Raw genomic sequence first — 56,413 nt, 5'->3', positions numbered from 1 at the left:
TCGCCCGCCTGACGGGGGAGCGGCTGCGCCAGCAGCTCGCCAAGGGGCACCCCGGGCCCGAAGGCAGCGGCATGAAGCTGGCGTTCGCCCGGCTGGCCCAGCAGATCAGCGGCTGGGAGGTGGAGTTCCTGGGCGAGGACGGGCTGGCGTACGACGACTGGACGCTGCGCCGCCCCGAGGGCGTGGACTTCACCGGACGCCAGGCCGGCTACCGCTATCTGCGCGCCAAGGGCAACTCCATCGAGGGCGGCACCTCCGAGGTGCTGCTGAACATCGTCGCCGAACGCGTCCTGGGCCTGCCGCCCGAGCCGCGCACCGACAAGGACGCCGCCTGGAAGGACCTCCCCCGATGACCGCTCCGAGCGGGGCCGCGGCCCCCACCGAACCGGCCCCCGCACAGCCCGGCGCCGACCCCGACCTCCTCTACTCGGAGCCCGAGGAGGACCTGCGGTCCGCGGTCCGCTCGCTGCTCGCCGACCGGGGCGGCCCGGCCGCCGTCCTCGCGGAGCTGGAGAGCGGCCGGGCGTACGACACCGGGCTGTGGCGCCCGCTGGCCGCCGGCATGGGAACCGCCGGACTGCTGGTCCCGGAGAAGCTCGGCGGGCAGGGCGCGAGCGCCCGCGAGGCCGCCGTCGTCCTGGAGGAGCTGGGCCGCGCGGTGGCCCCCGTGCCGTACCTGACCAGCGCGGTACTGGCCGTGACGGCGCTGCTCGGGTGCGAGACCGACCGCCCGGAGGTGACCGCGCCGCTCGCCGCGCTCGCCGAAGGGCGCAGCGTCGGCGTGCTCGCCGTGCCGCTGCCGACGGCTCCCGGCACCCTGCCGGAACCGGCCGTACGGGCCGACGCGGACGGCGCGCTGAGCGGCGAGCTGACCGGCGTCGCGGATGGCGCCGCCGCGGACGTGCTGCTCGTACCGGCCGACGGCCCCTACGGATACGCGCTGTACGCCGTGGACACGACGGCCGACGGCGTGCGCGTCACACCGGGCGTCCCGCTCGACCTGACCCGCGTACCGGCCCGGATCACCCTCGACCGCGCCGCCGGGCGGCTGCTGGCCGGGCAGGACACGGCCCGCGCGGCGGTGACCGGGGCGCTGCTGGCCGGTGCGGGACTGCTCGCCTCCGAGCAGCTCGGCATCGCCGAATGGTGTCTGGCCGAAACCGTCCGGCACACCGCGCAGCGCACCCAGTTCGGCCGCCCGGTCGGCTCGTTCCAGGCGCTCAAGCACCGGATGGCCGCCCTCTGGCTGGACGTGGCCTCGGCCCGCGCCGCGGCCCGCAACGCCGCCGACGCGCTGGCCACCGGCAGCCCGGACGCGCCGGTGGCCGTGGCGGTCGCCCAGGCGTACTGCGCACCGGTCGCGGTGCGCGCGGCCGAGGAGTGCGTCCAGTTGCACGGCGGCATCGGCATGACCTGGGAACACCCCGCGCATCTGTTCCTCAAGCGCGCCAAGGCCGACGAGATCGCCCTGGGCACCCCGGGGCGGCACCGCGCGGCGCTGGCGGAACTGGTGGACATTCCGGCTCCGTAACCGCTCATCACTAACCGGTCGGTCAGTCAACTGACCGATCGGTTAGTGTGTCGTCGTCGACGCGTAGCGACACGCGGCGAACGACGACAAGGGGGTACGGCATGGAACGCACGACGTGCTGCGTGGTGGGCGGCGGACCGGCAGGGATGATGCTCGGGCTGCTGCTGGCCCGCGCCGGGGTACGGGTGACGGTCCTGGAGAAGCACGCCGACTTCCTGCGCGACTTCCGCGGGGACACGGTGCACCCCTCGACCCTGCGCCTGCTCGACGAACTCGGCCTCGGCGAACGCTTCGCGCGTCTGCCCGCGGGGCAGCTCGAAGAGGTGCGGATGCGCATCGGCGACCGGACCCTCGTGGCCGCCGACCTGCGCCGGCTGCCCGGCCGCCACAAGTACATCGCCATGGTCCCGCAGTGGGACTTCCTCGACCTCCTCGCCAACGCCGCCGCCACGGAACCCGCCTTCACCCTGCGCATGCGCGCCGCCTGTACGGGGCTGCGCACCGAAGGCGGACGGGTGACCGGGGTGCGCTACCGGGACGAGCACGGCACCGAACACGAACTGGCCGCCGATCTGACCGTGGCCTGCGACGGCCGCGACTCCCTGGTACGCGGACTGGCCGGACTGCGGCAGCGCACCTTCGACGTACCGATGGACGTGTGGAACGTCCGGGTTCCCGCGCCGGGGGACGGCCGGGTCTTCATGCGGGCGGGCGACGGGCAGTTCGCGGTCACCATGGACCGGGGCGACTACTGCCAGACCTCCTACCTGATCAAGAAGGGCACGGACGCCGCGCTGCGCGCCCACGGCATCGAATGGTTCCGCGCCCGGCTCGGGACGCTCTTCGGCTGGGGGCCCGAGGTGACGGACGCGATCGGCTCCTGGGACGACGTGAAGCTGCTCGACGTGACGATGGGCATGCTGCGCCGTTGGTACCGGCCCGGCCTGCTCTGCCTCGGCGACGCCGCCCACACCATGTCGCCGACCGGCGGTGTCGGCGTCAACCTCGCGGTGCAGGACGCCGTCGCAGCGGCACGCCTCCTCGCCGGGCCGCTGCGCCGCGGCACGGTCGGCGTACGCGACCTGGCCCGGGTGCAGCGGCGACGGCAGCTGCCCGCCGCCGTGGTGCAGAAGAGCCAGATCGCCGAACACGAGTCGCTGCTGCGCCCGGCCCTGGACGGCACCCTCGACCCGGACCGCCTGCCGGTTCCGCTCCGCCTCCTCCAACGGCTGCCGCTGCTGCGGACCGTGACGGGATATCTCGGCGGCATCGGCATCCGGCCCGAGCGCGCGCCGGCCTTCGCGCGGGGGTGACGCGGATCTAGGGGCCGCGGTGCGTGATCGCGTCCAGGGTGAACGTCTCCAGCTCGTCGGCTGCCGCGTCGAGGTCGTACTCGGGGTGGGCGAGCCAGTGGGAGACGACGCCGTCGATCGCGCCGCCGATCGCGAGCGCCACCGTACGGGTGTCGAACTCCCGCAACTCGCCCGCCTGCTGCCCGGCCGCCAGCAGTGCGGCCAGCTCCTGCCAGCGGTTGCCGGTGTCGTGCCGGCCCGGCGTCTTGAGCCGGGTGCCGCCCGCGTCGTCGAGCAGCATCTCGGTGATGACGCGCACATGGCGGCGGTTGGCCCGCTGGTAGCCGATCATCGCGCGGACGTAGGCGACGACGGCGGCCCGCGGCCCGGCCGCGCGGTCCACCCGCTCCCGTACGTACGCGGTGAACTCCGCCAGCACATGCGCCAGGGCGGCCCGGGTGAGGTTGTCCTTGGAGGAGAAGTGGTACAGCACGGCGGCCTTGGAGATGCCGGCCCGCTCGGCGATCGCGGCGAGCGAGGTCGCCGGGTAGCCCCGGGTGGAGATCAGGTCGATGGTGCAGTCCACGAGCTGCCGGCGGCGCGCCTGCTCCGTGAAGGTCGGTGTGCCGTCCGCCCGCGGGGCCATCGCGTCGCCACCCTTGCCTTTCCTCGTACACCGGTCGGCCCTCGACCGTACACGGGCGGTGGTCAGCCGATGAGGCCGAGGGGCCCGCTGACGTCGCTCTCCGCGCCGTCCTGGGTGGTCACCTCGACCGTGTAGGAGGTGCCCGGCGACACCACGGGGAGGGTGGCCAGGGCCTCGCCCGCCCGCTTGCTGCCCGCCTTCGGTGCGACCAGCGACAGCCGGTCGTGCCCGCCGGATGGCGTGCGGGCGCTCAGCCAGACGTCCACCTCCTTCCCGGTGGTGTTCGTCCACTGCACGAGCAGGCTGCCCGCCACCTTCGCGCTGGAGCCCGCGGCGGGCGTCCGCACCTTCAGGGACGGATCAGCGGCGGCGGGTCCGGCCGGGAGGGCGGCCGCCACGATGGCGGCGGCCGGGACGGCTATCGCCCTGGCTCTGGCCGTACGCATGATGACCTCCGTTCGTCGGGGGCGGTCGCAGCGGAGCCTGCCCGCGCGGCGAGATCATCACCGGGCCCGGCGCGACGGCCACCGCACCGGCGGCCTTTGAGGGGACAGGGCGCCGTATCCGCGGGACACTGTGTCCGCGCGACGGTGCCGTGCCCGGCGGGTTCGTCGCGTTGTGCCCGTTACGTATCCGTTATGTGTCGAAAGTGTGGTTCGGGTAGCGTCGTACTCATGAAGATCGCAACCCGGCGCTCCCCGGTCTCCCGAGCGGCGCTCCTCCAGCGCTCGCAGGCCGGCCCGGCGCTCTTCCTGGCGGCCGCCCTCCTGGCGGTACTCACGGCCGTGGCTCCCGGCGCGCGGGCCGCCGGCGGGCTGGACGAGGCGGCGGCGGCCCTGAAGAAGGGGCCGGTGTACGTGGACCCGCGGGCCTCCGGCGAACTGTCGGCCACCGACGCGGGAGCCCTGGCCCAGAAGATCAAGGACTCCGGGAAGCCGGTCTTCGTCGCGGTGCTGCCCAAGGCCGCCGAATACCAGCCCGCCACGCTCCTGAAGGACCTGCGCACCAAGACCGGCATCAGCGGCGTCTACGCCGTCGAACTGGGCGACCGGTTCAACGCCGCCGCCGACAGGCGGGTGATGTCGCGCGATTCCGTACGCAACCTCGTCGGCGCGACCCAGCGCTCCGACTACGGCAGCACCAAGGAGCGCCTGAACAGCTTCGTGGACACCGCCACGCAGCAGGCGTCCGGCCACGAGCCCGCTTCCTGGGGCGGCGACGGCGACGGCGTGAGCACCGGCGCGCTCGTCGGCCTGGGCGCGCTGGTGGTCATCGGCGGCGGTGGCGCGTTCGCGCTGGCCCGCCGCAGCAAGAAGAAGCGCGCCGAGGAGGAGCGGGCCGCGCTGGAGCAGCTGCGCGTCGTGGTGGACGAGGACATCACCGCCTTCGGCGAGGAGCTGGACCGCCTCGACTTCCACCCCGGCGAGCCCGGCGCCGACGACGCGATGCGCGCCGACTACACCCACGCGCTGGACGCGTACGAGAACGCCAAGTCGGCGATGGGCCGCGCCGAGCGCCCCGGCGACGTCGAGCAGGTGACCAAGGCCCTGGAGGACGGCCGGTTCGCGCTGGCCACCCTGGCCGCGCGGCGCAAGGGCGAGCCCCTGCCCGAACGCCGGGTGCCGTGCTTCTTCGACCCGCGGCACGGCCCGTCCGTAGCCGATGTGGAGTGGGCGCCGGACGGCGCGGCGCCGCGCACGGTCCCGGTCTGCGCCGCCGACCGGACGCGCCTGGAGGAGGGCCAGGAGCCGATGGCCCGCACGGTGCAGACCGAGCACGGGCAGCGCCCGTACTGGGACGCCGGACCGGCCTACGGCCCCTGGGCGGGCGGCTACTTCGGCGGCGGCATGCTGCCGGGCCTGCTCGTGGGCACCATGCTGGGCAGCGTCCTGATGGGCCCGTCCGCCTACGCCTCCGACTTCGGCGGCGGCCCGTCCGGGGCGGAGGGCGGTGACGTCTCCGGCTCGGACTTCAACCCGGACGACTTCTCCGGCGGCTTCGGCGGCGGCGACTTCGGCGGTGGTGGCGGCTTCGGCGACAGCGGCGGAGGGTTCGGCGGCGGGGACTGGTGACCGTGCCGGCGCGGCCTCAGGTCACCGGCTGACGGGGTCCTGCCGTACCCGCTTCGCGCCCAGGAACCGCGCGTACCGGGCCCGCTCCGCGAAGTCCGCGTACGACCACACGGCGGGCCGCCCGGCCTCCTTGCACAGGTGCAGCACCTGGCCGGGCCCCAAGTGCACGCCGACGTGCGCCCCGTACCCGGCGGGCCGCCCCGGCACCTCCCCGGCGTCGAAGAGCACCAGGTCCAGCGGGCCCGGCGGCGCGGCCCGCTCGGTCGCCGCGGTGTCCGCCCACAGCTCGGCGGACCGCAGCGGCGGCACCGTGCGCCCGAAGTGGCGCAGCACGGCGTAGGCGTAGAGCTGGCAGTTCGCCCCGGCCGTCACGTCGTACGGGTGGCGGCCCGGCAGCGGGGCCGCGCCGGGGTACCGGGCGCCGGCGTACGGCACGTCCCGGAGGGCGGCGGGCAGGCGGGACAAGGGGTCGGGGGACGGGCCCGACGTAGGGGCGCAGGGCATCCGCCCATGATGGCGCGAGCCCGCCGGGCAGGGGTGGCGGGGCTTCCGTTTCTTACATGCTGTTTAATTGCCTGCGCTTTGCAACAACGGACGATCTTCAGCAGGGAGTGGGCATGACGGCCCGGTCGATACGGTCAGCGGCCGCCGCCGCACTGGCGGGAGCCATGGTGTTCGGGGCGGCGGCCTGTTCCACGCCGTCCGACGGCAAGAGCGGTGCGGCCGGCGCCCAGGACTCCGCCGTGGTCGGCATCGCCTACGAGCCGGAGTCGCTGAGCCCGCTGCTGGGCTACGGCAAGGACGGCAACTCCAAGATCTTCGACGGGCTGCTCACCCACGACGCGTACATGAAGCTCAAGCCCGCGCTGGCCGCGAAGCTGCCCGAGGTCTCCGACGACGGCAGGACGTACACCTACACCCTGCGCGACGGTGTGACCTTCAGCGACGGCAAGCCCTTCACCGCCGACGACGTGGTCTTCACCTACGAGACCATCCTCGACGAGAAGACCAACAACGCCTCCAAGGCCGAGCTGGACGCCCTGGAGAAGGTCGAGAAGAAGGACGCCCGCACCGTCGTCTTCCACCTGAAGTACGCCTACGCGCCGTTCGCCGAGCGCACCGTCCTGCCCATCGCCCCGCGGCACATCGCCGGCAAGCAGGACGTGAACACCGGGTCCTTCACCACGCACCCGGTCGGCACCGGCCCGTACATCCTCACCAACTGGTCCAAGGGCGAGAAGCTCACCTTCAAGGCCAACCCGCACTACTGGGGCGGCGCGCCCAAGGTGAAGAACTTCACCATGGCGATCATCAAGGACGACGACGTGCGCGCCACCCGGCTGCGCTCCGGCGACCTCGACGGCGCCATCCTGCCGCCCAACCTCGCCGCGACCTTCAAGACCGCCAAGGGCATGGAGAGCCTGTCGGCCAAGACGTTCGACTACCGCAACGTCACCCTGCCGACCGCCAACGAGGTCACCGGGGACAAGGCGGTCCGCCAGGCCCTGGACATCGCCGTGGACCGCAAGGCCATGGTGGACGGCATCCTCGACGGCGCCGGCAAGCCCGCCTACGGGCCGGTGCCGACCGACAGCCCCTGGTTCGCCAAGGGCACCGAACGCACCCACGACCTGAAGAAGGCCGGGCAGATCCTCGACGACGCCGGCTGGAAGAAGGGCGAGGGCGGCATCCGGGAGAAGGACGGCAAGCCCGCCTCCTTCAAGCTCTGGTACCTCGCCGGCGACAAGCTCCGCCAGGAGCACGCGCTCGCCTTCGCCTCCGACGCCAAGAAGGCCGGCATCGAGGTCAAGGTCGAGTCCGGCCCGTGGGAGGCGATCCAGCCGAACATGAAGACCGACGCGGTCCTCGCGGGCGGCGGCAGCCCCGCCGACCCGGACTTCGACCAGTACCTGCTGCTGCACTCCTCGCTGGCCGGCGACGGCTTCAACAACATGTCGCGCTACGACAACCTCAAGGTCGACAAGGCGCTGGTGGACGCCCGCCGCACCGACGACAAGGCCGCGCGCAAGGCCGGGTACGACACCATCCAGCGCGAACTCGTCGAGGACCCCGCCTACATCTTCCTCACCCACATCGACCACCTGTACGTGGTCAAGGACCGCTGGAAGGACCTCACCACCCAGGTCGAGCCGCACGACCACGGCCTGGCCTCCGGCCCGTGGTGGAACGTAGAGGACTGGCAGCCCGCCAAGTGAGCCGCCTCGCACAGCTGCCCTGGGGGCCGATGGCGCGGATGACGGGCCGGCGGGCGCTGCTCGCCGTGCCGGTCCTCCTCGCCGTCACCCTCGGCGTGTTCGCCGTCGCCGCCGCCGCGCCCTTCGACCCCGTCAAGGCGTACGCGGGCACCGCGGGCCTGACCGCCTCCCAGGAGAACCTGGACCAGATCCGGCACAACCTCGGCGTCGACCAGCCGCTGCTCGGCCGCTGGTGGCACTGGCTGACCGGCGCGCTCACCGGCGACCTGGGCGACTCGGCGACGCTGCGCGCCCCCGTCTCGCAAGTGATCGGCGAGCGCATCGGCTGGTCGGTGCTGCTGTGCGCCCTGGCGTTCGTCGTCGCGATCACCGTGGGCACGCTGCTCGGCGTGCTCGCGGCCCGGCGGCGCGGCTCGCTGCTCGACCGCGCCGTCACCTCCGCCGCGTACACCCTGGAGGCCGCTCCGCCGTTCTGGCTCGGGCTGCTGGCCGTCTGGCTGTTCGCGCTCAAGCTGGGCGTCCTGCCGGCCGGCGGGCTCACCGACACCGGCAGCGAGGTCGCCACGGCCGGCCAGATCGCGCGCCATGTGATCCTCCCGGCCCTGGTCCTCGCCGTCTCGCAGCTCCCGTGGTTCGTGCTCTACGTACGCCAGGGAGTCGGCGACGCGCTGGAGGAGGACCCGGTACGGGGCGCGCGGGCCCGCGGCCTGAGCGAACGCACCGTCCTGCTCCAGCACGCCCTGCGCTCCGGCCTGCTGCCGGTCCTCACCCTGATCGGCTCCCGGGTACCGGAACTGATCACCGGCGCGCTGCTGGTGGAGACCGTCTTCAGCTGGCCGGGCATCGCCGCCGCCACCGTCGGGGCGGCGACGAGCGTGGACTTCCCGCTGCTGGCGGCGCTCACGGTGCTCGCCACCGCCGCCGTGCTGGTCGGCAACCTGCTCTCCGACCTGTTGTACGGACTCGCCGATCCGAGGGTGGGTTTCGATGGCTGACACCGTGAAGACGACCCGGGAGACGGCCGGAACGCCCGCCGCCACCCACTGGCACCGGCGGACCGCCCGGCGCGGCGGGCGCGGCACCCGCACCCTGCGCGTACGCACCTCCGCCGCCCTGGTGGCGGCCATCGTCCTGGCCGTCGTCGCCGTGCCCCTGCTGTTCCCCCTGGACGGACAGGCCGTCGACCTCGCCGCCAAGCTCCGGGCGCCCTCCCCCGCCCACCCCTTCGGCACCGACGAGGTGGGCCGCGACCTGCTGCTCCGCTGCGTCTACGGCCTGCGCGTCTCCCTGCTCGTCGGCGTGGTCGCGGCGCTCGCCGCCACCGTCATCGGCACCGCGGTCGGCGCGCTGGCCGGGGCGCTCGGCGGCTGGGCGGACCGCGGCGTGATGCGCGTCGTGGACCTCTTCTCCTCCGTGCCCCACCTGCTGCTCGGCATCTTCATCGTGGCGATGTTCCGGCCCGGTGTCTGGCCCGTGATCATCTCGGTGGCGCTGACCCACTGGCTCTCGACCGCCCGGATCGTACGGGCCGAGGTGCTCTCCCTGCGGTCGCGCCCGTACGTCGACGCGGCTGTCTCCGGGGGCGCCTCACGGTGGCGGGTGACCGTACGCCACCTGCTGCCCGGCGTCCTGCCGCAGGCCGGGCTCGCCGCCGTCCTGATGGTGCCGCACGCCATCTGGCACGAGTCCGCGCTCTCCTTCCTGGGGCTCGGACTGCCCGCCCACGAGGCGAGCCTCGGCAACATGGTCAACAGCGCGCGCAGTTCGCTGCTCGCGGGCGACTGGTGGCCGACCCTCTTCCCGGGCCTGTTCATCATCGTCCCCACGCTCGCCATCGCGGGCCTGGCCGGTGCCTGGCGCGAACGCATCAACCCGCGCCGCCGATCGGAGCTGATGCTGTGACCCCGCCGCCCACCGCCCCCTCGTCGCCCGTCCTGTCCGTCCGCGACCTGTCCGTACGGTTCCGGATGCGCGGCGGGCGGCACGTCGCCGCCGTCACCGATGCCTCCTTCGACCTCACGCCCGGCCACTGCCTGGCCCTCGTCGGCGAGAGCGGCTGCGGCAAGTCCGTCCTGGCCTCCGCCCTGCTCGGGCTCTTCCCGGGCAACGCGGAGACCGCCGGCACCGCGCACCTGGACGGCGTGGAACTGCTCACCGCCTCCGAACGCGAGCTGTCCCGCTCGGTACGCGGCCGCCGCATCGGCCTGGTGCCGCAGAGCCCGGCCGCCCACCTCACCCCCGTACGCACGGTGCGGGCACAGCTCGAAGAGACCGTCCGGGAGCTGACCGACACCCCGAAGCACGCCCTGCGGGACGCCGCGGAGCAGGCCGCGGCGCGCGCCGCCTTCCCCACCGGGCACCTCGACCGCTACCCGCATGAACTCTCCGGCGGTCTGGCCCAGCGCGCCGCGACCGCGCTGGCGTTGGTCGGCGACGCCCCGCTGCTGCTCGCCGACGAGCCGACGACCGGCCTCGACCGCGACCTCGTGGACCGTACGGTCGACGAACTGCGCCGCCACATCGACGCGCCCGGGGACGCGGAGAACGGCACCGGACGGGCGCTCCTCATGATCACCCACGATCTGGCCGCGGCCGAGCGGATCGCCGACCGGGTGGCCGTCATGTACGCCGGCCGGATCGTCGAACTCGCCGACGCGGCCGACTTCTTCGGCACCCCCGGACCTCGCCACCCGTACGCACGCGGCCTGCTCGACGCCCTCCCGGACCGCGCCTTCACCCCGATCCCCGGCATGCCGCCGGAGCTGGGCGCCCTCCCGCCCGGCTGCGCCTTCGCCGCCCGCTGCGACCGGCGTACGGACGTGTGCACGGCCACCGTGCCCGCGCTCACCGACGGCACCGCCTGCCACCACCCGCTGAAGACACCGGCGGCCGCCGCGCCCGGGGGAGCAGCCCGTGCTTGAACTCCGCTCGATCACCGCGGGCTACGACCGCGACCGCCCCGTGGTCCGCGACGTGTCCCTGAGCATCGCGCCCGGTGAGGCCGTCGGCCTGCTCGGCCCCAGCGGCTGCGGCAAATCGACGCTGGCCCGGGTGGCGGCGCTGCTGCACCGCCCGGACGCCGGCACCGTCGTCCTCGACGGCGAGCCCGCCACCGGCTACCGGCACCGCGCCTCGCGCGCCCAGCGCACCGCGTACGGCGTCGTCTTCCAGCAGCCCCGGCTGTCCGCCGACCCCCGCCTCCGCCTCGCCGACCTGATCACCGAACCCCTGCGCGCCACCGGCCGCCGCACCGAAGCCCCCGCCCGCCTCGCCGAACTGGCCCCCGCCGTCGGCCTCTCCACCGACCTGCTGACCCGCCGCCCCCACGAGGTCAGCGACGGCCAGCTGCAACGCGCCTGCCTGGCCCGCGCCCTGATCCTCCGCCCCCGCTGGCTCATCTGCGACGAGATGACCGCCATGCTCGACGCGTCGACCACGGCGGCCCTCGTGGCGGTGGTCGAGGACTACCGCCGCGCGTCGGGCGCCGGACTGCTGGCGGTGGGGCACGACCGGGTGCTGCTGGAGCGGTGGTGCGGGCGGACGGTGGGGTGGGACGAGCTGGACCGCGGGTGATCGCGGTGCGGGCGGACCTCAGCCCTTGACAGCCTCCGCGATCCGCGCGGCGGCCTGCTCGGGCGTGAGGTGCGTGGTGTCGACGACCTCGGCCTCGGCGTGCAGCCACGTGCGGGCCGCCTCGGCGTAGGGCTCAAGGTACTGGAGGCGGAACGGGGAGGGGCCCAGGACCGTGTCCCCCTCGATGCGCCCGCGGAGGGTGTCCTGGTCGGCGTGGAGGACGAAGTGCCGCACCGGAACGGCATGTTCGGCGAGGCCCGTGCTGATCTCCCGCCAGTACTCCTCGACCAGCACCGTCATGGGCATCACCAGAGTGCCGCCGGTGTAGTCGAGCACGCGGCGGGCGGTCTCGACCACCAGCGGCCGCCACGGTGGCCAGTGCTGGAAATTGCCCGTCCAGGGCAGCCCCGGCGTGATGTCCATCAGTGTCTCGCCGACCTTCTCGGCGTCGAACACCCGTGAATCCGGGATCAGCTGCTGCACGAGTGCGCTGGTCGTCGTCTTGCCCGCGCCATGGGTGCCGTTGAGCCATACGATCATGGGCCCGACGCTAGCGGCGGGCCGGCTGCGGGGCTGTGCCGAACGTGTCACAGAACGGGCACGGCGGAAAGCCGGTACGGCTTCGGCCCGTTGTCAGTGCCCCCTGCGATAGTCGGGTCAGTGGTGCCGTACGTGCTGTCCGTCCCGCCCGTCCCGCCTGAGAAGGAGCAGCTGATGTCCGTCCGCAGAGTCGTGCCCGACATTCATTCGCAGGACATGGAGGGGAGCCGGGAGTTCTACGGGCTGCTCGGGTTCGAGGAGGTGATGAATCTGGGGTGGGTGATGACGATGGCGTCGCCGGAGAATCCCACCGCGCAGGTCATCCTCATGACCGAGGACCGCGGGGCGCCCGACACCCCGCCGGACATGAGCGTCGAGGTGGAGGACGTGGACGCGGTGTACGCGGCGGTGCTGGCCAGTGGGGCGCCCATCGTGCGGGAGTTGCGGGACGAGGACTGGGGGGTGCGGCGGTTCTTCGTGCGGGATCCGAACGGGAAGGTGGTGAATGTGGTGAGTCATCGCTGAGGGGGCCGGGCGACAGGTCTACGCCGAGCCGTAGCGTGCCTGGATCTGCCGGCGTACGGGCTTGCCCGTGCCGGTGCGGGGGAGTTCCGGCGCGATCACGGCGGAGCGGGGGATCTTGTACGCGGCCAGGCGGCTCGTGAGGGAGGCGAGGACCGCTTCCGGGTCGAGGGTCACGCCCGGGGCCGCGACCAGGACCGCGCGGCCGACCTCGCCCCACTCCGCGTCGGGCACGGGGATCACGGCGCAGTCGGCGACGTCCGGGTGGGCCAGCAGGGCGTGCTCGACCTCGGCCGGGTAGACGTTCTCGCCGCCCGAGATGATCACCTCTTTGAGGCGGTCCACGACGGTCAGCCCGCCGTGTGCGTCCACGCGCGCGACATCACCCGTGCGGAGCCAGCCGTCCGCGAGCGCGGCCTCGGTCTGCTGGGGCCGGTTCCAGTAGCCGGTCATGACGTTCGGGCCGCGTACGAGGAGTTCGCCGGTCCGGCCGGTGGCGGCGGTGTCCGGCCCGGCGGGACCGGCCGGGCCGGGGTCCGCGACGCGCACATCGGTGAAGAAGTGCGGCACCCCGGCGCGTGCCGCTCCCGCGTGCGCCGGTCCGGCGTCGGCGTGCCCGTGGTGCGTCAGCAGGACGCCGGGCGCCGCCTCCGTCAGGCCGTACCCCTGACGGAGCGTGAGCCCCCGCTGCTCGTAGGCGGCCGTCAGGGCTTCGGGTACGGGCGCGCCGCCGCAGACCAGGGTGCGCAGGGACGACAGGTCGGCGTGCGGCCAGCGCGGGTGGGCGGCGATCCGCCGGAACATGGTGGGGACGCCGAACAGGGACGTGACGCGGTGCCGCTCGACCGCATCGAGCGCCGCGCCCGCGTCGAAGGACTCCATCAGGACGCACGTACCGCCCTTCAGCAGCACCGGCAGGGCCTGCATGCCCAGCGCCGCTGCGTGGTAGAGCGGCGCCGCGACCAGGGCGACCTCGTCGGCCGTCAGGTCCTCGTCGATCAGGACGTTGACGGCGTTCCACGTGAGGTTGGCGTGGCTGAGCACGGCGCCCTTGGGCCGTCCGGTGGTGCCGGAGGTGTAGAGGATGAGGCAGGGGTCGTCGGCCGCCACCGTCGCGGCCGGTTCGTCCCGTGCCTCCGCACCCCGTGTCGTGCCGATCCGTTCGCCCGGTGCCTCGCCGTCCCGTACGGCCGCGTCGTCCACGTCCATCACCGCCACCCCCGCAACGCCCGCCTCCTCGGCACGATCCCCGGACCGCAGCAGGACCCGGGCCCCGCAGTCCGCCAGCTGCCAGGCCAGTTCCGGTGGGGCGAGCCGTACGTTCAACGGGACGAACACCGCGCCCATCAGGCCGGCGGCGAACAGGGACGCCAGGAAGGCGGGCCGGTTGGGGCCGAAGAAGCCCACCCGGTCGCCCTGGCGTACGCCGTGCTCCCGCAGGGCGCGGGCGATGCGGGCCGCGTGGTCGTACAAGCCGGCGTAGCTGACCGGGGCGCCGTCGTGGACGAGCGCCGTGCGGTGCGGGGTGCGCCGGGCCCGCCGTGCGGCCCAGGCGCCGATGCCTTCGTCGTCCATGTGCGGTTCGCTCCGTCCGCCTCGGCTGCTGGTGGGGGCCTCACCCGTGCGGCTGAGGTGCGTAGTGATGACTTATCACCGATGGTAATTTAATAGTGACGCTAAGTGTTCGACGAGTGGGGAGGCCGCGGTGACCGCAGGGCCCGGTACGGCACTTCTGATGGACGCGCGGGTCCGCCACAGCCCCGAGGCCGAGCGCATCGACACCCGGGGCGAACCCCCGGTGTGGCGCGCGGAGCTGCCCGACGGCTCCACCGCCTGGGTCGCGTCCGGGTACGACGCCGCGCGCCAGGTGCTGACGGACTCCGGCTTTGCGAAACCGGCCGTACGGGGCGGCGAGCGCTGGACGGACTATCTGGCCTTCACCGGCAAGGAGGTCACCGACAGCATCGTCCGCAGCATGCTCAACACCGACGGCGACCTCCACCGGCAGCTGCGCGAACTGGGCGCGTCGGCGTTCACGCCCGAGCGGGTGCGGGACACCGCCGACCGCGCGGAAACGCTCGCCGAGACCCTGCTCGACGAGATCGCAGGCCGAGGCCGCGCCGACCTCGTCCATGACTTCGCCCACCCCTTCGCCGTCCGGGCCATCACCGAACACCTCGGCTATCCGCCCGATTTCGTCCGGCGCGCCCTGGAGCTGCGGCGCTGGGGCCCGTCCCCGCTGTTCGATCCCCCCGGCTCCCCGGACCGCGTGCGCTACGCCGCCGACCGTACGGCCATGAGCGAGCTGCTGCACGACCTGGTGGCCTTCCGGCGCGACAGCCCCGGGCCCGACGCCGTCAGCGGGATGATCGCGCACGCCGACGCCGCGGGCCTGGACGAAGGGCAGCTGACCTCCACCCTCTTCCTGCTGCTCGTCTCCGCCTACGAACCGGTCGCCGACTTCCTCACGTCGAGCCTGTACTCCCTCTGGCACCGCCCCGACCTGCTCGCCGACCCCGCCCGGGTGGCCGGTGGACTCGGCGAACTGCTGCGCTACACCTCCCCGCTGGCCGCCACCATGCCGCGCTTCGCCACCCGCCCGATGGAGCTGTACGGCGCCGGGCTGGCGCCGGGGGACGCGGTGATCGTGCATCTCGCCCTCGCCAACCGCGACCCGCGCCGCTTCACCGCACCCAACCGCCTCGACCTCGACCGGGACCTCGGCCAGGACCTGGTCTTCGCGCACGGCCCGCACTTCTGCCTCGGCAGCCAGTTCGCGGTCCGGCTGTGCCGTACGGCCCTCGGCGCCGTGCTGCGCCGCCTGCCCGGTCTCGCCGCCGCCCGGCCGCTCGACACGCTGCCCTGGCAGCGCGGTTCCACGGGCGGCATCACCCATCTGCACGTCACCGCGGGCCTGACGGAGCTGCCCGTCACCTTCCAGCCCCGGCACGCGGTGGTCTCCTGATGGCCCGCGTCACCGGCCTGTCGGTCCTCACCGCGTACGGCCGCGGCCCGGACGCGCTCTGGAAGGGCCTGACCTCCGCGACCCCCGCCACCACACAGGTCACCCGTTTCGACACCGCACGGCACAACGCCCATCATGCCGCCACCGTCCCCGGCACCCCCGATCTGTTCACGGAGCTGGCCCATCTCATCGGCGAGTCCTGCGACCAGGCGGAGCTGTCCCCGGCCGACCGGGCCGCCACCCCCCTCGTCCTCGCCCTGCACGCCGGCCCCGACACGGCGGCGCTGGCCGTCGAGCTGGCGGGTGCCTGCGGTCTGCGCGAGGCGCTCACCGTCCACACCGCCGCCTGCGCGGCCTCCAACACGGCCGTCGCGGAGGCGTCCCACCTCATCGCGGCGACCGCCGAGCGGCGGGCCGTCGTGGCCGGCGCCAGCTTCGTCGACGCGAGCATGTTCGCCGCCTTCGACAGCGCCGGCATCATCGCCCCGAGCGGCGTCTGCCGCCCCTTCAGCGCGGGCCGCGACGGCCCGGTGCTCGGCGACGGCGCCGCCGCCGTGGTCCTCGAACACTCCGGCACCGCACCGCCGTGGGCCGACGTCCGCGGCTGGGGCAACGCCGCCGAGGCCCACCACGTCTGCCGTCCGCACCCCGAGGGCCGGGGCCCCGCCGCGGCCGTCGCCACCGCGCTGCGCCGCGCCGGGCTCACCGGCGACCGGATCGGTTACGTGAACGCCCACGCCACCGCCACCCCCGCCTTCGACGCGGGCGAGGCCGCCGCCATCGTCAGCGCGCTGGCCCCGTACGGCGTACGGACCCCGGTCAGCTCCACCAAGGCCCTGCACGGGCACTGCCTGGAAGCCTCCGGCCTGGTCGAACTGGCCGTCTGCGCCCTCGCCTTCCGCCACGGCGAGCTGCCCGTCAACGCCAACCACCTCGGCCCGGACGACGACTGCCCCCTGGACCTCGTGCTCGGCCCGGGCCGCGCCCCGCAGTCCCGCTACGCCCTCAGCCTCAACAGCGGCTTCGGCGGCGTCTGCACGGCCCTCCTCCTGGCGATGCCGTGACCGAAGTCCACCCCGTGCCGCACGACATCACGCGTGCGGGCAGAGCCCCATGAGGACGCCATGGAACTGACCATTGAGACCCGTGCCCAGTGGCCGCCCCCGGACGACCCGGCGGCCCGCCTGCCGGAGGTGCCGCGCTTCGAGACCTCCGCCTTCGCGCCGCTGCTGGTGGCCGTCGGCGAGCGCTGCCTCACCGACCGGTACGGCACGCCCCCGCTGCCCCTGGACATCGGCCCGCGCACCGCGCTCGTCCTCGCGTCCACCCGCGGCGACATGGTCACCCAGACCGCCATCGACGACGCGGTGGCCGGGCGGCGCCAGGTGCCCAAACCGCTGCTGTTCCAGAACGTGCCCTCCACGGCGCTCGGCCATCTCAGCGCCGTATGGGGCCTGACCGGCCCGCTCGTCGCCACGCTCGCCATCGGCGACCCGCTCGCCGCGGCCCGTGGCACCACGGCCCGCCTCCTCGCGACGGGCGACGCCGACCAGGTCCTGGCCATCGCCGCCGATCCGGGCGACGGTCCGGGAGCGCCCGGCACGGCCTGGGCCCACCTGTTCACGACCGGCAATACCTGAGCCCCACCGCAGCCGCACCGTCACCGGCTGCCCGCACCGAACCTCCCCCCAAGGAAGACGATGCCCTCGACCCTCCGGCCCCCCACCGCCGATCTGAAGTTCCCCTCGCTCCTCACCCCCGAGGCGCTCGAAACCGCCGCCGGGCCCGTCACCGTACGGCTCGACGACGACTCCCGTAAGGCCGTCGCGCGCTGCCACGACTATCTGCACACCTGTATGGAAAAGGGCCGCGAGATCTACGGCACCACCACCGGCTTCGGGCCCCTCGTCGTCTTCGCGGGCCAGGACGAGGGCGCGGACCAGTGCGAGAACGTGCTCAGCCACCTCGAAGTCGGCCAGGGCCCGGACCTGGACCCGCCGGTGGCCCGCGCCACGCTGCTCACCCGCCTGTGGAGCCTGGCCCGTGGCCACTCCGGCGTGGCCCCCACCGCCGTGGACGCCCTGGTGGACATGCTCGGCACGTCCTTCGCGCCGGTCATGCCCGAGTACGGCTCGGTCGGCGCCAGCGGCGACCTCGCACCCCTGGCCCATGCCATCCGCTCCCTCCAGGGGCGTGGCGACGCCTATCTCGGCGCCATGCGCATGCCCGCCGCCGAAGCCCTCGCCGCGGCCGGGCTGCGGCCGCTGGAACTGTCCGGGCGGGACGCCCTCGGCCTGGTCAACGGCACCTCCGTCACCGCGGCGGGCGCCGGCCTCGCGCTCGCCGCGCTGCACCGCTCGGTCGCCGCGGGGACCGCGCTGACCGCCCTGCTCGCCGGTGTCCTCGGCTGCCGCCCCGACTTCACCGCCCCCGAGATCTTCGAGGCGCTGGGCCACGACGACACCGCGTACCGCGCCGCCGACCTGCGCGAACGGCTCACCGGCCATGAGCCGAGCGGCACCCGCGCCCTCCAGGAGCCGTACACCCTGCGCTGCGCGCCGCACATCCTCGGGGCGGCGGAGAGCAGTCTGCGCCACGCCCGCCAGGTCGTCACCGACGACCTCAATGGCATCAGCGACAACCCGCTCTTCTTCCCGGAGCGCGATGTCGTCGCCCACGGCGGCAACTTCTTCGGACAGCAGGTGGCCTTCGCCGCCGACCTGATGTCCATCACCGCCGCCCAGCTGGCCAACCTCGCCGAACGCCAGCTGGACCTGCTGATCGACACCCGGCGCAACGGCGGCCTCAACCCCATGCTCGCCGAGGACCCCGGCCGCGACCACGGCGTGCAGGGCGTCCAGCTCGCCGCGACCTCCCTGGTCGTCGCGATGCGCCGGGCCGCCACGCCCGCCGCCATGCAGAGCGTGCCCACCAACTGGCACAACCAGGACATCGTCCCGTTCGGCATCCAGGCCGCGTTCACCGCGCTCCGGCAGGCCCGGACGCTGCGCCTGCTGCACGGTTCGCTCGCCGTGGCCCTGTTCCAGGCCGTACGCGTCGGCGCCCGCCGCCCCACCGCCGCCTCCTGCACCCGTCTCCTGGACGCCCTCGAACCGACCGTGGCGCGGGACCGGCCGTGGGCGGTGTCCGTGCGCGAAGCCGCCGACGTGCTCGACCGCGCCTGCTGACCGCCGCTCTCAGGGCCGCGGCACCACCATCACCTCGGTGCCCCGCGCCCGTACGGCCCGCACCTCCGCCGCCGGCAGCCCGTCGTCCACCACCAGCAGGTCGAAGTCGGTCAGCGGCGCCAGTGCGTACAGCCCGCCCTTGGTGAACTTGGTGTGGTCGGCGACCAGCACCCGCCGCCCGGCGCTCTCCATCATCGCCCGCTTGACCTGCACGGTCTCCGGCGAGGTGTGGTAGCAGCGGCCGTTGGTGACGGCGGTGGTGGACAGGAACAGCACATCGGCGCGGAACTCCCGTACCGCGTCCGCCGTGTGCGGGCCCATGAACGCGTCGTACGCCGGGAAGTAGGCGCCGCCCAGGGTGATCAGGGAGATGCCGGGCTCCTTGGCGAGGGTGGTGACGGCCGGCAGCGAGTTGGTGATGACGGTCAGCGGCGTGTGCTCGGCGAACCGGTGCGCCAGCAGCAGACAGGTGGTGCTGTCGTCGAGCAGGACGGTCTGGCCGGGCACCAGCAGCGTGGCCGCAGCGCGCGCGAGAGCCTGTTTGACCGGCGCCATGACGGCCATCCGGTCGGCCACGCTCCCGTGGAACTGCGCCGACGGCAGCCCCGTCGCCCCGCCGCGCACCTTGCGCAGCCAGCCCTGCGCCTGGAGGGCGTCCAGGTCGCGGTGGGCCGTCATCAGGCTGATCCCGAACTCCTCGGCGAGGTCGGCAGTGCGCACGAACCCGCGGGCGATGACCGCCTCGCGCAGGCGCCGCCGCCGTTCGTCCTGGGCTTCGAGCCGGTCCATGGTGCCCCTTCCGGTGCCGTACGGGTGCGTGCGGCGGGTGGCGCGCACCCGTACGCCGTGTGAATTCGCCGCGTTATGTTCGCATGGATTTAACGTGGCGGTCGCGCCGGAAGCGGTCCCCACCGGCGGTTCCGTCGCGACGCAACATGGCAGGCGACCGGCCCGATGCGAAGATTTCCGGCCACCATTGACCATGGTTTCGGCCGGACTGTTGCATCGGCTGCGTCCGCTCCGCAGGCCCCCTGCCACCGCCTGCCGCCGCAGAAAGGGGAGATTCGATGAAGAACCCTCTCCCGCGTTCACCGATCACACGGGCGATCACCCGCCTGGGCATCCCGCCGACCCTCGCCTGGGGCTACCTGGGCCTGCTCCTGTTCATGATCGGGGACGGGGTCGAGTCCGGCTATCTCTCGCCGTACCTGATCGACCGGGGCATCCCCGAGCCCCGGGTGGCGCTGCTGTTCACTGTCTACGGCGTCGCGGCCGGCGTGGCCGCCTGGCTCTCCGGCGTCCTGTCCGAACTGTGGGGCCCGCGCCGCGTCATGTGGACCGGCCTCGCCGTCTGGGCCGCCTTCCAGGCCGTCTTCCTCGCCGCGGCCGTCCCGCTGGGCAGCTACCCGCTGATGATGCTGGGCTACGGCCTGCGCGGCCTGGGATACCCGCTGTTCGCGTACGGCTTCCTCGTCTGGATCGCCGGGGTCGCGCCGCGGGCCCGGCTCGGCACCGCCATGGGCTGGTTCTGGTTCGCCTTCACCGGCGGCCTGCCCACCCTCGGCTCGCTGGTCGCCAGCGGCCTCATCCCGCACATCGGCGCGTACGCCACACTGTGGGCCGCCCTGGTCCTGGTCGCCGCGGGCGGCCTGATCGCCCTGCTGCTGGTGCGGGACGACCGCGGCGGCAAACGGCCACGCGGCGAGGGCGACGGCCCGCTGACCACCCTGATCGGCAGCGTCACCATCCTGTGGCGCAACCCCCGGGTCGGCACCGGCGCCCTCGTGCGGACCATCAACACCGCTTCGCAGTTCGGCTTCTTCGTCATCATGCCGGTGCACTTCACCCGCACCGTCGGCTTCGGCCTCACCCAGTGGCTGCACCTGCTCAGCGCCATGTTCGCCACCAACATCGTCGCCAACCTGCTGTGCGGCCTGATCGGCGACCGGATCGGCTGGCGCCGCACCATCGCCTGGTTCGGCGGCGCCGGCTGCACGGTCAGCACGCTGCTGCTGTTCTACGTGCCGCAGGCGGCGGGCGCGAACTTCCCCCTGGCCCTGATGGTGGCCGCCTTCTACGGCGCTACGCTGGCAGGATACGTCCCGATATCGGCCCTGATGCCCTCTCTGGAGCCCCGGCACAAGGGCCAGGCGCTGGCGGCGCTCAACCTGGGCGCGGGCGCCAGCACCTTCGTCGGACCGGCCGTCGTCGCGGCCTTCGCCGGGCCGCTCGGCGTCGAAGGGGTGGTCTGGATCTTCGCGGGGATGTACGCGGTCAGTACCGCGCTCACCGTCTTCCTGAAGCTGCCGGACGAGCCGGGCACGGCACCGGCGCGCGCCGCCGCCACCGCGCCGTCCGCCTCGGCAGCGGCGTGAAAGGACGTACCCGATGTCCGTACTGACCATCGATGTCGGCACCACGATGATCAAGTCCGTGGTCTTCGACGACCGCGGCCGGGAGATCGCCGTCTCCCGCCTGGCCACCGAAGTGCTGCGCCCCCGCCCGGGCCGGGCCGAACAGGACATGGACGCCGTATGGAACGCCGTCGTCTTCACCGTCCGCAACGCGCTGTCCGAACTCGCCGCCCGCCCCGGCCCCGCCGACCCGGTGTGGCTGGTCTCCTTCACCGCCCAGGGCGACGGCGCCTGGCTGGTGGACGACCGCGGCCGCCCCACCGGACCCGCGATCCTGTGGTCCGACGGCCGTGCGGGCGACCTCCTCGGCCAGTGGCAGCAGGACGGTGTCCTGGAGGCGGCCTTCCGCCGCAACGGCTCGCTGACCTGCGCCGGCATGCCCAACGCCATCTTCGCGTGGCTGGCCCGGCACGACCCGGACCGGCTCGCCCGCTCCCGCTCCGCGCTCACCGCCGCCGGCTGGCTCTTCCTGCGGCTCACCGGTGTCACCGCCATCGACGAATCGGACGCCTCGGCGCCCTTCCTCGACCACGCCACCGGCGCGTACGACCCGTACCTCCTCGATCTCTTCGGCCTGACCGGCTACGAACGGCTGCTGCCGAAGGTGCTGGGCGAGCACGAGCGGATCGCCGAGATCACCTCCGAGGCGGCCGGACAGCTCGGGCTGCCCGCCGGGCTGCCGGTCGTGATGGCCCCGTACGACATCGCCGCCACGGCGCGCGGTGTCGGTGTGGTCAACCCCGGCCAGGCGTGCAGCATCCTCGGCACCACGCTCTGCACGGAGATCGTCCGGACGGCCGTGGACACCACCGGCGAACCGTCCGGCATCAACATCGCCTACCGCGGCCGGGAACGGGTCCTGCGCGCCTTCCCGACCCTCAACGGCGCCGAGGTGCTCGGCTGGGCCGCGCGCACCCTGCACCTGTCCGGGCCGCCGGAACTGGCCCGGCTGGCCTTCGCGTCGGAGCCGGGCGCGCGCGGGCTGATGTTCCTGCCGTACCTCTCCCCGGCGGGCGAGCGGGCGCCGTTCCTCGACGCGCACGCGCGCGGCGGGTTCTGGGGCCTGTCCCTGGAACACACCCGCGCCGACATGGCCCGCGCGGTCTTCGACGGCCTCTCGCTGGTGCTGCGCGACTCGCTCGTCGCCTCCCGCACGGAGGTCACCGAGCTGCGGCTGTGCGGCGGCGGCGCCAACAGCGACGCGTGGTGCGCGCTCATCGCCGACGCCACGGGCGTGCCGACCGCCCGCTCCGGCGACACCGAACTGGGCGCCAAGGGCGCCTTCCTCACCGGCCTGGTGCTCTGCGGCGCCGAGTCCAGCATGCACAGCGCCGCCTCCAAGTACGTACGGATGCGCTCGAGTTGGGACCCCGACCCGGAGCGCACCGCCCAGTACGCGGAGCTGTACGAGGACTTCCTGCACTGGCGTGCCCTCGCCCGCGAGGCAGGCTGGCGCCCCAGGACCGGCAGCACCGCAGCAGCCACCGACCGGCCCCCGGCCCTGTCGCCACAGACAGTCGCACCACCCGAAACCCCCGCCCTAGGAGTCCCGCACCGTGTCTGACGCCCTGACCGCCGACGCCGTCTGGCTCGGTCTCGACCTCGGTACGCAGAGCGCCCGCTGCGTCGCCGTGGACGGGACCGGGCAGCTGCTCGCCGCCGCCTCCCGGCCGCTGACCAGCCACCGCGACGGCAGACAGCACGGGCAGCGGCCCGAGGAGTGGTGGAGCGCACTGTCGGCCGCCTGCCGCGAAGCCCTCGACGGCATCGACCCGTCCCGGGTGCGCGGCCTCGCCCTCGACGCCACCTCCGGCACGATCCTCCTCGCCGCCGACGATGGGACCCCGCTCACGCCGGGCCTCATGTACGACGACGGCCGCGCCGCCGAAGAGGCCGCGGCCGTCAACGAGGCCGGGGGAGCGGTGTGGCAGGAGCTCGGCTACCGCAGCATGCAGCCCTCGTGGGCCCTGCCGAAACTGCTGTGGCTGCTGCGCCGGGACCCCGGCCTCGGCGAGCGGGCCCGGCTGTTGCACCAGCCCGACCTCATCACCTGGCGGCTGATCGGCCGTCAGGTCCCGTCCGACGCCAGCCATGCCCTCAAGACCGGCTACCACCTCGTCGACGAGCGCTGGCCGTCCGCCGAACTGGCCAGGATCGGCGTGCCCGAGCGCGTCCTGCCGCAGGTCGTACGGCCCGGCACCGTCCTCGGCACGGTCTGCGCCGCCGCGGCCGAAGCCACCGGCATCCCCCAGGGCGCAGCCGTCGTCGCCGGAATGACCGACGGCTGCGCCGCCCAGATCGGCGCCGGCGCCCTCACACCCGGCGCCTGGAACTCGGTCCTGGGCACCACGCTCGTCCTCAAGGGCGTCAGCCCGCACCTGATCCGCGACCCGCACGGCGTCGTCTACTGCCACCGCGGACCGGACGGCACCTGGCTGCCCGGCGGCGCCTCCAGCTCCGGCGCAGGCGTCCTGGCACGGCGCTTCACCCCGGAGAACGGCGACGACCTCGACGCGCTCACCGCACAGGCCGTACGGGAAGGCGCCGACTGGGACGCGGTCACCTACCCGCTCGGCTCCGCGGGCGGCGAACGCTTCCCCTTCCGCGCCCCCGACGCCGAGCCGTTCACCCTCGGCGACACCCCCACCCGCGCCCAGGAATTCCACGCCCTCCTGCTCGGCGTCGCCTGCGTCGAACGCCTCTGCTTCGACTACCTCGACCACCTCGGCGCCCCCGTCGACGGGCCCCTCACCTTCACCGGCGGCGGCGCCCGCAACGCCTACTGGTCGCAGCTGCGCGCCGATCTGCTCGGCCGCCCCGCCCACCTGCCCGAACAGGCCGAAGGCGCCCTCGGCATGGCCGTCCTCGCCGCCACCTCCGGCGGCGTCCCCCTCCAGGAGGCCGCCGGCGCCATGGTCCGCACCGGCACCCCGCTCACCCCCGACCCGGCGCGCACCGCCCGGCTGCGCCCCGCCTATCTCCGCTTCGTCGACGAACTGACCCGCCGTGGCCGGCTCGCCCGGGCCGTGGCCGACCACGCCCGCAGGAGGGCCGCACAGTGACCGACTTCATCCTCGTACGCCACGGCGAGACCGAGTGGCACGCCGAGAACCGCTACGCCGGGCTCACCGACGTGGCGCTGACCGGCCGCGGTGAGGAGCAGGCGGCGGCCCTCGCCGACTGGGCCGCCACCGCCCGCCTGGACGCCGTCTGGTGCTCCCCGCTGTCCCGCGCCCGCCGCACCGCCGAGCCCGCCGCCGCGGCCTGCGGCCTGACCCCGCACGTCGACGCCCGCCTCTACGAGGTGGACTTCGGCCGCGGCGAGGGCCTGACCAGGGCCGAGATGCGCCGCCGCTTCCCCGAGGAGCTGGAGGCGTTCCTCGCCGACCCGGTCGGCCACCACCTCCCCGGCGGCGAGGACCCGCGCGCCGCCGCCGTACGCGCCGCCGACTGCCTCGCCGACATCGCGCGCGCCCACCCGGACGGCCGCGTCCTGATCGTCGCCCACTCCACCCTCGTCCGGATCCTCCTCTGCCACCTGCTGGGCATCCCGCTCGCCGACTACCGGCGCGTCTTCCCCCGGCTCCTCAACGGCGCGCTGACCGAACTGCGCGTCCGCGACGGCCAGGCGGCGCTGCTGCGCCTGAACGTTCCCGCCGTCCCCGCGCCGGTCACCGCACCGCTGCACTGACCCGCACCGCCCCCGCCCACACCCCAGGAGAAACACCCCATGAGCAGCCCCACCGTCCTCGCCGCCGGCAACCACTTCATCCTCCCGAGCCTGCTCACCGAGGCGGTCACCGAGGCCACCGGCGGCGCGGTGACCGCCGGACAGATCCGGGAGCTGCAACTGCCCTGGCCGCACACCCCGCTCGGCAAGGTCGCCGAGGTCGACGAGGCGTCCGGTACGGAGGACCAGCTCATCGAGGCGCTCCAGGGCGTCCGGATCTGCGTCACCGAACACGCCGCGCTCACCGAGCGCATCCTTGCCCACTGCCCCGACCTGGAACTGTTCTGCGTCGGCCGCGGCGGGCCGGTCAACGCCAACCTGGACGCCGCCACCCGGCACGGCGTCGCCGTCTGCTACGCCCCCGGCCGCAACGCCACCGCCACCGCCGAACACACCCTCACCCTGCTCCTCGCGGCAGCCCGCGGCGTCGGCGACACCCACACCGACCTGCGGCAGGGCGTCTGGCGCGGCGACTACTACGACTACGACAAGTGCGGCATCGAGATCGAGGGCACCACCGTCGGCCTGATCGGGTACGGGGCGATCGGCAGCCGGGTCGCCAAGGTGCTCGCCGCCATGGGCGCCCACGTCCTCGTCCACGACCCGTACGCGGCCCCCGAGGCGCTGGCCGGCATCGCCGAGCAGGTCGGCCTGGACGAGCTGCTGAACCGCTCGCGCATCGTCTCCCTGCACGCCCGCCTCACCGACGAGACCCGCGGCATGATCGGCCGGGCGCAGCTCGCCGCCATGCCGCGCGGCTCCGTCCTGGTCAACTGCGCCCGCGGCGCGCTCCTGGACTACGAGGCGGTCTGCGACGCGCTGGAATCGGGCCACCTCAGGGGCGCCGGTTTCGACGTCTTCCCCGAGGAGCCCGTCCCGGCCGCATCCCGCCTGCTGACCGCGCCCGGCGTCGTGCTCACCCCGCACATCGCGGGCGGCAGCCGCCAGGTCGCGCACAAGGCGGCCCGTATCGTCGCCGCCGAGGCCGCCCGCTTCCTGCGCGGCGAACCGCTCGCGCACTGCGCCAACCCGGCGGTGCTGGGCAACTGACCCGGATACGACGGAGGGCCGTCCCCACCAGGGGACGGCCCTCCTTTTGCGTCACTGTGCCTACCGGCGCCGCACCAGCGGGAACGGCAGCGTCTCGCGGATCGACAGACCGGTGAGGAACATGACCAGCCGGTCCACGCCGATGCCCAGACCACCGGTCGGCGGCATCGCGTACTCCAGGGCCTGGAGGAAGTCCTCGTCCAGCTCCATGGCCTCCGGGTCGCCGCCCGCCGCCAGCAGCGACTGGGCGGTCAGCCGGCGCCGCTGCTCGACCGGGTCGGTCAGCTCCGAGTAGGCGGTGCCCAGCTCCGTACCGAACGCCACCAGGTCCCAGCGCTCCGCGACCCGCGGGTCCTTGCGGTGCTGGCGGGTCAGCGGCGAGACATCGGTGGGGAAGTCCTTGTAGAAGGTGGGCAGCGTGGTCTTCTCCTCGACCAGCCGCTCGTACATCTCCAGGACGATGTCGCCGCGGCCCATCTCCGGCTTCACCGGCACCCCGGAACGCCCGCACAGACGGCGCAGCACGTCCGGGTTCGTGTCCGCGTCGACCTCCTTGCCCAGGGCCTCGGAGATCGCGCCGTACACCGTCTTGACCGGCCAGATGCCCGAGATGTCGTGCTCGACGAGCTTGCCGTTCGCGTCCGCCTTGCGGGCGGTGGCGCTGCCGAACGCGGCGACCGCCGCCCCCTGGATCAGCTCCCGCGTCAGGTCGAGCATCACGTCGTAGTCGGCGAACGCCTGGTACGCCTCCAGCATCGTGAACTCGGGGTTGTGCTTGTAGGAGATGCCCTCGTTGCGGAACGTGCGCCCCATCTCGAAGACCTTCTCCATACCGCCCACGCACAGCCGCTTCAGATACAGCTCGGGGGCGATACGCAGGTACAGATCGAGGTCGTAGGCGTTGATGTGGGTCTGGAACGGGCGCGCGTTGGCACCGCCGTGGATCTGCTGGAGCATCGGCGTCTCGACCTCCAGGTAGCCGCGCTCGATCAGACCCTGGCGCAGCGCCTGCACTGCGGTGCTGCGCGCCCGCAGGTTGTCCCGGGAGTCCGGCGAGACGACCAGGTCCACGTAGCGCTGGCGGACCTTGGCCTCCGGGTCGGACAGACCCCGCCGCTTGTCCGGCAGCGGGCGCAGGCACTTGGCCGTCAGCCGCCAGTGGGTCACGAAGACCGTCAGCTCGCCGCGGTCGCTCGCGCCGACCTCGCCCTCGGCCTCGATGTGGTCGCCCAGGTCGATGTCCGAGCCGAACCGCGCCAGCTCGTCCGCGCCGGTGCCCTCGCGGGTCAGCGCCACCTGGAGGTCGCCCGACCAGTCGCGCAGCACGGCGAACAGCACACCGCCGTGGTCACGGGTGAGCAGCACCCGGCCGGCGATCCGCACCACCTTGCCCGTACGCGTACCGGACTCCAGGTCCGGGTGCTCGTCGCGGACGTCGCCGAGCGTGTGGGTGCGCTGCACACCGACCGGGTACGGGTCGACGCCCTCCTCGCGCAGCCGCTCCAGCTTGCGGTGCCGCACACGCACCTGCTCCGGCAGGGCCGCCAGCTCCCGCTGACGCAGCTCCTCCTCGGTCGCCGGGGGCTGCTCGACCAGGCCCAGCTCGTCCAGCGACGGCAGGTGGGCGGTGGTGGCCGGGGTCAGCACCCGCTTCTTGTGGCCCTTGCCCCACAGCTTGCCCAGGCTCGGCACGGCCACGAAGCCCTCGGCGATACCGGAGGCCATGCCGATACGGGCCAGGGCGCCGGTGTCCGCGTAGCACAGGAAACGCGGGTACCACTCGGGGGCGTACTTCGCGTTGGAGCGGTACAGCGCTTCGAGCTGCCACCACTTGGAGAAGAACAGCAGCAGCTTGCGCCAGACCTTCAGGATCGGCCCCGCGCCGATGCGCGCGCCCTCCTCGAAGGCGGACCGGAAGACCGCGAAGTTCAGCGAGATACGGCGCACGCCGAGCGCGCCCGCGTGCGCGCACAGCTGCGCGACCATGTACTCCATCACGCCGTTCGGGGCGCTGCGGTCCCGGCGCATCACGTCCAGCGAGATGCCGTCCTTGCCCCACGGCACGAACGACAGCAGCGCCATCATGTTGCCGTCGCCGTCGAACGCCTCGGCCAGCAGGCAGTCGCCGTCCTCGGGGTCGCCGAGCCGGTCCAGCGCCATCGAGAAGCCGCGCTCGGTCTCGGTGTCGCGCCACGCGTCGGCCCGGTGGATGACCTCCTGCATCTCCGCGTCGGACAGCTCGGAGTGGCGGCGCACCCGGAAGGTGGCGCCGGTGCGCTCGACACGGTTGACCGCCTGGCGGGTCACCCGCATCTCGCGGCCGTCCAGGTCGAAGTCCTTGACGTGCAGGATCGCCTCGTCACCGAGCTGCAGCGCGCTCAGGCCGCTGCGCGCGAACGCCTTCGCGCCGTCCTCGCTGGCGCCCATGACGGCCGGCTGCCAGCCGTAGCGCCCGGCGACCTTGAGCCACTCCTCGATGGCCGGGCCCCACGCCTCGCGGTCACCGACCGGGTCACCGCTGGCCAGGCAGACGCCGGCCTCCACGCGGTAGGTCACGGCGGCCTTGCCGCTGGGGGAGAAGACCACGGCCTTGTCGCGGCGGGTGGCGAAGTAGCCGAGCGAGTCCCGGCCGCCGTAGCGGGCCAGCAGCGCCCGGATACGGGTCTCCTCGTCACCGTGCAGCGCGGCCTCCATGCGCTGCGACCGGAAGAGCGTCAGGGCCGCGTTCAGCAGCGACAGCGCGCCGAACAGACCGAGCAGGAAGATGATCCAGTGCGGCGGGTGGCCGTGGAACTGGTGGTTGCTGAGCGTACCGCCGCAGACCCGGTCGGCCGCCCACAGCAGCCGGGCGTCGGCGCCGCGCTCCAGGCTGCCCGGGAAGAGCGACACCAGGCCCCAGCCGATGAGGATCGACACCACGAGACCCGCGACCAGCACGCCCGCGGCGCGCCAGAACGCGCCGCGGCGGGTCACCGCGTAGAACTCGCGGTGCGCGACCAGCAGCAGGACCAGTGCGGCCGAGCACAGCACCAGGGAGAAGTAGTACTCGGGGAAGCCGTCGATCACGAGGATCGCGTCGGTCAGCGTCACCAGCACCATGTAGACGACGGCGAACCACAGGGCCACCCGTTTGCGCGCGGTCATGGCCGCGGCCAGCAGGAAGAGGAAGACCGCGTACGCGAGGTTCGGCTCGACGACGATGGTCAGGGTGTCCAGCCATTCGGTGACCGGTTTCAGGCCGCGCCGCAGCGGCCCGATCAGCGCCGTGACGGCGCAGTACAGCCCCAGAAGGCTGTAGAAGATGGCGAAGCCGTTGGGCACGCGGCGACTGAAGCGCGCCCACGCCGTTATTTGGTCCTGGTCCTGCACGGTGCTCATTCCGTCACATTAGGCTCTGTAGGGGGTCAGCTGCTCGATGGGAGGGCGCTCTTCTTCTGCCACTGGGACCAGTCGACCATCCAGTCCCCGAGACCGTTGTTCTCGGCCGCCCTCCCCCTTACGGAGGAACCGGTGACCTCGAACGGGTCGCCGACGCGGACCCTGGCGTAGAGCCAGTCGGCGTCGGCATCGGTCAGCCCGATGCAGCCGGAACTGTCGTTGACCCGGCCCACCTTGCCGGCGTTCCACGGCGCGGCGTGCGCGTACGTCCCGGAGTCGGTGAGCTTCATGGAGTCGCGGACCATCTTGTCGTACGCGTCGCCCAGTCCCACGGTCTCGGAGTTCATGTTGATCGTGCCCTCCTTCGCCATGAGCGGGAAGACGCCCGTCCAGGTGGAGTGCTGCGCGTCCGGCCGCCCGGCGGAGAAAGGCATGTCCTTCACCTCCTTTCCGTTCTCGGTGAACGTCAGGTGCTTGCTGTCCAGATCCACCTTGATCACATGGCCGGCACCGATGGTGAAGTTCAGGTCGTAGTCCTTGGCGAAGTACCGGCCGCCGCCGGAGTCCACGCCGTTCAGGTCGGCGCGCAGCCCCACCTTGGTGCCCGGCTTCCAGTACTCCTTGGGGCGCCAGTCCACCCGGTCTTTGCCGGACCAGTCCTTGACCCAGCCCCACGCGCCGGGCGTGCCGTTGTCGGTGGTGACCTTCAGGTGCCTCTCCACGGCGGCCCGGTCGGTCACCGGGAAGTCGAAGGTGATCGAGACCGGCTGGGCGATCCCTACGACGGCGCCCTGCGAGCCGGGGCTGAGCACGACCTTGTTGAGTTTGTCCGCCTTCGCGGTGGTCAGCGACTCCTTGACCTCGTTCGTTCCGCCCTGTGCGTTACGGGCCTCGGCCGCGACGGAGTACTTGGTGTCCGGCGCGGTCGGCTCGTGGGAGGTCCACACCCGGCCGCCGTCGCCGAGCCCGCCGGGCAGCCGGCGGCCCTTCGGGTCGGTCACGACCACCTTGGTCAGATTGCCGCCGGCGGCGCTGACCTGGAGTTTGTCGCCCGCCTGCACGGTCTTCGTGCCGTTCGCCGCGCCGAGTGTCACCCGTACCGGAGCACCCTTGGACGCGGACGCCGCGGGGCCTCCGCAGGCGGACAGCACAACGGTGCCGAGCAGCGGCGCCAGCGCCAGCGCGGCCCGCGCGGCGCGCTGCGGCCGGCGGCGGTGCGGGGTGGGGGCAGGACTCATGGGGGGAGCTTTCGGAGAGCGGTGTCCGGCGGATGTCGGCCGCTAAGACGCGAACCATCTGTGTCGCGTTGCGCTGCGTGACGTGATCCACGACACGCTTGCGCCACCGGCGCGCGGCGCGTCCGCGCGGTGGCGTGGTTCTGTCCTGCGTCTTCGCCGTGTGCCCGCCTGTTCCTCCCGTCCGCTGCTCGTCCGCCGTGCCGTCGTTCGTCCGGTTGTTCCCGGACCTCATTCGTCCTGTTGTTCCCGCACCGTTGACGACGACCCCGCCCGCCCCTACGGTTCCCGCGTGTATCGCTTACGGGCCGCCGTGGCGGCGACAGCAGTACTCCTCCTCTCTCTCACGGCGTGCGGGAACGACGGTGCCAAGTCGGGCGGCGACGGGCCGGACAGCATCGAGATCGGCGCGCTCTCCATCGTCGACACCGCCCCGGTCCACCTCGCGGTGTCGCACGGCTTCTTCGCCAAGAACGGCATCTCGGCGAAGATCACCCCCGTCCAGGGCGGCGCGAACAGCGCCCCCGGCGTCGTCAGCGGCCAGTTCGACTTCGGCTTCAGCAACACCACCACCCTGCTCACCGCCCGGGAACAGGGGCTCCCCCTGAAGGCCGTGGCCAACGGGGTGTCCTCCACCGGGCAGGCCGGGCCCGGCAAGGACTACAGCGCCATCCTCGTACCGAAGGACAGCTCCATCCGCTCCGCCAGGGACCTGCCCGGCCACAACATCGCCGTCAACCAGCTCCAGAACATCGGCGACACCACCATCCGGGCCGCGGTGCGCAAAGCCGGCGGCGACCCCGCAAAACTGCGCTTCACCGAGATCCCGCTGCCCGACATGGCCGCCGCGCTCGCCGCCGGCCGGGTGGACGCCGTCTGGACCGTGGAGCCGTTCCAGACCCAGACCGTCGACCAGGGCGCCCGGGCCGTGTGCTGGCCCTTCGCCGAGGCCGTCGACAACCTCGCCGTCGCCATGTACTTCACCAGCGAGAAACTGCTCCGCGAGAACCCCGGCCTGGTCAAGCGCTTCACGACCGCCATCAACCAGGCTTTGGCCTACGCCCGGACCCACCCCGAGGCGGTACGCGCAGAACTCGGCAAATACACCAAGATCCCGCCCGCGGTCATCCACCGCATCGTGCTGCCGAAGTGGCCCACCGAGATCAACCGCGCCTCCGTGCAGACCGTCGCCGACCTGGCCCGCAAGGACGGCGTCCTCAAGCGGCCCGCCGACGTCGGCGCACTGCTGCCGTGACCCGACGCACGGCGCGCGCCGGGGCGCCGATGAGCACGCCGCGCGCCGCCGGGTTCGGGCTGCTGGGCCTGGCGTGCCTCTTCGCCGTCGCCGAGGCGGTGCCCCGGCTCGGCCTGATCGACCCGCGCCACCTGCCGCCGGCCACCGCGATCGTGCGCCGCCTGGTCACCGAGCTGGGCGACGCGGCCCTGTGGACGGCGCTCGGCGAGACCCTGCGGTCCTGGGCCGTCGGGCTCGCCCTCGCCTGCTGCCTGGCCGTCGCCCTCGGCGTGCTCATCGACGCCGTACCCGGGCTGCGCGCGGCCACCGCCTCCACCATCGAGTTCCTGCGCCCCATCCCGTCCGTGGCGCTGATCCCGCTGGCCACCCTGCTCTTCGGCGCCGAGACCGGCTCCACCCTGCTCCTGGTGGTCTACGCCTCCTTCTGGCAGGTGCTCATCCAGGTGCTGTACGGCGTGGCCGACGTGGACCCGGTCGCCCGGGAGACCGCCCGCAGCTATCGCCTCGGCCGCTGGGCCCACCTGCGCCATCTGGTGTGGCCGACGGCCCTGCCGTACGTGATGACGGGCGTGCGGCTGGCCGCCGCGGTGGCGTTCATCCTCGCCGTCACCGCCGAACTGGTCATCGGCAGTCCCGGGCTCGGGCTGCGCATCCAGCTCGCCCAGTCCGGCGGCGCGGTCACCGAGGTGTACGCGCTGATCGTGCTGGCCGGGCTGGTCGGGGTCGCCGTGAACGCGGTGGTGCGCGCGGTGGAGCGCCGGGTGCTGGCCTGGCACCCGTCCGTACGGGCCGAGGTGGCGCGGTGAGCCCGGCGGGCGCGGCAGGAAAGCGGCCCGCGGGCCCGCTGCGGCGTACGGGACTCCCGAGGCGCACGGCCCTGCGCCTGCTGCGCGTCCTGGGCCTGCCCGTCCTGCTGATCCTCGGCTGGTGGGCCTACAGCGTGGCCCAGCCCACCTTCTACCTGCCGACGCCCGGCCGGGTCGCCACCGCCTTCACCGAGGTGTGGTTCTCCGACCGGATCACCGAGGACGTGCTGCCCAGCGTGGGACGGCTGCTCACGGGCTACGCGCTGGCCGGGCTGCTCGGCGTCGGCCTCGGCGTGGCCATCGGCTCCTCGCGCACCCTGCGGGCCGCCGCCGAACCCGTACTGGAATTCTTCCGCGCCGTGCCGCCGCCGGTCCTGGTCCCCCTGATCATGCTGCTCGCGGGCCTGGACACCACGATGAAGGTGCTGGTCATCGTCTCCGGCTGCGTCTGGCCCGTGCTGCTGAACACCGTCGAGGGCGTCCGCGCCGTGGACGAGGTGCTGGCCGACACCGGCCGCTGCTTCGGGCTGCGCGGGCCCGCCCGGCTGCGCCACCTGGTGCTGCCCGCGGCGAGCCCGCAGATCATGGCGGGCCTGCGGCAGGCCCTGTCCATCGGCATCATCCTCATGGTCATCGGGGAGATGTTCGCCAGCACCTCGGGCATCGGCCACACCGTCGTCCTCTTCCAGCGCGGCTTCGCGATCCCCGAGATGTGGAGCGGCATCGTCGTCCTCGGACTGCTCGGATTCGGCCTCTCGCTCGCCTTCCGGGCCGCCGAACGCCGCATACTGGCCTGGCACTTGGCGCGCGGCGAGGAGCGGGGGCGGCATGCTTGAGATCACCGGTCTGGGCAAGACGTACGAAGGGCGCGGCGGGGTCGAGGCGCTGCGCAAGATCGATTTTCAGGTGGCCGACGGCGACCTCGTCTGCGTCGTCGGGCCGTCCGGATGCGGCAAGACGACCCTGCTCAAGTGTGTCGCCGGGCTGCTGTCCCCGACGGCCGGCGAGGTACGGGTCGCGGGCCGCCGCGTCACCGGCCCGCCCCCGGGCATGGCCGTCGTCTTCCAGGAGTACGGGCGCAGCCTCTTCCCCTGGATGACGGTGCGCAAGAACGTCGAACTCCCCTTGCGCGAGAAGAAGGTCCCCGCGCCGCGCCGCCGCGAACTGGTCGAAGGGGCGCTGTCCGCCGTCGGCCTGGCCGACGCCGCGGCGGCCCACCCGTGGCAGCTGTCCGGCGGTATGCAGCAGCGCGTCGCCATCGCCCGCGCCATCGCGTACGAGCCCCAGGTGCTCCTGATGGACGAGCCGTTCGCCGCCGTGGACGCGCAGACCCGCGCCGAGCTGGAGGACCTGCTGCTCACCCTGTGGCGCCGGCTCGGGGTGACGACGCTGCTGGTCACCCACGACATCGACGAGGCCGTCTACCTGGGGCGGCGGGTGGTCGTACTGTCCTCGGCGCCCACTGTCGTCCAGGAGGACCTCGCCGTCGACCTGCCGGCCGACCGCGACCAGATCACCACCCGCTCCGCCCCGCGCTTCACCGAACTGCGCGCTCACGTCTACGCGCAGATCAGGCACGCCAAGGGGCGGGCTGCGGGGGACCTGACGGCGGGGGAGACCGCCCCGGCGCGGCAGGCGCCTTCGCCCGCGCCGCGGGACCTCAGCAGGGAAACAGATGGCCGCACACGATGAAGGCCAGCAGCAGCACCGAACACAGCACCTCGACGGCACCGACCACCGCCACCCGTACGTCGCGCCCCGGCATCGCCACGGCCCGCAGCAGGAACACCACGAACGGGACCGCCAGCCACGGGTCCAGTGACACGGCGGCCACCACCGCGAGCCCGTGGTAAATGGCCGACGCCACCCGGAACGCCTCGCTCCCGCGCTCGCGGATCATCGTCTTCACGTAGAGCACGGTCCCGGTGAAATACAGCAGACAGGCCACGGCGGCCGTCCACGCGCCCGAATCGACCGTGCCGCTGCCCAGCCGGTCCGAGACGAGCAGCATTCCGCAGGCGGGCACCACCGCGACGATTCCGTTGACCGTGGCGCGTTCCTCGTTGCGGTACGCGTACACGATATTCACGGCGAAGAACGGCGCCGCGCACAATGCGGCGAGCAACAGCCAGGGATGCGCCACGGCGAGCGGTACGGCGCACAGGACGAATGCCGCCCCGAATCCGGCCAGCGGCGCCAGATGCCGGCGAGGCGCGCGGGGATTACGGGAAAGGCGGCGCAGCCGGACGTATTGCTGGCCGTGGAACGCCGTGCAATAGGCCAGCAGCCACGCGGGCAACAGCAGGGCGTGCCGGCCGACGACCCCGCCCAGCAGGGCGCCTGCCAGGAAGGGAACGAGCAGCATGGCCCAGGCGCCGTGCTGGTTCGGTATCCAGCGGCGCAGCGCGCGCCGCCCCCGCGATGTGCTCATGCCACGAATATATGGGGTGCGCAACCCGGACCGGGCCGCCGAAGGTCCGGGACCAACGTCCTGGAATCGAAGGTCGGCCACCCAGGAAGGGTGTGATTCTCCCCGCCGCCCACCCGTACGGAACGTGAAATGCGGCCGGAGAGCAGGGCCACCGCCCGGTGACCCGCAGTGATCACCCGCATGGCGCACCCGTGAAAACCCGGGGAAAGGCGCCGAATACGCCAAACTGGCGCCCGTTGTCGTCCGTTCGGGCGGCGGGTGAGGAGGTTTGTCGTGGCTATTTCGATCTCGGTCGTCGTGCTGCTCGTCGTACTGACCGTCGTCTTCCTGCGCAGCGGACGCCTGAAATTCACACACGCCCTCGTCTGTATGCTGCTCGGCTTTTACCTGGCGGGCAGCAGCCTGGCCCCGGACATCCAGAACGGGCTGTCCGGGGCGGCGGATGTGGTGAGCAGCGTGCGGCCCTGAGCGCCGCCACGGCGTCACCCTCGCGTGAAGACCCCGATGGCATTCGGCACCGGCCGCTCCGCGCCGCCCGAGGGGTGATTGCGGACCGTCGAGCCCGGGCTGCCCGGCTCGCGTGTGACCAGCGTGGAGGAGCCGCCGCCGTCCAGATTGATCGCGTCCCGGGCGCCCAGCCGGTCCATCAGGTCGGCCAGTTCGCGTACGGTCATGTCCGCCCGGCCCGGCGCGCCGTCGAGTGCGAGCAGCAGCAGCCGGCGGCCGTGCGCGCCGATGCCCGCGGAGGTGCGGATGGCCGGGGTGACGGTGTCCAGGCCGGTCAGCGGCTCCGCGTCGCGGACGATGGGGAAGCCGCCGACGGCGAAGCGCAGCGGTCCGGGGCGGCGGGCGGTCAGCCGGTGGCCGATGCGCACCCGGTCGCCGATGTGCAGCTTGCGCAGCTGCCGGGCACCTTCCTCCCGGCCGACGAGCGCCGTCGTACCGCGGGCGATGCCGCCCCGGCCCGGCACCTGCGCGACCCCGGCCACTCGGCCGCGCGTGACCGTGACCTCGTACGTCTCCGTACTGCACGGCGCCGCCCGGTCGGTGTCCGTGCCGCAGGTCGCCCGGACGCGCGAGGTGGGGCCCCACTTGGAGGTGAACGCGCCGATGCCGTTCACCGGCAGCGCGTACTGGTTGAGGCCCTTCAGCGGCAGCGCGCCGTCGGCGGTCAGCACGGCGCCGCGCAGGGACAGCCGGTCCAGCCGGGCGCGCCGGTCATAGCCGACGCCGATGACGTCGCGGGTGTTCGTGCCGGGCGGCAGCGCAGGTCCGAAGCGCTGCCCGTCGGGCACCGCCGCCTTCAGGTGCTGCCCGGAGGCGATGGCCGGGCCCACGGGGGCGCCGGTTGCCTCCACGCCGGGATGCTGGGTCTCGGTGATGTTGAAGAAATCCGCGTTGACGGCGGCCACTGCCGCCCGCGTGTCGGCCAGCCGGGAGACCGGAGAGCGCGCACCGACCGCGCCGGGGTACAGCAGGTCCACCGTCGTCCGGCGGTCGGTCAGGTCCACCGTCACCAGGTGGCCGTGCGCGGTGCCGCGCCCCACCAGTATGTCGAAGGCGCGATACGTCACCCCTGGCGCGACGCCGACCGCCTTCCCCAGGCGCGGGGTGCCGCTGTCCGTGGCGGTGGCCCCTGCGGCCACTCCGCTCCCGGCCAGTGCGCCCCATGCCGTCAGTGCCGTCAGTACCGCCCGCGTGCGAACGAATCGATTCTTCACGATCCCCCCAGACGTTCCGGCAACGGTCCCATGGGTGCGGAACGCCCACTATGGCCCGCAGGTATCAGAAAGCCGTACAACCACCGAACGATCGTCGTGTCGCCCCTGTCGCCCGAATGCCGCACGCTCTCACCGGGAACGACGACCGCCCCTCCGGTCCAGGGGCGTGGCCACGGCCCTGGACCGGAGGGGCGGGAAGCTGAATGGGGACGGGGCGCGCGTCTGGGGGGCCGCACCGGTGCGGCGGGGCCGGACCGTGCGGAACGCGCGGGTCGTGCGAGTCGTGCGGCCCGGATCAGGCCTGGGCACCCGCCGGGGGAGTGGTCGGGCAGATCACGCGAGTGGCGGGGGTGAAGAAGGTGCCCTCCTTGGCGGGCTGACCGCCGCCGAACTCGGTGTAGATGTACGAGTAGAAGGCGACGTCGGGGTAGCCGCAGGAGGAGTCGGCGCCGATGGTGTAGGTCATGGTGACCTTACGGGTGGCACCGGGGGCGATCGGCACGGAGTACGTGGCGCCCGCGCCCGCCTTGCAGGTCACGCCGGGGTCAGCGGTACAGGTCTTCCAGGTGTACTTCAGACCGCTCGTCGAAGAGGTCTCCCACGTGGGCTGGAAGGACTGCCACACGAAGCGCACATCGGCGGTGCCGGTGTTGGTGAACGTCATGGTCAGCGTGACGTCCGAGCCGGGCGTGGCCTGCGTCTTGTCGACGGTGAAGGCCAGCGCCGGGGTGTCGGCGGCGGACGCGGGGGACGCGGCGCCCAGGCCGAGAACGGAGACGACGAGGGCGAGGAGGGCGGCGAGGCCGGCCCTGCTGAAGATGCTCGTTGTTCTGCGCATGACCAGGGAGCGTAAGGCGTGATCCGCTCTTTGGGGCGGTTCCGGGAGAACCTGTTTTTTCGACCGAAAAGGTCTGGCCATGCCCCAAATGACGTTGTGGCGGCTGGATTTGCGCGAAGCGGCCGAATACGGGTGCCGACCGGAATGTCCCCCACGGCGCGCGGCCCACCCCTCACGGAAGCGCGCAAAGCACTGCACCCCCGGGCCGCCCCGAACGCACAGCGACGGTGAACGCCCCGCCGGGCCATCGCCGTTGCAGCCACCGGAGAAGGTGAACTCCCAGGCCGGACGCGGAGACGCCACTCCGTCTGTGACGTGTGTGTCAGATGTGCCGAGAGGGCGTACAGCGACAACACCGGACACGCGACAGCGAGTAACGGCCCCCGCCGGGCACCCTCCCGGCTGCGCCCGCGAGCCCTGACAACACCGGAATCCCCGCCGCACGCACCCCGACGGCCCCTGTCCGCCTACCGGTACACCCCGGCCCCCACCGGGCCTGGCGTAAACCCACCACCCCAGAGAGCCGGAAAACGCAGTCTTCCGCCTCATCTCCCCCTACTGGCGCCCCGTCACCTCCCGTGCGGAGCGGCCCTCCGGCCTCGACGTGCCCGGACGATCAGGTCCTCGACAGCCTGAAGCACCGCGTCAGCCCGCTCCTCGTGCAGCCACCCGTGCCCCGCGTCGTCGAGGACCCGCTGCTCTCCGCGCGGGGATTCGGCGGCCACCTCGGCGTGCAGCCTCCGCTTGAGTTCGTTGATCTCACCGAGCAGCTCCGCGGGCCACAGGCGGGCCTGTGTGGCGTCGTGCCCCATGGCCGTCAGCACGATCAGCGGCAGGTCGGGAGTGGCGGGCGCGGTGCGGAGTTCGTCGGCGACCTTGTCGTACAGGTTCTGGTTCTCGCGCCCGGCGGCCCGCCAGGTGGCGAGGTGCTGTTCGACCAGGGGGCCGCGTACCGACTCCGGCCAGGCGGCGAAGTGTTCGAGCATCGGGGCGCGGGCCTGCGCCACCTGTTCCGGTGTGAACTCGGCCGTCACCTGGTCCGCCATCTGGTCCAGCATCGCGTCGAGCATCTCCCGTGCCCGCTGGGGGGCGCGGACCGCCATGTCCTCGTGGAAGGGGTCGAGCAGGAGCAGCCCGGCGACCTCGGTCGGGAAGCACCTGGCGTAGTGGCGCGCGTAGGCCCCGCCGAGGGAGTGGCCGATCAGCAGGTAGGGCCCGGGGACGCCGGCGGCGTGCAGGAGTTCGCGCAGTTCCTCGGTGACTTCGCCGGCGGTGCGGGGCAGTTCTGCGGGGTAGCTCCAGCCGTTGCCGCCGCGGTCGTAGAGGACGGCCGTGGTCCGCTCGGCGACGCGCCGGTGGATGTTCAGGTAGTCCAGGCTCATCATGCCCGCTCCCGCCAGGAACACCGCGGTCGGGCCGCCGGTGCCGGAGCGGTGCAGCAGCAGACGGCGGCCGTCGCCGAGGTCGTGCAGGTGTCCTAACGGGGGCGTTATGGAGGCCATCGTTCTCTCCTTGGTGGGGCCGGAGCGTGCCCGGCTACGTTCTCAAGTTTGAGAAAGGTATCACCTGTGAGAGCGTACGCCCATGGACACGGTCGACCTGCTCCTGCACCCCGTACGCCTGCGCATCGTGCACGCCCTGTCCGGCGGCCGGGCCCTGACCACCTCTCAGCTGTGCACCCTGCTCCCCGACGCCTCGAAGGCCACCGTCTACCGGCAGGTCGGCGTGCTGGCGGACGCCGGGCTGCTGGAGGTCGAGGACGAACGGCGGGTACGCGGCGCGGTCGAGCGCCGCTACCGGCTGCGGCGTGAACGGGCGGTTGTCGACGCCGAGACCGCCGCCTCCGTACCAGTCACCGAGCACCGGCGGGTGTTCGCGGTGGCGATGGCGGCCCTGCTGGCCGAGTTCCACGCCTACCTCGACCGGCCCGGCGCCGACCCGGCCGCCGATCTGGTCGGCTATCGCCAGCACGCCATGTGGCTGAGCCGAGAAGAACTGACCGCCCTGATCGAGGAGATGCGTGCGGCGCTGATGCGGCGGATCGCCAACGAGCCCTCGCCGGAACGCACCCGCTATCTGATCAGCCCCATCCTCTTCCCCGCCGAGGACCCGGCAGCGGCCGACGGCCAGTGAGTCCTGGGCGGTGCCGGGACTGAAGCACTCCGCCCGCCGCCCCAGCGCAATGCCGGGACAGCGGGCGGCATACCTCAGTGGTGCGGGCTAGTGGCCGATCTCCACGTCCTCCAGAACGCCCAGTGCGTCCGGTACCAGGACGGCTGCCGAATAGTAGGCGCTCACCAGGTAGTTGATGACCGCCTGGTCGTTGATGCCCATGAACCGGACCGAGAGGCCGGGCTGGTACTCGTCGGGGATGCCGGTCTGGTGCAGGCCGACGACGCCCTGGTTCTCCTCGCCGACGCGCATGGCGATGATCGAGCTGGTCTGGTCGGGGTTGACGGGGATCTTGTTGCAGGGGAGCAGCGGGATGCCGCGCCAGGCGCGGACGGGGGTGCCGCCGATCTCCGTGGTGGTGGGGTAGATGCCGCGGGCGTTCCACTCGCGGCCGATGGCCGCGATGGTGCGCGGGTGGGCCAGCAGGTACTGCGTCTTGCGGCGCCGCGAGATCAGTTCGTCCAGGTCGTCGGGGGTGGGCGGGCCGCTGCGGGTGTGGATGCGCTGCTTGAGGTCGGCGTTGTGCAGCAGGCCGAACTCGCGGTTGTTGACCATCTCGTGCTCCTGGCGCTCGCGCAACGCCTCGATGGTCAGCCGCAGCTGCTGGTTCAGCTGGTTCATCGGGTCGTTGTAGAGGTCGGCGACCCGGGTGTGGATCTTCAGCACGGTCTGCGCGACGCTCAGTTCGTATTCACGCGGCGCCACTTCGTAGTCGACGAAGGTGCCCGGCAGCGCGGGTTCGCCAGCGTGACCCGAGGTCACGTCGATGGCCGCCTCGCCGTGTTTGTTCTGCGGCGGGATCCGGGCGGTGCGGTAGCGCTCCAGGTGGTCGCGCAGGCCGGGGCTGTGGTCCGCGCTCTGTTCGTACGCGGTGCGGGGCAGCGTCAGTACGGTCACCCGGGTGACCGCGCGGACCGTGTGCTCCCAGGCCGCGTCCGGGGACAGCAGTGCCGTTTCGCCCAGGTGGTCGCCGTCCGCGAGGACGCCGAGAACCGTTTCGTCACCGTACTTGCCGGTGCCGATACGGTTCAGCTTGCCGTGCGCGACCAGGACGACCCGGTCGGCCGGCCGGCCCTGCTCCACCAGCACGTCACCGGGCGCGTACTCCTCCTGCACGAACCGACCGGCCAGCGCCTCCAGCGCCGCCGGATCGTCGAAGTCGCGCAGCGGCGGCAGCTCCCGCAGCTCCGCGGGGATGACCCGGACGTCGGAACCGGTGCTGGTGAACTCGACCCGGCCGTCTCCCAGGGTGTGCGTCAGGCGCCGGTTGACGCGGTACGTACCGCCGGAGACCTGGGTCCACGGCAGCACGCGCAGCAGCCAGCGGGAGGAGATCCCCTGCATCTGCGGCACGGTCTTGGTCGTGGTGGCCAGATTGCGTGCCGCGGCTGTCGCCAGGCTGGTGCGCGCCTGGTCGGTGTCCGGGGTGGCGCCGGGTCCGGACGTCGGGTCCGCCGATGTGGTCATGGGGGGTTTCACCTGTTCCTGTGGGTCGTGGGACGGTCAGGGCCGCGGGCCGGACGCGACCGGCCGGCGGCACGCGGCCGGGGAGAGCGCGCGGGGACTGCGCGCCGGGGCCGCGGATATCGCGCCGGCATTGACGGGATTTCGGCCATGAATGACGCGGGAGCGTCATATTCCGGCAAACGGTTCTTCAACCGTTTCTCATGGCCGGAATGGGGTGGTTCACTGGCCGGTCTGCACGTCCTCCAGAATTCCCAGCGCGTCCGGCACCAGGATCGCGGCGGAGTAGTAGGCGCTCACGAGATAGTTGGCGATGGCCTGGTCGTTGACGCCCATGAACCGCACCGAGAGTCCCGGTTCGTATTCGTCCGGGATTCCCGTCTGGTGCAGTCCGACGACGCCCTGCTTCTCCTCGCCGGTGCGCATCACCAGGAACGAACTGGTGCCGTCGGCGCCGACCGGAATCTTGTTGCACGGAAAGATCGGGACCCCGCGCCAGGAAGGCAGCGAGTGCCCCATGAAGTCGACCGCCGTCGGATACAGGCCACGGGCGCTGCACTGCCGGCCGAAGGCGGCGATCGCCTTCGGGTGGGCCAGCAGGAAGGCCGGGTCCTTCCACACCGTCGCGAGCAGGTCGTCGAGGTCGTCGGGGGTGGGCGGGCCGCTGCGGGTACGGACGCGCTGCGTCAGGTCGGCGTTGTGCAGCAGCCCGAACCCGGGGTTGTTGACCATCTCGTGCTCCTGGCGCTCGCGCAGCGCCTGGATGGTCAGCCGCAACTGCTGCTCGACCTGGTTCATCGGGTCGCTGTACAGGTCGCCGACCCGGGTGTGGGCCCGCAGCACCGACTGCGCCACGCTCAGCTCGTACTCCCGGGGTGTGAGCTCGTAGTCGACGAAGGTGCCGGGCACCCGCGGCTCGCCGTGGTGGCCGGAGGCGACCTCGATGGCCGACTCGCCGCTGTCGTTGCGCGGCGGAGCGCTGCCCGCGCCGGCCGCCGCGAGGTGGTCGCGCAGCTCCTGCGAGCGGTCCGTGACCTCCTGTGCGGCCTGCCGGGGCAGCTCCATGACGGTCACCCGGGTCACCGCGCGGTAGGTGTACTCCCACGAAGCGGCGGTGTCGGTGAGCGGCTTGTCGCCGAGGTGGTCGCCACCGGCGAGCGCTCCCAGGACCGTTTCGTCGCCGTATTTCCCGGCGCCGATCCGGTCGACCCGGCCGTGCGCGATCAGCACCAGGCGGTCGGCGGGCGTGCCGGCGGTGGCGATCGCGTCGCCGGGCGCGTACTCGCGCTGGACGAAGCGCTCGCCGAGCGCGCCGAGCACCGCGCTGTCGGTGAAGTCGCGCAGCGCGGGCAGTTCGCGCAGTTCGTCGGGGATGATCGTTACATCGGTGCCGGAGACGGCGAAGTCCACGCGGCCGTCGCCGACCGTATACGTCAGCCGCCGGTTGACGCGGTACGTGCCGCCGGAGACCTGCACCCAGGGCAGCAGCCGCAGCAGCCAGCGCGAGGTGACGCCCTGCATCTGCGGCACGGTCTTGGTGGTCGTGGCCAGATTGCGGGCCGCCGCCGTCGTGAGGCTGGAATTCTGTGTTTCGCCCTCGGGGCCGGGAATTGTCTCGTCCGTAACCGTCACGGCTGCGCCACCAATCTTGGAAGGTCGGGAAGAGGACGGCGGCCGGAGCCACGGCCGTTCGCGAGACGAGGTCCGTGCCGCTCGTCGCACTGAACATAGGCGTGTCGTTTTAATCGGGGCAATCACTCGAACGAGTGGCATGAAAAATAAGGGAGATGGACAGGTTTAGTGGAATCAGTTACTGGAAAGTGTGCCGGGGTGATTCCGGCCGCGGACCGGCGGACCAGGGCCGGGAAAGCCGTCGAGGTGACGGACCGGGTTATTCGCCGGAGAGCTGCCGGGAAACGGCGGGTGTCCAGGACCGGCCCAGCGGATCGTCGAGAACGGCGCGCAGGGCGGCGTGCGCAGCGCCGAGCAGCGGCCCGTCGGCTCCGCGGCGGGCGGCGGCCACCCGTATCCGCGGCACGCTCCCCGCGTACGGCGCGAGGGCTGTACGGGCCGTCAGCTCCCGCTCCAGCGACGGCAGGAGCCAGGGCGCCAGCCGCGCCAGCGCCCCGCCGAGCAGCACCGCCTCCGGGTCGAGCAGATGCACGGCCCCCGCGAGCGCGATCCCGAGCGCCGTCCCCGCGTCCCGCAGGGCGGCCGAGGTGGCGCGGTCCCCGGCGGCGGCGCGATGGGCGAGGAGTTCGACGCGCGCCCGCGGACCGGGGTGGCCGGCCGCCGCACGCCCCGGGTCGAGACCGGCCGCCCGTAGTACGGCCGCTTCTCCCGCGTACTGCTCCAGACACCCCCGCGCCCCGCAGCCGCACGGCCGCCCGCCGGGATACACCGGCACGTGCCCCAGCTCGCCCGCGAATCCCCGAACCCCGCGCAGCAGTTGACCGTCCACGACGACCGCGGCGCCGATTCCCACCTCCGCCGAGACATGGAGGAAGTCGGGTGGCGGTGCCCCTCCGCCGTCCGGCCCGCCGCCGAGCCGCAGCTCGGCCAGCGCGCCGAGGTTGGCCTCGTTCTCGACGGCGAGCGGCTCGGGCACGGCGGTAAGAGCACGGAGCGCCGGAGCCGGATCGACGTTGCGCCAGCCGAGGTTGGGAGCGTGCACCACGGTCGTCGTGCCGCGCGCCACCAGCCCCGGGACCGCGACCGTCAGCCCGGCGGGCCGCAGCCCCAGTGCCGCGATCCGGTCCGTGACCTCCGTGATCATCCCGGCCAGACGGCGCAGTACGGGGCCCGGCTCGCTGCCCCGGTCGGCCGCCTCGGCCGCCACCCGGGCCCGTATCCGCCCGCGCAGATCGACGGCACACACCGACAAGTGGCCCACGCCGATCTCGGCGCCGATGCCCGCGGGCCCGGTGTCGCTGACGGCCAGTTCGCTGCCCGGCCGCCCGCGTCCGCCGGTCGCCGCCGGCCCCGTCTCGACCAGCAGACCGGCCCGCAGCAGGGCGTCGACCAGCGTGCCGACGGCCGCCCGGGTCAGCCCGACCCGCGCCGCGACACCTGCCCGCGACACAGGCCCGTCGGCGGCCACGGCCTCCAAAACCCGCGCCAGGTTACGGCGGCGGATGCCGTGCTGTGTGTCGGCGCCGGGAGCGGTCACGGGGCGCCTGTTGCGGACGGGGCGGGTGATGTGGACGGTCTGGGCGGGACGGGCGTGGTGATCATGCGGGTCGGTGCTCTCCCGGGCTCGTCGGGTGTGCGTGGCGTATACGGGTACGGAACGGCCGCCGACCGTCAGCAGCCCACGTCCGGCCGCCCCGGCCCCAGCGCCCCGTACATCTCGGCGAACGCCATGTCCGCACACCGCCCCAGGCTCGTCAGCAGCCCGGTGCAGCTCTCCGGGACCGCCCCGGGCGCCGCCGGGTCGGCGTACTCCTCCAGTACCAGGTAGGCGCCGGGCTCGGGCAGGGTGAACCAGCGGTAGGTCGGGCTCACCGGTTCCGGTCCGGCCGCCTCGTGCAGCGCGGTGGCACTCCGCTCGATGCCGTCCTGCCGGCGGTCGCGGACATCGAACCGGGCACGAACAAAGATGCTCATGCCCGGCACCCCATCACAACTCCCGCGCCGGCGGTACGGCAGCGTCCGAATCCGTTCTCCGGATCCGGATTTCCGGCCACCGTTCCCGGGGCGCGAACCGGCGCCGGTCGCCTTTCGGCAGCGGGCGGAACCGTGTTCCCCTTACATCCCGGCAGCGGGCGGATCACCGTTCCGCTCACAGCGCGCGGTCACCGTCCCCGTCACGCTCCCAGCAGCGGCCCACCCGCAGAGAGCGTTTCCGCCAGCCGCTCCCGCGCCGCCGTGTCGCACGGAACCGCCGCGTACTCGGTACCGCGCGCCGTCCCCCAGCGCCGCGCCACCGCCGCCGGGTCCTCGCCCAGCAGCAGTCCCGCGGCCTGCGCCGCCGCGCCGAGGGCGACCAGTTCGGCGGCCTCGGGCACCACCACGGGCCGCCCCGAAAGCCGGCGTACGGTGTCCCGCCAGGCCCGGCCGCGCGCTCCGCCGCCGATCAGCAGCAGCGGCACATCGGCGGGCAGCTCCTCGCCCACGATCCGGTCCAGCGCCTGGAGCAGTGCGAAGGCCGCCCCGTCGTAGGCCGCTTGGAGTACCTGCCCGCGTGTCGTGTCGTGCCGCAGGCCGTGCAGCAGCCCGGACGCGTGCGGTAGAGCGGGCGTGCGCTCGCCGTCCAGGAAGGGCAGCATCACCACCGACCCGCCGGGCTCCACGTCCTCCCGCCCCAGCCCGAACAGGGCGGCGACCCGGTCCACGGCCAGCGTGCAGTTCAGGGTGCAGGCCAGCGGCAGCCAGTCGCCGCGTGCGTCGGCGAACCCGGCGACGGTGCCCGTCGGATCGCCGGGCGGACGCCGGTCGGACACCGCGTAGACCGTGCCCGAGGTGCCCAGGCTCAGGACGGGCCGGCCGGGGCGCAGTCCGAGCCCCAGTGCCGCCGCCATGTTGTCGCCGGTGCCCGCGGCGACCAACGCGCCCTGCGGTAGCGGAAGTTCACGGCTCCGTACGGTGCCCGCCGCCTCGCCGGGACGCGCCACCCGCGGCAGCGTCTTCGGGTCCAGGCCGACGTGCCGCAGGATCTCTTCGTCGTACGTTTCGTCGGCCGGTGACCACCAGCCCGTACCGGACGCGTCGCCGCGGTCGGTGACCGCCTCGCCCGTCAGACGCTCGGTGAGGTAGTCGTGCGGCAGCCGTACCGCGGCCGTCGCGTCGGCCGCCGCGGGTTCGGTCTCGCGCAGCCAGGCCCACTTGGTCACGGTGAACGCGGGCTGCGGCACACTGCCCACCCGCCGCGCCCATGCCTGCGGCCCGCCGAATTCCTCCAGCAGGCGCCGCTGCTGGGGCGCCGACCGTACGTCGTTCCACAGCAGCGCCGGACGCACCGGCCGCCCCGAAGCGTCGAGGGTGACCAGGCCGTGCTGCTGTCCCGCGACGGAGACGGCCGCTGCCTGCCGCGCGGCGTCACCGCACTGGCGCAGCGCCTCGCCGAGCGCCTGCCACCACTGCTCGGGATCGCTCTCCTTGCCCGCGCCGCCGGGCCCCGTACCGCCGCCGACCACATGCGGAGCCTGCCCGCGGGCGACGACCTCGCCCGTCGCGGCGTCCACCACGAGCGCCTTGGCGGACTGGGTGGAACTGTCCACGCCGACGACCAGCGGTCCCGCTGCCTGTGTGCCCATCGCGTGCTCCCTCCGGACCGCGGGGCGGCCTCGCCGGTCGCCGGGCAGCACGCCCGTCGAAGGGCTTTCCCGGCGTGCTGCCGCATATTAGTTTGGGCCCGCCGCAATTTGTAAAGCGCCATGACGAATTGGTGGATCGGCCGAGGGAGCCACGATGAGCTACCAGCCCGTGCCCGAGGACAAGTTCAGCTTCGGCCTGTGGACGGTCGGCTGGCAGGGCCGCGACCCGTTCGGGGACGCCACCCGCCGCCCGCTCGACCCGGTCGAGACCGTCCACCGGCTGGCGGACCTGGGCGCGTACGGTGTCACCTTCCACGACGACGACCTGATCCCCTTCGGGTCCGGCGACATCGCCCGAGAGGCTGCCGTCAAGCGCTTCCGCCAGGCGCTGGACGCCACCGGGCTGACCGTCCCGATGGCGACGACCAACCTCTTCACCCATCCGGTCTTCAAGGACGGCGCCTTCACCGCCAACGACCGCGGCGTACGGCGCTACGCGCTGCGCAAGACCCTGCGGAACATCGACCTGGCGGCCGAGCTGGGCGCCCGTACGTATGTGGCGTGGGGCGGGCGCGAGGGTGCGGAGTCCGGCGCGGCCAAGGACGTGCGCGCGGCCCTGGACCGGATGAAGGAGGCGTTCGACCTGCTCGGCCAGTATGTCGTCGAACAGGGTTACGACCTGCGGTTCGCCATCGAACCGAAGCCCAACGAGCCGCGCGGCGACATCCTGCTGCCCACCGTCGGCCACGCCCTCGCGTTCATCGAGCGGCTGGAACGGCCGGAGCTGTTCGGCGTCAACCCGGAGGTCGGCCACGAGCAGATGGCCGGGCTGAACGTCCCGCACGGCATCGCGCAGGCCCTGTGGGCGGGCAAGCTCTTCCACATCGACCTGAACGGGCAGTCCGGCATCAAGTACGACCAGGACCTGCGCTTCGGCGCCGGTGACCTGCGGGCCGCGTTCTGGCTGGTGGACCTGCTGGAGACGGCGGGCTACGACGGCCCGCGGCACTTCGACTTCAAGCCGCCGCGCACCGAGGACCCGGACGGCGTGTGGGACTCGGCGGCCGGATGCATGCGCACCTATCTGATCCTCAAGGAGCGCGCCGCGGCCTTCCGCGCGGACCCGGCCGTCCAGGGGGCGCTGCGCGCGTCCCGGCTGGACGAGCTGGCCCGGCCCACCGTCGAGGACGGGCTCGCCGCCCTGCTCGCGGACCGTACGGCGTACGAGTCCTTCGACGCGGAAGCGGCCGCCGCCCGCGGGATGGCCTTCGAGCGGCTCGACCAGCTCGCGATGGACCATCTGCTGCGGGCGCGCTGACCGCCCTCGGTCCGCGCCCGGTCAGCCCATCAGCTCCCGCACGAAGCGGATCTCCTCCGCCCGCTGGTGCCCGCCCCCGCCCTCGTGCCCGTTGAACCGCCACGTCCGCAGCTCCTTCGGGCCTGCGTAGTGGTGGTACGCGGCGAAGCCGGTGGAGGCGGGCGTGACCGGGTCGCGCAGGGCGGTCCCGAAGAGGGCGGGGGCGCTCGCGCGCACCGCGAAGTTCAGGCCGTCGAAGTGGTCGAGCGTGTGCAGGGCGGTGTCCACCTCGGTCCGGGCGCCCGCGAGATAGCGGGTCAGCTCGCCGTACGGGCCCTCGTCGGTGATCTCGACGGCGCGCCGGATGTGGGTCAGGAACGGTACGTCGATCAGCGCGCCCGCGAGGCCCGGCACCAGCCCGGCCACGGCCAGCGCGATGGCGCCGCCCTGGCTGCCGCCCGCCACCACGATCCGCGTGGCGTCCACCGCCGGGTGCCCGCGTGCCGCCGCCACGGCCTGTACACCGTCGGTGTAGACGCGGCGGTAGTAGTAGCCGTCGGGGTCGAGCAGCCCCTGCGTCAGCTTGCCGGGCACGCCCGGATTGGCGGCGGCGACCGGGTCGGGCGTGTCGCCGGGGCGGTTCGGGCCGCTCTGGCCCCGGGTGTCCATGACCAGCGTGGCGTAGCCCGCAGCCGGCCACAGCAGCCAGTCGTGCGGGTGCATGCGGCCGCCGCCGTACCCGAGGTACTGCACGACGCACGGCAGCGGCCCGTCCGCCGCGCGCGGTATCAGGAACCAGCCTTTGACGCGGTGTCCGCCGAAGCCCGAGAACTCCACGTCGCAGGTGTGCAGCTGGGACAGACCCGCGTCGATCCCCGTGAAGCGCGTGTCGAGGTCGTACGCGGCGGCCTCGTCCAGCGTGCGCCGCCAGAACGCGTCGAAGCCGTCGGGCTCGGGCAGCGGGGGCCGGTAGGCGCGCAGCTGGTCCAGGGACAGGTCGACGAACAAGCGGTGCCTCCAGGTCGGGAGCGGGCGGCGGGAGGGGAGCCGCCCGGCCCCGCCCGGTCCGCATCAGACGGTCACGGCTGCTGCTCCCCGGGCGGTGGCTCCGCCTCCGCCACCTCGATGATCCCGGCGGCCGCCGGATCGAGCACCCGGGCCAGGAACGTCCGGGTCCGCTCGTGCTGCGGATCGGCGATCACCCGCTCCGGCACGCCCTGCTCGACGATGACCCCGCCGTCCATGAACACCACCCGGTCCGCGACCTCCCGCGCGAAGCTCATCTCGTGCGTGACGACCAGCATCGTCATGCCCTCCTGCGCGAGCCCGCGCATCACCGCCAGCACATCGCCGACCAGCTCCGGGTCGAGCGCCGAGGTCGGCTCGTCGAAGAGCATCAGCTCCGGTTCCATGGACAGGGCGCGGGCGATGGCCACCCGCTGCTGCTGGCCGCCCGAGAGCTGTGCCGGATAGGCGGACTCCTTGTCGCTCAAACCCACCCGTTCGAGGTTGGCGCGGGCGACCCGTTCGGCCGCCGCCCGGTCACGGCGCAGCACCCGGCGCTGCGCGATGGTCAGATTCTCCAGGGCGGTCAGGTGCGGGAAGAGGTTGAAGGACTGGAAGACCATTCCGATACGGCGGCGGACCCGGTCGATGTCCACATCCGGGTCGGTGACCTCGGTGCCCGCCACGGTGACCCGGCCCGCGGTCGGCTCCTCCAGCAGGTTCACGCAGCGCAGCAGCGTCGACTTGCCCGACCCGGACGGGCCGATGACGCACACCACCTCACCCCGTTCCACCGAGAAGTCGATGCCCTTGAGGACCTCCAGCGCGCCGAAGGACTTGTGCAGCCCCTCGACCTCGATCGCCCGGCGTGCCGTCACCGGCTGCTGGTCGGTGTGCACGACGGTCACCTGGCCTTCGCGGTACGGGCCTCCAGCCGCCGGACCAGGTGGCCCAGGGGGAGGGTGATGACGAGGTAGAGCAGGCCGGCGATGAGGATCGGCGTCAGGCTCTTGTGTTCGTTCAGGGCGTCCCGCCCGAAGTTGGCCAGCTCGAACTGGCCGAGCGACAGGCCCAGCAGATAGACCAGCGAGGAATCCTTGGTGAGCAGGATCAGTTCGTTGGTGAGCGGTGGCAGCACGATACGGAACGCCTGCGGGATGACGATCGACCGCATCGCGCGGCCCGATGACATCCCCAGCGAACGGGCCGCCTCGGTCTGCCCTTTGGGCACGGCCTGGATGCCGGCCCGGATCGTCTCCGCCATGTACGCGGCGCCGACCAGGCCGAGCGACAGCATCACGGTGATGTTCATGTCGAGCGCGACCTCGAAGGCGAGCGGTACGCCGAAGCCCAGCGCGATGAACACCAGCAGCGCCGGCACCCCGCGGAAGAACTCGATGTAGACGATGGCGAGCCAGCGGTACGGCGGGACCTGCGAGAGCCGCATCAGCGCCAGCACCAGCCCGAGCCCCAGCCCGAACCCGAAGCCGAGCAGGGTGTACTTGACGGTGTTGACCAGCGCGGTCGTGATGATGTCGGGGAACAGCGCCTTGGCGACCCCGAGGTCGAAGAACGCGTGGCGCAGCGTCCCCCAGTCGGCGACCAGGGCGAACACGAGCACGGCGGCGGCCAGCACGGCGTACTGGACGCCCCGGAAGAGGCGGGCCCGCTTGCGTCGGGACAGGGGCATCGGTGTGCGGCTCCTCATCCTGGCTGCGGTCAGCCCTGCTGGGGCGCGGTACCGAACCACTTCTTGTAGATCTTGTCGTAACTGCCGTCCGAGCGCGCCTTCTTGAGCACTTCGTTGATCTTCTTGCGCAGCGCGTCGTCACCCTTGCGCACACCGATCCCGTAGTGCTCACCGGTGTGGAACTCGGCCGCCACCGCGGTGTCCGGGTTCTGCTTGACATAGTCGAACAGCACCCCGTTGTCGTTGATGCCCGCGTCCACCTGCCCCGTCTTCACGGCGGTCAGCAGCAGCCCCAGGTCCTCGAACTCCACCAGGTCGACGCCCTGCCCGTGCTTCTTGGCGTACTCGGCTCCGGTGGTCGCCTTCTGGTAGCCCAGCTTCTTGCCCTTGAGGTCCTCGACCTTCTTGTAGGGCTTGCCCTTCTTGGTGATCAGCGCCTGGGTGGCCTCGAAGTACGGGTCGGAGAAGTCCATCACCTTCTTGCGCTTGTCGGTGATCGTCATGCCGGCGGCGGCCAGGTCGCACTTGCGGATGTTGAAGTCCTGGCCGGTCTCGATGCCTTCGAAGGGCGTGTTGACGATCTCCTGCGGCACCTTCAGTTCCTTGGCGACCAGGTCGACCAGGTCCACGTCGAAGCCGACGATCTTGCCGCCCTTCTTCACCTGGAACGGCGCGTACGGCAGATGGGTGCAGGTCTTGAGGGTGCCGGGGGAGACGAGCTGGATGCCGGAGGCCGACTTCCCGCCGGAGTTCGCCGGGGCTTTGGTGCTCGTGCACCCCGCGGCGAGGAGGGCGGTGGCCGCGACGAGCGCGGCCGTGGCGGACATCGATGCGCGAACGGACACAGGTCCTCCGGATCAGGATGCGGCCAACACCTACCGGTCGGAGGTGAGTTGGCTGCATCCTGCCACCGGCCAGGGCCGCTGTCGCCGCCGCCGGTGTTGCGACCGGGTAACGACCCGCCGCCGCTCGGGGGCGCGTACGGGGCCGTACGGCCCCTGGATCAGCCCGCCAGTTGCCGGGCCAGCGCGGCCACCGCGTCCGGTCCCACCCGGCAGCAGCCGCCGACGAGCCGGGCCCCCGCGGCGGTCCAGGACGCCACACGGTCCGCGCTGAAGGCGGGCGTGCCGCACCAGGCGCGCGCCTGCGCGTCCCAGCTCTCGCCGCTGTTCGGATAGACGACGACGGGCTTGCCGGACGCGCGGGCCGCCAAGGCCACAGCCCGGTCCGCATCCTCAGGCGTGCAGCAGTTCACGCCTACCGCGACCACCTCAGGGACGCCTGAGGCGAGCGCGAAGGCATCCGCCAGTGGCTGCCCGGCGCGAGTGTGTTCCCCGGCCGCGCTGAAGGACAGCCAGGCTGGTACGCCTAGCCCGCGCACCGCCCGCAGCAGAGCGCGCGCTTCGTCCGCGTCCGGCACGGTTTCCAGTGCCAGCACATCGGGCCCGGCGGCTGCCAGCACCTCCAGGCGCGGCCTATGGAAGCGCTCCAATTCGGCCACCGTAAGTCCGTAGCGCCCCCGGTATTCGGAACCGTCGGCGAGCATCGCGCCGTACGGACCGGCCGACGCGGCGACGTACAGGGGCCCCGCAGCGCCGGCCGCCGTCGCCTGCCGCGCTGCCTCACGCGCCAGCTCCACGCTGCGGCGCAGCAGCTCGGCGGCCTCCGCCGCCCCGATGCCGCGCGCGGCGAAGCCCTCGAAGGTCGCCTGATAGCTGGCGGTGATCGCCACCTGCGCTCCGGCTTCGTAGTACGTGCGGTGCGCCGCGACCACAGCGGCCGGGTCCTCGGCCAGCAGCCGCGCCGACCACAGGGCGTCACTCAGGTCGTGCCCGGCGGACTCCAGCTGGTTGGAGAGCCCGCCGTCCAGGACGAGCGGGCCCGCGGCGAGGGCGTCGGTGAACGAAGGGGCGGCAGCGGTGCTCATGCCGCCCAGCCTCTCACCCCCGGCCCGGCTCACTCCGCCGGTACGGCCTGGATGTCCAGCTCGACGCGGATCGTGGCACCGATGGCCGCGATGCCCCGGGCGAGCATCTTGCGCCAGTCGAGCGTGAAGTCCTCGCGGTGCAGCTCGGTCACCGCGGTGCACGCCGTCCGCGTCTCGCCGCCGATGCCGGTGCCGATGCCCAGGTAGCGGGTGTCCAGCTGCACCGACCGGCTCACACCGTGCAGGTGCAGCACACCCTGCACGGCCCACCGGGAGCCGCCCTTGTGCACGAACCGCTCCCCGGCGAACTGGAGGTACGGATAGCGCGCCACGTCCAGGAACTCGGCCGAGCGCAGGTGGTCGTCGCGCATCTTGACGCCCGAGTCGATGCTCGCCGCGTCGATGGTCACCTCCACCCGCGAGTCCCGCATGTCCGGCGCGATCCACAGGCCGCCCTCGAAGTGGTTGAAGCGGCCGTGGATCTCGGCCAGCCCGATGTGCCGGGCGGTGAAGCGGATGGACGAGTGGTCGGGATCCAGCCGCCACTGCCCCGGGGTGGGCAGCGACGGCACCGGGGCCGGTTCCAGTTCCAGCGCCCGGGGCGCGGTCCGCTCGCCCGCGGCGACCACGCTGTCGAACCGCTCGGGACGGAAGCCGTCGCAGGTGACCACCACGTGGTACGCGGCGGGCGCGAGCGTGGCGGTGAACATGCCGTTGGGGTCCGTCTGGCCGCGGGTGACCTCGGTGCCCTCGGCGTTGCGCACCGATATGCCCGCCCCGGCCATCGGCAGCCCGACGGGGTCCTGGACGCTCAGGTCCAGCGCACCGGCGCCGCGCGGGATCGGGGCCGGTGCGGGGGCACTGCGGGCGGAGCGGTCACGAAGGCGGGTGAGGATGGCGAGCGCCATGGCAGGACGGGGCCTCTCGGTCAGTTGTGTCGAAAAAGGTGCATCTCCATCCTGTCATTGGTTTAGACCGCTGAGGACAACACCTGTCAATACCCGCTGAAACGTGAAATTCATCGCACTGTCCGCAGCACGAGGACGAACCGGGCCGGCGCCACCGTCAGCGCGTACTCCGGCAGCACCCCGGGGCCGCACGACAGGCTGCCGATGCCGTGCTGGGCATGGTCGAGATGGAGCCAGACCCGGTCGCCCGGCGTCAGGCCGGTGGTGTGCCGGGCCGCGTCCAGCTGCTCGCTCGTCCAGCGGCGCGCGGTGAACCAGAACTCCGGGTCGCCCTCGGCCCGCAGCCCCGAGCCGTCGCTGCGGGTCAGCTCCACCCACCGCGTGCCGATCCGCGCCCCGTTCTCCTGCGGACGCACGTACGGCGTCTGCAAGGCGTCCACCGGCATGCTCCACAGCCCGGTCCGCGCCGCCGCCCTGGTGTCCGGGTACGCCTCGCCGGGGCCGCCGCCGTACCACCGCGCCGTCATCAGGCTGCCGCAGAGCCCCATCCGGACGCCGAGCCGGGGCAGCGGGCAGGGCCAGTCCCCGTACGGCCGAACCGACACCTCCAGCCGCAGCCGCCCGCCGTCCGCGCTCCACCGGTAGTCCGCGTCCAGGGCCAGCCCGGAGCCGGCCGGTGCCACCCGGGTGCGTACCGTCAGCGTGTCGCGCCCGCACTCGACCGCTGCCACCCGGTGCCGCATGCGGTGCAGTCCGATGCGGCGCCACTGCTCGGCGGGGCGCGGTCCCGGCTGCCAGGGCGCACCCTCGTCGTTGTCGGTCGGCGCGCGCCACACGTCCAGCCGGGGGCCCTCCAGCTGCACGCCGTCGAGGTAGCGGAGCACGCCGGTGGTGGCGTCGAAGGCGCCCGGGCCGAGGAGGATGAGATTGCCCTCGCCGTGCCGCGGTCGCGCGCCCGCCGAGCGCGGCACCGGCCGCGGCGTGGCCGGTGCGGCGGGCAGCTGTCCCCAGGCGACCTCGTGGCCCGCCGCGGCCCATGGGGTGTCGGCGGCCAGTAACGCCCGTACGGTCCACAGGGCTTCGCGGTCGCGCCGGCCGGCGGGCTCGGGCGGCAGCGTCACCTCGGCGGACGCGCCGGGCGCCAGCGGCGGCACGGTCAGCGGGCCCTCGGCCAGCACCTCGCCCTCGGCCTCGTAGGACCAGCGGAAGGCCAGGTGGGAGAGGTCGGCGAAGTCATGCAGATTGCCGATCCGCACCGCGCGCGGCAGCCTCGCACCGGCTTCCCCGCCCACCGCGCCGATCCGCACCGGCTCGACCACCTTCTTGAACTCGGCCAGTCCCGGCGACGGCACCCGGTCGGGGAGGACCAGCCCGTCGCAGACGAAGTTGCCGTCGTGCATCTCCTCGCCGAAGTCGCCCCCGTACGCGAAAAACGTCTCGCCGTACGGGGTGCGCTCGCGGAGCCCATGATCGATCCACTCCCACACGAAGCCGCCCTGGCAGCGCTCGTACGTCTCGAACAGCCGCTGGTACTCGCTCAGCCCGCCCGGCCCGTTGCCCATCGCATGCGCGTACTCGCACAAGAGGAAGGGCAGTTGGCGGCGCCGGGCATCGGCGGCCGGATCGGCGAGCGGCTCCTCCTCGCGGCGGCCGATCCGGGCGACCTCGGCGTGGTCCGCGTACATCCGGGAGTAGACGTCGGTGTCGGCGCAGGACGGGTCGCCCTCGTAGTGCAGCGGGCGGGAGGGGTCGCGCTCGCGCATCCAGGCGGCCATGGCGGACAGGCCGCGGCCGGTGCCGCACTCGTTGCCCAGCGACCACATGATCACGCTGGGGTGGTTCTTGTCCCGCTCGACCATGCGGCGCGCGCGGTCCAGCAGCGCCGGCGTCCACGCGTCGTCGTCGACCGGATTGCCCCGCCACCCCTGCTGCCCGAAACCCCGAAACCGTGCGTCTCCAGATCACACTCCTCGACCACCCACAGGCCCAGCTCGTCGCACAGGTCCAGGAAGGCGGGGTGCGGCGGATAGTGGCTCGTACGGACCGCGTTGACGTTGTGCTGCTTCATCAGCAGAAGATCGCGGCGCATCGCCTCGGGGCCGAGCGCGCGCCCGTAACGCGGGTCGAATTCATGCCGGTTGACGCCGCGGAAGAGGACACGGCGGCCGTTGACCGTCAGCAGGCCGTCCTGGACGCGTACGGTACGGAAGCCGACGCGCAGCGGTACGCGCTCGCCGGGCGTGCGCAGCTCGGCGTCGTACAGCCGCGGCGTCTCGGCCGTCCACGGCGTCACCGGTACCGTCGCGCTCTGCCCGGTCGCCAGGTCCAGCCCGAGTTCCGCGACCGTCACGCGGCCCGCCGGGTCGCACTCCACCCGCAGAGTGCCCAGGCCGGTGCGGTGGTCGTACGAGGCGTGCACGAAGTGGTCCACGACCGCGCCCGCGGGCCGGTGATGCAGCGTCACCTCACGGAAGACGCCGGGCAGCCACCACTGGTCCTGGTCCTCCAGATAGCTGCCCGAGGACCACTGGTGGACGCGGACCGCGAGGACGTTGCGGCGCGCCCGCAGCAGGTGTCCGACCTCGAACTCGTGCGGTAACCGACTGCCCTTGAAGTGCCCCACCTCCTGTCCGTTGAGCCACACCCTGGCGCAGGACTCCACACCTTCGAAACGCAGCAGCGCGGGCCCCGGTTCCCACCCGGCGGGGAGATCGAAGGTGTGCCGGTGGTCTCCGGTCGGGTTCTCGTCGGGCAGGTGCGGCGGGTCGACGGGGAACGGGTAGCGGGTGTTGGTGTAAATGGGCGCGCCGTGGCCCGCGAGCACCCAGTGGCCCGGTACGCGCAGGCCGTCCCAGTCCGCGTCGTCGAAGTCCGGCCGGGCGAAGGAGCTGTCCGCGCCGCGGGCGGTGGGCGAGAGCCGGAAGCGCCACGCCCCGTGCAGCGACATCCGCCGCGCGTCCGAGCGGGCATACCAGGCGCGCGGCGGGCGGCAGCCGCTGCCGGGGGACGGGTCCTCGTAGTAGGGGAGGGGGTGCGCTGATCCGGATACGGGGTGCTCGGCGTCGGAAGCGGAGCGGGGGCCGGCGTGCTCGGCGTCGGGCAGGGGCAAGGGTCCTCCTCGCTGCGGGACACGGCAGGGGCGTGGGGGATCACGCCAGCGAACCACGCGCGACGGCACGCCGCGACCACATACGAATGATTGACCGGTGAAGTGTTCGCGCAGAGTCGTACATTGTCCTGTGCGCCCGTATTCGTTCCCGGCTGATGGGGGGCGGCGGAATGAGTTCGGGGG

General features: G+C 73.0%; 49 protein-coding genes and 1 pseudogene (1 of these 50 cut by a window edge). 26 read left to right on the top strand and 24 right to left on the bottom strand.

From position 1 onward, the window contains the following. From ADK86_RS07970 to ADK86_RS07960, 3 genes are all read left to right on the top strand, one after another. A protein-coding gene (locus ADK86_RS07970) for an acyl-CoA dehydrogenase family protein (RefSeq protein ID WP_053695954.1) crosses the window boundary here: on the top strand, positions 1-353 show its end. Its footprint begins 862 nt before the window's first position; only the last 353 of its 1,215 coding nucleotides appear in the window; its start codon lies off the left edge, out of view; its stop codon occupies positions 351-353. Next, positions 350-1,531 carry an acyl-CoA dehydrogenase family protein gene (locus ADK86_RS07965; RefSeq protein WP_053695953.1) on the top strand — a complete coding sequence of 394 codons (1,182 nt, stop codon included), beginning with the start codon at positions 350-352 and terminating at the stop codon, positions 1,529-1,531. The genes ADK86_RS07970 and ADK86_RS07965 overlap by 4 nt, the downstream gene beginning before the upstream one ends. A gap of 101 nt (positions 1,532-1,632) precedes the next feature. Further along, entirely contained in the window at positions 1,633-2,844 is a 1,212-nt protein-coding gene (locus tag ADK86_RS07960) for an FAD-dependent oxidoreductase (protein ID WP_053695952.1), read from the top strand. A gap of 7 nt (positions 2,845-2,851) precedes the next feature. Here the strand turns inward: ADK86_RS07960 and ADK86_RS07955 are convergent, their stop codons facing one another. After that, positions 2,852-3,469, bottom strand: a complete 618-nt coding sequence (locus ADK86_RS07955) for a TetR/AcrR family transcriptional regulator (RefSeq protein WP_053695951.1) — start codon at positions 3,467-3,469, stop codon at positions 2,852-2,854. Between the two features lie 62 nt (positions 3,470-3,531). Further along, positions 3,532-3,915 (bottom strand): hypothetical protein, encoded by a 384-nt coding sequence (locus ADK86_RS07950; protein ID WP_053695950.1) that lies wholly within the window; start codon positions 3,913-3,915, stop codon positions 3,532-3,534. Between the two features lie 228 nt (positions 3,916-4,143). Between ADK86_RS07950 and ADK86_RS07945 the strand changes: the two genes are divergently transcribed. Beyond that, complete coding sequence (locus ADK86_RS07945) at positions 4,144-5,541, top strand: hypothetical protein (protein ID WP_107088435.1); 1,398 nt, start codon at positions 4,144-4,146, stop codon at positions 5,539-5,541. Between the two features lie 21 nt (positions 5,542-5,562). Here ADK86_RS07945 and ADK86_RS07940 read toward each other — a convergent pair whose 3' ends face one another. After that, on the bottom strand, positions 5,563-6,045 hold the full coding sequence (locus tag ADK86_RS07940) for a hypothetical protein (protein WP_053695949.1): 483 nt from the start codon (positions 6,043-6,045) through the stop codon (positions 5,563-5,565). Between the two features lie 113 nt (positions 6,046-6,158). Between ADK86_RS07940 and ADK86_RS07935 the strand changes: the two genes are divergently transcribed. The 5 genes from ADK86_RS07935 to ADK86_RS07915 all read left to right on the top strand — a co-directional run bounded on the left by ADK86_RS07935 (position 6,159) and on the right by ADK86_RS07915 (position 11,330). Continuing rightward, the gene (locus ADK86_RS07935) at positions 6,159-7,757 is read left to right on the top strand and encodes an ABC transporter substrate-binding protein (protein WP_053695948.1); all 1,599 of its coding nucleotides are present in this window, start codon (positions 6,159-6,161) and stop codon (positions 7,755-7,757) included. Between the two features lie 29 nt (positions 7,758-7,786). Further along, entirely contained in the window at positions 7,787-8,752 is a 966-nt protein-coding gene (locus tag ADK86_RS07930; protein WP_053695986.1) for an ABC transporter permease, read from the top strand. Continuing rightward, the gene (locus tag ADK86_RS07925) at positions 8,745-9,659 is read left to right on the top strand and encodes an ABC transporter permease (RefSeq protein ID WP_053695947.1); all 915 of its coding nucleotides are present in this window, start codon (positions 8,745-8,747) and stop codon (positions 9,657-9,659) included. The genes ADK86_RS07930 and ADK86_RS07925 overlap by 8 nt, the downstream gene beginning before the upstream one ends. Before the next feature lie 65 nt (positions 9,660-9,724). Beyond that, a complete protein-coding gene (locus ADK86_RS07920) occupies positions 9,725-10,678 on the top strand; it encodes an ABC transporter ATP-binding protein (RefSeq protein ID WP_053695985.1) in 954 nt (317 codons plus the stop codon). Beyond that, positions 10,671-11,330, top strand: a complete 660-nt coding sequence (locus tag ADK86_RS07915) for an ABC transporter ATP-binding protein (protein ID WP_053695946.1) — start codon at positions 10,671-10,673, stop codon at positions 11,328-11,330. The genes ADK86_RS07920 and ADK86_RS07915 overlap by 8 nt, the downstream gene beginning before the upstream one ends. 18 nt (positions 11,331-11,348) lie before the next feature. On the opposite strand, the gene ADK86_RS07910 is transcribed toward ADK86_RS07915, so the two are convergent. After that, the gene (locus ADK86_RS07910) at positions 11,349-11,870 is read right to left on the bottom strand and encodes an ATP-binding protein (RefSeq protein WP_053695945.1); all 522 of its coding nucleotides are present in this window, start codon (positions 11,868-11,870) and stop codon (positions 11,349-11,351) included. 174 nt (positions 11,871-12,044) lie between these two features. Here ADK86_RS07910 and ADK86_RS07905 point away from each other — a divergent pair, with 174 nt between their 5' ends. Further along, on the top strand, positions 12,045-12,395 hold the full coding sequence (locus ADK86_RS07905) for a VOC family protein (RefSeq protein ID WP_030370198.1): 351 nt from the start codon (positions 12,045-12,047) through the stop codon (positions 12,393-12,395). 18 nt (positions 12,396-12,413) lie between these two features. Here the strand turns inward: ADK86_RS07905 and ADK86_RS07900 are convergent, their stop codons facing one another. Next, entirely contained in the window at positions 12,414-13,967 is a 1,554-nt protein-coding gene (locus ADK86_RS07900; protein ID WP_053695944.1) for an acyl-CoA synthetase, read from the bottom strand. Between the two features lie 130 nt (positions 13,968-14,097). Between ADK86_RS07900 and ADK86_RS07895 the strand changes: the two genes are divergently transcribed. Genes ADK86_RS07895 through ADK86_RS07880 form a run of 4 tightly spaced genes read left to right on the top strand, consistent with a single transcriptional unit; the run spans position 14,098 to position 18,545 of the window. Beyond that, entirely contained in the window at positions 14,098-15,357 is a 1,260-nt protein-coding gene (locus ADK86_RS07895; RefSeq protein WP_159393810.1) for a cytochrome P450, read from the top strand. Beyond that, on the top strand, positions 15,357-16,421 hold the full coding sequence (locus ADK86_RS07890; RefSeq protein WP_053695942.1) for a beta-ketoacyl-[acyl-carrier-protein] synthase family protein: 1,065 nt from the start codon (positions 15,357-15,359) through the stop codon (positions 16,419-16,421). The genes ADK86_RS07895 and ADK86_RS07890 overlap by 1 nt, the downstream gene beginning before the upstream one ends. A 60-nt stretch (positions 16,422-16,481) precedes the next feature. Further along, positions 16,482-16,997 carry a hypothetical protein gene (locus ADK86_RS07885; protein ID WP_053695941.1) on the top strand — a complete coding sequence of 172 codons (516 nt, stop codon included), beginning with the start codon at positions 16,482-16,484 and terminating at the stop codon, positions 16,995-16,997. A gap of 60 nt (positions 16,998-17,057) precedes the next feature. Continuing rightward, on the top strand, positions 17,058-18,545 hold the full coding sequence (locus tag ADK86_RS07880) for an aromatic amino acid ammonia-lyase (RefSeq protein WP_053695940.1): 1,488 nt from the start codon (positions 17,058-17,060) through the stop codon (positions 18,543-18,545). A gap of 9 nt (positions 18,546-18,554) precedes the next feature. Here the strand turns inward: ADK86_RS07880 and ADK86_RS07875 are convergent, their stop codons facing one another. Next, positions 18,555-19,334 carry a DeoR/GlpR family DNA-binding transcription regulator gene (locus tag ADK86_RS07875; protein ID WP_053695939.1) on the bottom strand — a complete coding sequence of 260 codons (780 nt, stop codon included), beginning with the start codon at positions 19,332-19,334 and terminating at the stop codon, positions 18,555-18,557. Between the two features lie 278 nt (positions 19,335-19,612). Between ADK86_RS07875 and ADK86_RS07870 the strand changes: the two genes are divergently transcribed. Genes ADK86_RS07870 through ADK86_RS07850 form a run of 5 tightly spaced genes read left to right on the top strand, consistent with a single transcriptional unit; the run spans position 19,613 to position 25,739 of the window. Continuing rightward, on the top strand, positions 19,613-20,920 hold the full coding sequence (locus ADK86_RS07870) for an MFS transporter (RefSeq protein ID WP_053695938.1): 1,308 nt from the start codon (positions 19,613-19,615) through the stop codon (positions 20,918-20,920). A 13-nt stretch (positions 20,921-20,933) separates the two neighbouring features. Then, complete coding sequence (locus ADK86_RS07865) at positions 20,934-22,523, top strand: FGGY-family carbohydrate kinase (protein ID WP_053695937.1); 1,590 nt, start codon at positions 20,934-20,936, stop codon at positions 22,521-22,523. Continuing rightward, positions 22,516-24,021: an FGGY-family carbohydrate kinase gene (locus tag ADK86_RS07860; RefSeq protein WP_053695936.1), complete on the top strand. Its 1,506-nt coding sequence runs from the start codon at positions 22,516-22,518 to the stop codon at positions 24,019-24,021. The genes ADK86_RS07865 and ADK86_RS07860 overlap by 8 nt, the downstream gene beginning before the upstream one ends. Beyond that, entirely contained in the window at positions 24,018-24,650 is a 633-nt protein-coding gene (locus ADK86_RS07855) for a histidine phosphatase family protein (protein ID WP_053695935.1), read from the top strand. The genes ADK86_RS07860 and ADK86_RS07855 overlap by 4 nt, the downstream gene beginning before the upstream one ends. A gap of 39 nt (positions 24,651-24,689) precedes the next feature. Next, a complete protein-coding gene (locus tag ADK86_RS07850; protein ID WP_053695934.1) occupies positions 24,690-25,739 on the top strand; it encodes a 2-hydroxyacid dehydrogenase in 1,050 nt (349 codons plus the stop codon). A gap of 60 nt (positions 25,740-25,799) precedes the next feature. On the opposite strand, the gene lysX is transcribed toward ADK86_RS07850, so the two are convergent. Further along, on the bottom strand, positions 25,800-29,117 hold the full coding sequence (gene lysX / locus ADK86_RS07845; RefSeq protein ID WP_053695933.1) for a bifunctional lysylphosphatidylglycerol synthetase/lysine--tRNA ligase LysX: 3,318 nt from the start codon (positions 29,115-29,117) through the stop codon (positions 25,800-25,802). A gap of 26 nt (positions 29,118-29,143) precedes the next feature. After that, positions 29,144-30,355, bottom strand: coding sequence for a L,D-transpeptidase (locus ADK86_RS07840; protein ID WP_053695932.1), 1,212 nt, complete (start codon positions 30,353-30,355; stop codon positions 29,144-29,146). Between the two features lie 289 nt (positions 30,356-30,644). Between ADK86_RS07840 and ADK86_RS07835 the strand changes: the two genes are divergently transcribed. Genes ADK86_RS07835 through ADK86_RS07820 form a run of 4 tightly spaced genes read left to right on the top strand, consistent with a single transcriptional unit; the run spans position 30,645 to position 34,105 of the window. Further along, positions 30,645-31,607, top strand: a complete 963-nt coding sequence (locus ADK86_RS07835) for an ABC transporter substrate-binding protein (protein WP_234345761.1) — start codon at positions 30,645-30,647, stop codon at positions 31,605-31,607. Positions 31,608-31,636: 29 nt separating this feature from the next. Further along, positions 31,637-32,413 carry an ABC transporter permease gene (locus ADK86_RS07830; protein ID WP_053695930.1) on the top strand — a complete coding sequence of 259 codons (777 nt, stop codon included), beginning with the start codon at positions 31,637-31,639 and terminating at the stop codon, positions 32,411-32,413. Further along, positions 32,410-33,249, top strand: a complete 840-nt coding sequence (locus ADK86_RS07825; protein WP_234345760.1) for an ABC transporter permease — start codon at positions 32,410-32,412, stop codon at positions 33,247-33,249. Before ADK86_RS07830 ends, ADK86_RS07825 begins: the two co-directional genes overlap by 4 nt. Then, positions 33,242-34,105 carry an ABC transporter ATP-binding protein gene (locus ADK86_RS07820; protein WP_053695929.1) on the top strand — a complete coding sequence of 288 codons (864 nt, stop codon included), beginning with the start codon at positions 33,242-33,244 and terminating at the stop codon, positions 34,103-34,105. The genes ADK86_RS07825 and ADK86_RS07820 overlap by 8 nt, the downstream gene beginning before the upstream one ends. Here ADK86_RS07820 and ADK86_RS07815 read toward each other — a convergent pair. After that, positions 34,074-34,844 carry a YwiC-like family protein gene (locus ADK86_RS07815; protein WP_053695928.1) on the bottom strand — a complete coding sequence of 257 codons (771 nt, stop codon included), beginning with the start codon at positions 34,842-34,844 and terminating at the stop codon, positions 34,074-34,076. The two genes, ADK86_RS07820 and ADK86_RS07815, sit on opposite strands and share 32 nt — an antisense overlap. Before the next feature lie 273 nt (positions 34,845-35,117). Between ADK86_RS07815 and ADK86_RS07810 the strand changes: the two genes are divergently transcribed. Next, a complete protein-coding gene (locus ADK86_RS07810; RefSeq protein WP_030370182.1) occupies positions 35,118-35,312 on the top strand; it encodes a hypothetical protein in 195 nt (64 codons plus the stop codon). 14 nt (positions 35,313-35,326) lie between these two features. Here ADK86_RS07810 and ADK86_RS07805 read toward each other — a convergent pair whose 3' ends face one another. The 3 genes from ADK86_RS07805 to ADK86_RS07795 form a co-directional block, all read right to left on the bottom strand. After that, complete coding sequence (locus ADK86_RS07805; protein ID WP_053695927.1) at positions 35,327-36,565, bottom strand: phosphodiester glycosidase family protein; 1,239 nt, start codon at positions 36,563-36,565, stop codon at positions 35,327-35,329. A 295-nt stretch (positions 36,566-36,860) separates the two neighbouring features. After that, complete coding sequence (locus ADK86_RS07800; RefSeq protein ID WP_003982494.1) at positions 36,861-37,403, bottom strand: hypothetical protein; 543 nt, start codon at positions 37,401-37,403, stop codon at positions 36,861-36,863. Positions 37,404-37,972: 569 nt separating this feature from the next. Further along, positions 37,973-38,905, bottom strand: a complete 933-nt coding sequence (locus tag ADK86_RS07795; RefSeq protein ID WP_053695926.1) for an alpha/beta hydrolase — start codon at positions 38,903-38,905, stop codon at positions 37,973-37,975. A gap of 82 nt (positions 38,906-38,987) precedes the next feature. Here ADK86_RS07795 and ADK86_RS07790 point away from each other — a divergent pair, with 82 nt between their 5' ends. Next, positions 38,988-39,536: a helix-turn-helix domain-containing protein gene (locus tag ADK86_RS07790; protein ID WP_053695925.1), complete on the top strand. Its 549-nt coding sequence runs from the start codon at positions 38,988-38,990 to the stop codon at positions 39,534-39,536. 87 nt (positions 39,537-39,623) lie between these two features. Here the strand turns inward: ADK86_RS07790 and ADK86_RS07785 are convergent, their stop codons facing one another. From ADK86_RS07785 to xylB, 5 genes are all read right to left on the bottom strand, one after another. Then, complete coding sequence (locus tag ADK86_RS07785; RefSeq protein ID WP_053695924.1) at positions 39,624-41,042, bottom strand: family 2B encapsulin nanocompartment shell protein; 1,419 nt, start codon at positions 41,040-41,042, stop codon at positions 39,624-39,626. A gap of 219 nt (positions 41,043-41,261) precedes the next feature. Beyond that, on the bottom strand, positions 41,262-42,671 hold the full coding sequence (locus tag ADK86_RS07780) for a family 2B encapsulin nanocompartment shell protein (RefSeq protein WP_053695923.1): 1,410 nt from the start codon (positions 42,669-42,671) through the stop codon (positions 41,262-41,264). A 259-nt stretch (positions 42,672-42,930) separates the two neighbouring features. Then, the gene (locus ADK86_RS07775; RefSeq protein WP_053695922.1) at positions 42,931-44,208 is read right to left on the bottom strand and encodes an ROK family transcriptional regulator; all 1,278 of its coding nucleotides are present in this window, start codon (positions 44,206-44,208) and stop codon (positions 42,931-42,933) included. Between the two features lie 134 nt (positions 44,209-44,342). Then, positions 44,343-44,645: a hypothetical protein gene (locus tag ADK86_RS07770; RefSeq protein ID WP_159393809.1), complete on the bottom strand. Its 303-nt coding sequence runs from the start codon at positions 44,643-44,645 to the stop codon at positions 44,343-44,345. Between the two features lie 200 nt (positions 44,646-44,845). Beyond that, positions 44,846-46,294 carry a xylulokinase gene (gene xylB / locus ADK86_RS07765; protein ID WP_053695920.1) on the bottom strand — a complete coding sequence of 483 codons (1,449 nt, stop codon included), beginning with the start codon at positions 46,292-46,294 and terminating at the stop codon, positions 44,846-44,848. Positions 46,295-46,448: 154 nt separating this feature from the next. On the opposite strand from xylB, the gene xylA reads away from it, so the two are divergent. Next, positions 46,449-47,612: a xylose isomerase gene (xylA, locus tag ADK86_RS07760; RefSeq protein ID WP_053695919.1), complete on the top strand. Its 1,164-nt coding sequence runs from the start codon at positions 46,449-46,451 to the stop codon at positions 47,610-47,612. A gap of 21 nt (positions 47,613-47,633) precedes the next feature. On the opposite strand, the gene ADK86_RS07755 is transcribed toward xylA, so the two are convergent. From ADK86_RS07755 to ADK86_RS07725, 7 genes and pseudogenes are all read right to left on the bottom strand, one after another. Next, a complete protein-coding gene (locus ADK86_RS07755) occupies positions 47,634-48,599 on the bottom strand; it encodes an acetylxylan esterase (protein WP_053695918.1) in 966 nt (321 codons plus the stop codon). A 71-nt stretch (positions 48,600-48,670) separates the two neighbouring features. Beyond that, positions 48,671-49,504 (bottom strand): amino acid ABC transporter ATP-binding protein, encoded by an 834-nt coding sequence (locus ADK86_RS07750; protein WP_030587713.1) that lies wholly within the window; start codon positions 49,502-49,504, stop codon positions 48,671-48,673. Beyond that, positions 49,501-50,286 (bottom strand): amino acid ABC transporter permease, encoded by a 786-nt coding sequence (locus tag ADK86_RS07745; protein ID WP_030587716.1) that lies wholly within the window; start codon positions 50,284-50,286, stop codon positions 49,501-49,503. The genes ADK86_RS07750 and ADK86_RS07745 overlap by 4 nt, the downstream gene beginning before the upstream one ends. A gap of 29 nt (positions 50,287-50,315) precedes the next feature. Continuing rightward, positions 50,316-51,113, bottom strand: coding sequence for a basic amino acid ABC transporter substrate-binding protein (locus tag ADK86_RS07740; RefSeq protein WP_030587718.1), 798 nt, complete (start codon positions 51,111-51,113; stop codon positions 50,316-50,318). Between the two features lie 176 nt (positions 51,114-51,289). Further along, positions 51,290-52,213 (bottom strand): homocysteine S-methyltransferase, encoded by a 924-nt coding sequence (gene mmuM, locus ADK86_RS07735; protein ID WP_053695917.1) that lies wholly within the window; start codon positions 52,211-52,213, stop codon positions 51,290-51,292. Between the two features lie 29 nt (positions 52,214-52,242). Further along, entirely contained in the window at positions 52,243-53,121 is an 879-nt protein-coding gene (locus ADK86_RS07730) for a YceI family protein (RefSeq protein WP_053695916.1), read from the bottom strand. A 110-nt stretch (positions 53,122-53,231) separates the two neighbouring features. Next, a pseudogene (locus tag ADK86_RS07725) lies at positions 53,232-56,230 on the bottom strand (glycoside hydrolase family 2 TIM barrel-domain containing protein). Positions 56,231-56,413: the final 183 nt, after the last annotated feature.

This window comes from Streptomyces sp. NRRL F-5755, assembly GCF_001279365.1.
GTDB classification, from domain to species: Bacteria; Actinomycetota; Actinomycetes; order Streptomycetales; family Streptomycetaceae; genus Streptomyces; species Streptomyces rimosus.
Note: the sequence above shows the minus strand (reverse complement) of the source record. Positions and strands in the feature narration are given on the sequence as shown.

Bases quoted from the DNA above. Each gene is read 5' to 3' on its own strand.
- ADK86_RS07965 (WP_053695953.1), top strand. From the start codon at position 350: ATGACCGCTCCGAGCGGGGCCGCGGCCCCCACCGAACCGGCCCCCGCA.
- ADK86_RS07960 (WP_053695952.1), top strand. From the start codon at position 1,633: ATGGAACGCACGACGTGCTGCGTGGTGGGCGGCGGACCGGCAGGGATG.
- ADK86_RS07955 (WP_053695951.1), bottom strand. From the start codon at position 3,469: ATGGCCCCGCGGGCGGACGGCACACCGACCTTCACGGAGCAGGCGCGC.
- ADK86_RS07950 (WP_053695950.1), bottom strand. From the start codon at position 3,915: ATGCGTACGGCCAGAGCCAGGGCGATAGCCGTCCCGGCCGCCGCCATC.
- ADK86_RS07945 (WP_107088435.1), top strand. From the start codon at position 4,144: ATGAAGATCGCAACCCGGCGCTCCCCGGTCTCCCGAGCGGCGCTCCTC.
- ADK86_RS07940 (WP_053695949.1), bottom strand. From the start codon at position 6,045: ATGCCCTGCGCCCCTACGTCGGGCCCGTCCCCCGACCCCTTGTCCCGC.
- ADK86_RS07935 (WP_053695948.1), top strand. From the start codon at position 6,159: ATGACGGCCCGGTCGATACGGTCAGCGGCCGCCGCCGCACTGGCGGGA.
- ADK86_RS07930 (WP_053695986.1), top strand. From the start codon at position 7,787: ATGGCGCGGATGACGGGCCGGCGGGCGCTGCTCGCCGTGCCGGTCCTC.
- ADK86_RS07925 (WP_053695947.1), top strand. From the start codon at position 8,745: ATGGCTGACACCGTGAAGACGACCCGGGAGACGGCCGGAACGCCCGCC.
- ADK86_RS07920 (WP_053695985.1), top strand. From the start codon at position 9,725: ATGCGCGGCGGGCGGCACGTCGCCGCCGTCACCGATGCCTCCTTCGAC.
- ADK86_RS07910 (WP_053695945.1), bottom strand. From the start codon at position 11,870: ATGATCGTATGGCTCAACGGCACCCATGGCGCGGGCAAGACGACGACC.
- ADK86_RS07905 (WP_030370198.1), top strand. From the start codon at position 12,045: ATGTCCGTCCGCAGAGTCGTGCCCGACATTCATTCGCAGGACATGGAG.
- ADK86_RS07900 (WP_053695944.1), bottom strand. From the start codon at position 13,967: ATGGACGACGAAGGCATCGGCGCCTGGGCCGCACGGCGGGCCCGGCGC.
- ADK86_RS07890 (WP_053695942.1), top strand. From the start codon at position 15,357: ATGGCCCGCGTCACCGGCCTGTCGGTCCTCACCGCGTACGGCCGCGGC.
- ADK86_RS07885 (WP_053695941.1), top strand. From the start codon at position 16,482: ATGGAACTGACCATTGAGACCCGTGCCCAGTGGCCGCCCCCGGACGAC.
- ADK86_RS07880 (WP_053695940.1), top strand. From the start codon at position 17,058: ATGCCCTCGACCCTCCGGCCCCCCACCGCCGATCTGAAGTTCCCCTCG.
- ADK86_RS07875 (WP_053695939.1), bottom strand. From the start codon at position 19,334: ATGGACCGGCTCGAAGCCCAGGACGAACGGCGGCGGCGCCTGCGCGAG.
- ADK86_RS07870 (WP_053695938.1), top strand. From the start codon at position 19,613: ATGAAGAACCCTCTCCCGCGTTCACCGATCACACGGGCGATCACCCGC.
- ADK86_RS07865 (WP_053695937.1), top strand. From the start codon at position 20,934: ATGTCCGTACTGACCATCGATGTCGGCACCACGATGATCAAGTCCGTG.
- ADK86_RS07850 (WP_053695934.1), top strand. From the start codon at position 24,690: ATGAGCAGCCCCACCGTCCTCGCCGCCGGCAACCACTTCATCCTCCCG.
- lysX (WP_053695933.1), bottom strand. From the start codon at position 29,117: ATGAGCACCGTGCAGGACCAGGACCAAATAACGGCGTGGGCGCGCTTC.
- ADK86_RS07840 (WP_053695932.1), bottom strand. From the start codon at position 30,355: ATGAGTCCTGCCCCCACCCCGCACCGCCGCCGGCCGCAGCGCGCCGCG.
- ADK86_RS07830 (WP_053695930.1), top strand. From the start codon at position 31,637: ATGAGCACGCCGCGCGCCGCCGGGTTCGGGCTGCTGGGCCTGGCGTGC.
- ADK86_RS07820 (WP_053695929.1), top strand. From the start codon at position 33,242: ATGCTTGAGATCACCGGTCTGGGCAAGACGTACGAAGGGCGCGGCGGG.
- ADK86_RS07815 (WP_053695928.1), bottom strand. From the start codon at position 34,844: ATGAGCACATCGCGGGGGCGGCGCGCGCTGCGCCGCTGGATACCGAAC.
- ADK86_RS07800 (WP_003982494.1), bottom strand. From the start codon at position 37,403: ATGCGCAGAACAACGAGCATCTTCAGCAGGGCCGGCCTCGCCGCCCTC.
- ADK86_RS07795 (WP_053695926.1), bottom strand. From the start codon at position 38,905: ATGGCCTCCATAACGCCCCCGTTAGGACACCTGCACGACCTCGGCGAC.
- ADK86_RS07790 (WP_053695925.1), top strand. From the start codon at position 38,988: ATGGACACGGTCGACCTGCTCCTGCACCCCGTACGCCTGCGCATCGTG.
- ADK86_RS07785 (WP_053695924.1), bottom strand. From the start codon at position 41,042: ATGACCACATCGGCGGACCCGACGTCCGGACCCGGCGCCACCCCGGAC.
- ADK86_RS07770 (WP_159393809.1), bottom strand. From the start codon at position 44,645: ATGAGCATCTTTGTTCGTGCCCGGTTCGATGTCCGCGACCGCCGGCAG.
- xylB (WP_053695920.1), bottom strand. From the start codon at position 46,294: ATGGGCACACAGGCAGCGGGACCGCTGGTCGTCGGCGTGGACAGTTCC.
- xylA (WP_053695919.1), top strand. From the start codon at position 46,449: ATGAGCTACCAGCCCGTGCCCGAGGACAAGTTCAGCTTCGGCCTGTGG.
- ADK86_RS07745 (WP_030587716.1), bottom strand. From the start codon at position 50,286: ATGCCCCTGTCCCGACGCAAGCGGGCCCGCCTCTTCCGGGGCGTCCAG.
- ADK86_RS07740 (WP_030587718.1), bottom strand. From the start codon at position 51,113: ATGTCCGCCACGGCCGCGCTCGTCGCGGCCACCGCCCTCCTCGCCGCG.
- mmuM (WP_053695917.1), bottom strand. From the start codon at position 52,213: ATGAGCACCGCTGCCGCCCCTTCGTTCACCGACGCCCTCGCCGCGGGC.
- ADK86_RS07730 (WP_053695916.1), bottom strand. From the start codon at position 53,121: ATGGCGCTCGCCATCCTCACCCGCCTTCGTGACCGCTCCGCCCGCAGT.